The sequence below is a fragment of the Corallococcus sp. AB032C genome (assembly GCF_003668935.1).
Lineage (GTDB): Bacteria > Myxococcota > Myxococcia > Myxococcales > Myxococcaceae > Corallococcus > Corallococcus exiguus.
In genome coordinates, this window is sequence record NZ_RAWP01000024.1 from 57,672 (window position 1) to 102,579 (window position 44,908).

At 70.1% G+C, this 44,908-nt stretch carries 40 protein-coding genes (1 of these 40 running past the window's edge); 17 read left to right on the forward strand and 23 right to left on the reverse strand.

What is annotated here, in order from left to right; translation table 11 throughout:
- Positions 1–296, forward strand: the end of a protein-coding gene (locus D7X99_RS13430) for a peptide chain release factor 3 (RefSeq protein ID WP_121778146.1). The gene continues 1,333 nt to the left of window position 1, outside the view; 296 of the gene's 1,629 nt are visible here — the last part of the coding sequence; the start codon falls outside the window, past its left edge; it ends in the stop codon at positions 294–296.
- Positions 297–337: 41 nt separating this feature from the next.
- Here the strand turns inward: D7X99_RS13430 and D7X99_RS13435 are convergent, their stop codons facing one another.
- Positions 338–880 carry a hypothetical protein gene (locus D7X99_RS13435; protein WP_120596040.1) on the reverse strand — a complete coding sequence of 181 codons (543 nt, stop codon included), beginning with the start codon at positions 878–880 and terminating at the stop codon, positions 338–340.
- Positions 881–924: 44 nt separating this feature from the next.
- On the opposite strand from D7X99_RS13435, the gene D7X99_RS13440 reads away from it, so the two are divergent.
- Entirely contained in the window at positions 925–2,430 is a 1,506-nt protein-coding gene (locus D7X99_RS13440) for a carboxypeptidase M32 (protein ID WP_121778147.1), read from the forward strand.
- Between the two features lie 4 nt (positions 2,431–2,434).
- On the opposite strand, the gene D7X99_RS13445 is transcribed toward D7X99_RS13440, so the two are convergent.
- Both D7X99_RS13445 and D7X99_RS13450 read right to left on the reverse strand, forming a co-directional pair.
- Entirely contained in the window at positions 2,435–2,791 is a 357-nt protein-coding gene (locus D7X99_RS13445; RefSeq protein ID WP_121778148.1) for a hypothetical protein, read from the reverse strand.
- Between the two features lie 191 nt (positions 2,792–2,982).
- On the reverse strand, positions 2,983–4,152 hold the full coding sequence (locus tag D7X99_RS13450) for a ribonuclease D (RefSeq protein ID WP_121778149.1): 1,170 nt from the start codon (positions 4,150–4,152) through the stop codon (positions 2,983–2,985).
- 65 nt (positions 4,153–4,217) lie between these two features.
- On the opposite strand from D7X99_RS13450, the gene ttcA reads away from it, so the two are divergent.
- From ttcA to D7X99_RS13465, 3 genes are read left to right on the forward strand one after another with little or no spacing between them, the layout of a single operon-like run.
- A complete protein-coding gene (gene ttcA / locus D7X99_RS13455) occupies positions 4,218–5,075 on the forward strand; it encodes a tRNA 2-thiocytidine(32) synthetase TtcA (RefSeq protein ID WP_121778150.1) in 858 nt (285 codons plus the stop codon).
- Entirely contained in the window at positions 5,054–5,878 is an 825-nt protein-coding gene (locus tag D7X99_RS13460; RefSeq protein WP_121778151.1) for a tellurite resistance TerB family protein, read from the forward strand. Before ttcA ends, D7X99_RS13460 begins: the two co-directional genes overlap by 22 nt.
- Positions 5,879–5,890: 12 nt before the next feature.
- The gene (locus D7X99_RS13465) at positions 5,891–6,715 is read left to right on the forward strand and encodes a phosphate/phosphite/phosphonate ABC transporter substrate-binding protein (RefSeq protein WP_121778152.1); all 825 of its coding nucleotides are present in this window, start codon (positions 5,891–5,893) and stop codon (positions 6,713–6,715) included.
- A gap of 101 nt (positions 6,716–6,816) precedes the next feature.
- Here the strand turns inward: D7X99_RS13465 and D7X99_RS44460 are convergent, their stop codons facing one another.
- The 9 genes from D7X99_RS44460 to D7X99_RS13510 form a co-directional block, all read right to left on the reverse strand.
- The gene (locus tag D7X99_RS44460; protein ID WP_304997452.1) at positions 6,817–8,547 is read right to left on the reverse strand and encodes a serine/threonine protein kinase; all 1,731 of its coding nucleotides are present in this window, start codon (positions 8,545–8,547) and stop codon (positions 6,817–6,819) included.
- Between the two features lie 122 nt (positions 8,548–8,669).
- Positions 8,670–11,669, reverse strand: a complete 3,000-nt coding sequence (locus tag D7X99_RS13475) for a choice-of-anchor D domain-containing protein (protein ID WP_121778153.1) — start codon at positions 11,667–11,669, stop codon at positions 8,670–8,672.
- Positions 11,670–11,906: 237 nt separating this feature from the next.
- On the reverse strand, positions 11,907–12,806 hold the full coding sequence (locus tag D7X99_RS13480) for an alpha/beta fold hydrolase (RefSeq protein WP_121778154.1): 900 nt from the start codon (positions 12,804–12,806) through the stop codon (positions 11,907–11,909).
- A 54-nt stretch (positions 12,807–12,860) separates the two neighbouring features.
- Complete coding sequence (locus D7X99_RS13485; RefSeq protein WP_120579346.1) at positions 12,861–13,052, reverse strand: hypothetical protein; 192 nt, start codon at positions 13,050–13,052, stop codon at positions 12,861–12,863.
- A gap of 201 nt (positions 13,053–13,253) precedes the next feature.
- Complete coding sequence (locus tag D7X99_RS13490; RefSeq protein WP_121753144.1) at positions 13,254–15,173, reverse strand: AAA domain-containing protein; 1,920 nt, start codon at positions 15,171–15,173, stop codon at positions 13,254–13,256.
- A 60-nt stretch (positions 15,174–15,233) separates the two neighbouring features.
- The gene (locus tag D7X99_RS13495; protein ID WP_120579344.1) at positions 15,234–16,523 is read right to left on the reverse strand and encodes a chitosanase; all 1,290 of its coding nucleotides are present in this window, start codon (positions 16,521–16,523) and stop codon (positions 15,234–15,236) included.
- A gap of 96 nt (positions 16,524–16,619) precedes the next feature.
- Positions 16,620–17,492 carry a hypothetical protein gene (locus D7X99_RS13500; protein ID WP_121778155.1) on the reverse strand — a complete coding sequence of 291 codons (873 nt, stop codon included), beginning with the start codon at positions 17,490–17,492 and terminating at the stop codon, positions 16,620–16,622.
- Between the two features lie 7 nt (positions 17,493–17,499).
- Positions 17,500–18,042, reverse strand: coding sequence for a DUF350 domain-containing protein (locus tag D7X99_RS13505; protein ID WP_121778156.1), 543 nt, complete (start codon positions 18,040–18,042; stop codon positions 17,500–17,502).
- A 52-nt stretch (positions 18,043–18,094) separates the two neighbouring features.
- Positions 18,095–20,632: an HYR domain-containing protein gene (locus D7X99_RS13510; RefSeq protein ID WP_121778157.1), complete on the reverse strand. Its 2,538-nt coding sequence runs from the start codon at positions 20,630–20,632 to the stop codon at positions 18,095–18,097.
- Between the two features lie 378 nt (positions 20,633–21,010).
- Here D7X99_RS13510 and D7X99_RS13515 point away from each other — a divergent pair, with 378 nt between their 5' ends.
- Entirely contained in the window at positions 21,011–21,658 is a 648-nt protein-coding gene (locus tag D7X99_RS13515) for a hypothetical protein (protein ID WP_147476147.1), read from the forward strand.
- A gap of 112 nt (positions 21,659–21,770) precedes the next feature.
- Positions 21,771–22,256, forward strand: coding sequence for an SMI1/KNR4 family protein (locus tag D7X99_RS13520; protein ID WP_121778180.1), 486 nt, complete (start codon positions 21,771–21,773; stop codon positions 22,254–22,256).
- On the opposite strand, the gene D7X99_RS13525 is transcribed toward D7X99_RS13520, so the two are convergent.
- Entirely contained in the window at positions 22,257–23,594 is a 1,338-nt protein-coding gene (locus D7X99_RS13525; RefSeq protein WP_121778159.1) for a glycosyltransferase family 39 protein, read from the reverse strand.
- A 161-nt stretch (positions 23,595–23,755) separates the two neighbouring features.
- On the opposite strand from D7X99_RS13525, the gene D7X99_RS13530 reads away from it, so the two are divergent.
- Entirely contained in the window at positions 23,756–25,846 is a 2,091-nt protein-coding gene (locus tag D7X99_RS13530; protein WP_121778160.1) for a thioredoxin domain-containing protein, read from the forward strand.
- A gap of 23 nt (positions 25,847–25,869) precedes the next feature.
- Here the strand turns inward: D7X99_RS13530 and D7X99_RS13535 are convergent, their stop codons facing one another.
- Genes D7X99_RS13535 through D7X99_RS13545 form a run of 3 tightly spaced genes read right to left on the reverse strand, consistent with a single transcriptional unit; the run spans position 25,870 to position 28,909 of the window.
- Positions 25,870–27,399, reverse strand: coding sequence for a transglutaminase family protein (locus D7X99_RS13535; protein WP_233613355.1), 1,530 nt, complete (start codon positions 27,397–27,399; stop codon positions 25,870–25,872).
- Positions 27,400–27,441: 42 nt separating this feature from the next.
- Positions 27,442–27,870 (reverse strand): GNAT family N-acetyltransferase, encoded by a 429-nt coding sequence (locus tag D7X99_RS13540; RefSeq protein WP_233597048.1) that lies wholly within the window; start codon positions 27,868–27,870, stop codon positions 27,442–27,444.
- Complete coding sequence (locus D7X99_RS13545; RefSeq protein WP_120577251.1) at positions 27,809–28,909, reverse strand: ATP-grasp domain-containing protein; 1,101 nt, start codon at positions 28,907–28,909, stop codon at positions 27,809–27,811. The genes D7X99_RS13540 and D7X99_RS13545 overlap by 62 nt, the downstream gene beginning before the upstream one ends.
- A gap of 167 nt (positions 28,910–29,076) precedes the next feature.
- On the opposite strand from D7X99_RS13545, the gene D7X99_RS13550 reads away from it, so the two are divergent.
- Both D7X99_RS13550 and D7X99_RS13555 read left to right on the forward strand, forming a co-directional pair.
- Positions 29,077–30,375, forward strand: a complete 1,299-nt coding sequence (locus D7X99_RS13550) for an HD domain-containing protein (protein WP_121778162.1) — start codon at positions 29,077–29,079, stop codon at positions 30,373–30,375.
- 17 nt (positions 30,376–30,392) lie between these two features.
- Entirely contained in the window at positions 30,393–31,919 is a 1,527-nt protein-coding gene (locus tag D7X99_RS13555) for an MBL fold metallo-hydrolase (RefSeq protein ID WP_121778163.1), read from the forward strand.
- On the opposite strand, the gene D7X99_RS44465 is transcribed toward D7X99_RS13555, so the two are convergent.
- The 5 genes from D7X99_RS44465 to D7X99_RS13580 all read right to left on the reverse strand — a co-directional run bounded on the left by D7X99_RS44465 (position 31,920) and on the right by D7X99_RS13580 (position 36,256).
- A complete protein-coding gene (locus tag D7X99_RS44465; protein WP_304997454.1) occupies positions 31,920–32,666 on the reverse strand; it encodes a GlsB/YeaQ/YmgE family stress response membrane protein in 747 nt (248 codons plus the stop codon). It lies immediately after the preceding gene.
- 12 nt (positions 32,667–32,678) lie between these two features.
- Positions 32,679–34,559, reverse strand: coding sequence for an FTR1 family protein (locus D7X99_RS13565; RefSeq protein ID WP_120577255.1), 1,881 nt, complete (start codon positions 34,557–34,559; stop codon positions 32,679–32,681).
- A gap of 129 nt (positions 34,560–34,688) precedes the next feature.
- The gene (locus D7X99_RS13570) at positions 34,689–34,916 is read right to left on the reverse strand and encodes a hypothetical protein (RefSeq protein ID WP_120598373.1); all 228 of its coding nucleotides are present in this window, start codon (positions 34,914–34,916) and stop codon (positions 34,689–34,691) included.
- Between the two features lie 63 nt (positions 34,917–34,979).
- Positions 34,980–35,465, reverse strand: coding sequence for a dihydrofolate reductase (locus D7X99_RS13575; protein ID WP_121778165.1), 486 nt, complete (start codon positions 35,463–35,465; stop codon positions 34,980–34,982).
- The gene (locus D7X99_RS13580; protein WP_121778166.1) at positions 35,462–36,256 is read right to left on the reverse strand and encodes a thymidylate synthase; all 795 of its coding nucleotides are present in this window, start codon (positions 36,254–36,256) and stop codon (positions 35,462–35,464) included. The genes D7X99_RS13575 and D7X99_RS13580 overlap by 4 nt, the downstream gene beginning before the upstream one ends.
- A 103-nt stretch (positions 36,257–36,359) precedes the next feature.
- On the opposite strand from D7X99_RS13580, the gene D7X99_RS13585 reads away from it, so the two are divergent.
- From D7X99_RS13585 to D7X99_RS13600, 4 genes are read left to right on the forward strand one after another with little or no spacing between them, the layout of a single operon-like run.
- The gene (locus D7X99_RS13585; RefSeq protein ID WP_120577259.1) at positions 36,360–36,920 is read left to right on the forward strand and encodes a cob(I)yrinic acid a,c-diamide adenosyltransferase; all 561 of its coding nucleotides are present in this window, start codon (positions 36,360–36,362) and stop codon (positions 36,918–36,920) included.
- Positions 36,921–36,923: 3 nt separating this feature from the next.
- Entirely contained in the window at positions 36,924–37,949 is a 1,026-nt protein-coding gene (queG, locus tag D7X99_RS13590; protein WP_120577260.1) for a tRNA epoxyqueuosine(34) reductase QueG, read from the forward strand.
- A complete protein-coding gene (locus tag D7X99_RS13595) occupies positions 37,922–38,872 on the forward strand; it encodes a DMT family transporter (protein WP_121778167.1) in 951 nt (316 codons plus the stop codon). The genes queG and D7X99_RS13595 overlap by 28 nt, the downstream gene beginning before the upstream one ends.
- A gap of 12 nt (positions 38,873–38,884) precedes the next feature.
- Complete coding sequence (locus D7X99_RS13600) at positions 38,885–39,766, forward strand: ATP-grasp domain-containing protein (protein WP_233613359.1); 882 nt, start codon at positions 38,885–38,887, stop codon at positions 39,764–39,766.
- 70 nt (positions 39,767–39,836) lie between these two features.
- Here the strand turns inward: D7X99_RS13600 and D7X99_RS13605 are convergent, their stop codons facing one another.
- A complete protein-coding gene (locus D7X99_RS13605; RefSeq protein WP_121778168.1) occupies positions 39,837–40,646 on the reverse strand; it encodes a hypothetical protein in 810 nt (269 codons plus the stop codon).
- A gap of 94 nt (positions 40,647–40,740) precedes the next feature.
- Between D7X99_RS13605 and D7X99_RS13610 the strand changes: the two genes are divergently transcribed.
- On the forward strand, positions 40,741–41,631 hold the full coding sequence (locus D7X99_RS13610; RefSeq protein WP_121778169.1) for an MTAP family purine nucleoside phosphorylase: 891 nt from the start codon (positions 40,741–40,743) through the stop codon (positions 41,629–41,631).
- Between the two features lie 118 nt (positions 41,632–41,749).
- Positions 41,750–42,799, forward strand: a complete 1,050-nt coding sequence (locus D7X99_RS13615; protein WP_121778170.1) for a YihY/virulence factor BrkB family protein — start codon at positions 41,750–41,752, stop codon at positions 42,797–42,799.
- Positions 42,800–42,825: 26 nt separating this feature from the next.
- Here the strand turns inward: D7X99_RS13615 and D7X99_RS13620 are convergent, their stop codons facing one another.
- A complete protein-coding gene (locus D7X99_RS13620; protein ID WP_121778171.1) occupies positions 42,826–43,650 on the reverse strand; it encodes a M48 family metallopeptidase in 825 nt (274 codons plus the stop codon).
- 150 nt (positions 43,651–43,800) lie between these two features.
- Between D7X99_RS13620 and mutM the strand changes: the two genes are divergently transcribed.
- The gene (gene mutM, locus D7X99_RS13625) at positions 43,801–44,703 is read left to right on the forward strand and encodes a bifunctional DNA-formamidopyrimidine glycosylase/DNA-(apurinic or apyrimidinic site) lyase (RefSeq protein ID WP_121778172.1); all 903 of its coding nucleotides are present in this window, start codon (positions 43,801–43,803) and stop codon (positions 44,701–44,703) included.
- Positions 44,704–44,908: the final 205 nt, after the last annotated feature.

Sequence of the window (44,908 nt, forward strand, 5' to 3'; positions counted from 1 at the left end):
GCGCGCTCCAGTTCGAAGTGCTCCAGTACCGCCTGGAACATGAATACGGCGCGAAGATCGCCCTGGACCGGCTGCCCTTCAGCCACGCCCGGTGGGTGGTGGGCCAGAACTTCGAGCCGAAGTCGTTCGACTGGGAAGGCAACCGCCAGACGGTGCAGGACCGCGACGGGCTGCCCCTGGTGCTCTTCCGCGACGACTGGGCGCTCCAGCACGCCGAGGACAAGCACCCGGAGCTGAAGTTCGTCTCCGAGGCCCCGCTCCTGCGCCAGTCCGCGTCGTCCGCGACCGGCAGCTAGGAACGCAAAGGGCCGGGGGAAAAGCCCCGGCCCGGAAGCGGCTACTTGTGCGGCACCACGGTGCCGCCGCGGAAGGCGGAGTCGCGCAGCACCAGGCCCTCCTTGCAGAGGCGCGCGGCGCGGTTGCCCACGAAGAAGTCCTTCGGGTCACCCCGGCGGAAGGTCTTCTTCACGAACTCCTCCACCTCCAGGTAGAGGCGGCGGAACTTGTCCGGGGCCGCGTCGCGGCGGCCCGTCTGGGACGTCACCTCCAGCTCCACCCACATCTTCCCGCTGAGCAGCTCGCCCTCCTCGTTGCGGCGCGAGCGCTCGATGAAGATGACGGGCGAGCGCACCTCGTCGATGCGCCAGAAGCCCTTGTCCGGGCCGCGCTTCACCTTGTCCACCATGGCGGGGCCAATCTCGCTGGCCACCAGGTAGAGGTCCTCCTCCGGCAGGCGCGAGATGTTGTCCGGGTTGGCCCGGAAGGGCACCCAGTCCGGCGGCACGCGCCGGGGGTAGACCTCCAGGACGTGTCGCTCCAGGTGGCGGAAGAAGGCGACCTCGTCGTCGGGTGCCATGAAGAATTGGAGGATGTTGGCCATCGCGGGCGTCCTCATACCCTGGAAGCGCGCTAGAAACACAGGCCATGGACTCCTGGCTGCGCGCACGGATGCATGAGCTGAACGACCTGAACAGCGTCATCAACCTGGCTTCCTGGGACCGGGAAGTCTACCTGCCCTCCAAGGCGGCCTCCGCCCGCGCCCAGCAGCTGGCCACCGTCCAGGCCATCCACCACGAGCGGCTGGTGGATCCACGCCTGGGAGAGGCCCTGGCCCGCGCCGGGGAGGGGGGCCAGGACTTCGAGGCCCTCACGCCCGACGAGCGCGCCATGGTGCGCGTCCTCACCCGAGAGCGCGACCGGGCGGTGCGCCTGCCTGCCCGGCTGGTGACCGCGCTGGCGGAGGCGCAGGGCGAGGGACTCCAGGCCTGGCGCGAGGCGCGCACGACGAAGCGCTTCGAGCGTTTCCAGCCCGCGCTGGAGGCGCTGCTGGCCTTGCGCCGCGAGCAGGCGGACGCGCAGGGCCACGACGGCGAGCGCTACGACGCGCTGCTGGAAGGCTTCGAGCCTGGCATGCGCGTGAAGCGCCTGACGCCGGTGCTCACCGCGCTGCGTGAGGCGCTCATCCCCATGGTGGCCGCGCTCGGCGAGCAGAAGCGGGCCTTCCCCGCGTTCCTCTCCGGCCGCACCTACGACACCGGCCAGCAGTGGCAGTTCACGATGCGGCTGCTCAAGGCCGTGGGCTTCGACCTGGAGTCGGGCCGCCAGGACGTGAGCATCCACCCCTTCACCAACAGCGTGCACGCGCAGGACGTGCGCCTCACCACGCGCCTGGATCCGGTGTGGCCACCGGCCGCCCTCTTCGGCACGCTCCACGAGGCGGGCCACGGCCTGTACGAGCAGGGCTTCTCCCCGGAGCACCACCGCACGCCGCTGGCGTCCGTGCCGTCCATGGGCCTGCACGAGTCCCAGTCCCGCCTGTGGGAGAACCTGGTGGGCCGTGGCCGTTCCTTCTGGGTGAGCCACTTCCCCGCGCTGAAGGAGTCCTTCCCGGAGGCGCTGGCGGACGTGGACCTGGACGGCTTCCACGCGGGCATCAACCACGTGGTGCCGTCGCTCATCCGCGTGGAGGCGGACGAGGTGACGTACAACCTGCACATCGCCCTGCGCTACGAGCTGGAGCTGGCGATGCTGCGCGACGAGCTGCCCGTGTCGGAGCTGCCGTCCGCGTGGAACGAGCGCATGCGGCGCTACCTGGGGATTACTCCCCCGGACGACACGCAGGGCGTGCTCCAGGACATCCACTGGGCCTGGGGCGAGCTGGGCTACTTCCCCACGTACTCGCTGGGCAACCTGTACGCGGCCTCGCTGTATTCCGCCGCGAACCGGGCGCTGCCGTCGCTGGAGGCGGACCTCTCGCGGGGTGACACGTCGTCACTGCTGGGGTGGCTGCGCACGAACCTGCACTCGCACGGCTTCCGGCTGCCCGCGGAGGAGCAGGTGCGCTCCATCACCGGCGAGGGGCTCACGGACCGGGACTTCCTCCAGTACCTGCGCGCGAAGTACGGCGCGCTGTACGGCATCAAGCTCTAGCGCCTCAGGCCGCGAACACCAGCGGGCGGCACGCGCGCGCCAGGTGCAGCGCGTCCCTCGCGAGCGCGTGCGAGTCCGGGTCCTGCGCCTCCAGCCACGCGGCGCGGGCCACCTGGCTGCCCAACTCGAAGCACAGGCTGGCGGTGCGGCGCGACAGGCGGCTCTCCTTCTGGAGCGCGCGCACGTTGAGCTCGCACAGCTCCGCGCACTGGCGCAGCAGGCGCACCGCGTCGTCATCCGCCGCGACGCCCTGGGCCCTCAGGCGTGCCATGCCCGCCTCGCAGGCCGTCTGGCACTTCAGGCTCGCGGCGATGCACCGGGAGACCTCGATCCGCGCCCCGCCTGTCCTGGCTCCCAACATGACCACGCCCTCCCTGTGTGCGGCGTCAAAGGTACGCACGGACGTCGTTCTCGCAACCAGCACCGGAGCCGCAGATGAGGCCTGAACACCTGCGTTCCGGGGTCATGGACAGCGAGCCGGCAGGGGATGCAGAAGCGCCGCGCACGATTCAGCCGAAGCGTACAGCAGTTGCCTCTTCGTCGTGGCGAACGTCAGCTTCCCAGCACCGGGAAGGGCTTGAGCAACGCGATCAGCTTGTCGCCGTACAGCTTGATCCGTTTATCCCCGAGGTAAGGCAGCTGCGAGAGCTCCGCCACGTCCGCGGGAGGCTTCGACGCCAGCGCGTCCATGAGCGGATTGGTGAGCACCACGCTGGGCGTCACCTTGCGCGCCGTGGCCTGCTCGACGCGGAACGCCTTGAGCGCGTCCTCGCGCTTGCGCCGGTGGGGGTCGCGCGGACCCTTGGGCTCGCGGTCGAGGTCCAGTTCGCCCCGGGTGGCCTTCTGCTGGTTGTCGCGGATGAGGGCGAGGATGTCGTCGCCGTGCGCGCGCACCACCGCGCCCCGCACGCCGGCCGCGCGCGCCAGGTCCTTGTGCGTGTCCGGCTGTTTCAGGGCCAGGTCGGTGATGGCCATGTTGGACAGCATGCGGCCCATGGGCACGTTGTCCTTCTCCGCCCACTCCAGCCGCAGCTTGTGCAGCCCCTGCGCGATGGCGTGCGCGAGCGCGTACTGCGTCGTGCTGAGGCCGCTCTTGGAGAGCTTGGGCTTGTACTCGGCGCCCGTCTCAGGCCGGGCCTCGGCCTCCGCGCACATGCGCTCGCAGTCCAGCAGCACCTCCTCCAGGATGTCCGCCTCACGGCACGCGTCGCGCACCTGGCGGCCCAGCTCACAGAGGTAGCGCACGTCGTTGGCGATGTAGTCGCGCATGCCCTCGGGCAGGGGACGCAGGGAGAAGTCGGACTGCTGGTGCTCCTTCGGCAGCTCCACGCCCAGCCGTTCGCGCGCCAGGTCCGCCAGGCCCACCTTGGGCCACCCCAGGAGCGTCACCGCGCGGTGCGTGTCGAAGAGGCCGCGCACGCGCACGCCGGCTTCCGCCAGGAACTGCAGGTCGCCCTGGGCGGCGTGGAAGTACTTGGTACGCCCGGGGTCCTCCATCATGGGAGAGAGCAGGCGTGGATCCACGCCCGGCTGGAGCGTGTCGAAGAGGAAGATGTCCGTGTCGGTGCCCAGCTGGAGGAAGCACAGGCGGGCGCGGAAGGCGTGCATGGCGTCCGCCTCCAGGTCCACCGCTACTTCTGGCGCGGCCTCCAGCATGCGCGTGGCGGCTTCCTCGCCCGCGCGGTCCACTACATCCACGGCACCCTGAGGAAAGGTCGGCATCGCGGGGAGCAGGCTAGCGGACCGGCCCGCCCCTTTGACGTGTTTTTTCCCGAACCGCCGCTAGGATGGCCCCGCCGATGAACGACGCCCAACGTCTTGAAAAAAGCCTGCTTGGCCACATGGGCCGGGCCATCGCGGACTTCCGCCTCATCGAGGCCGGGGACCGCATCATGGTGGGCGTGTCGGGAGGCAAGGACTCCTACACGATGCTCCACCTGCTGCGCGAGCTGCAGCGGCGAGCCCCCGTGAAGTTCGATTTGCTGGCCGTGAACCTGGACCAGGGCCACCCGGGCTTCCCCGGGCACATCCTGGAGGGCTACTTCCAGCGGGAAGGCTACGCCTACAAGATGCTGAAGGAGGACACCTACAGCATCGTCCTGGAGAAGACCCCGCCCGGGAAGACGCAGTGCTCGGTGTGCTCACGCCTGCGCCGGGGCATCCTCTACAACGCCGCCGTGCACCTGGGCTGCAACAAGATTGCCCTGGGCCACCACCGCGACGACCTCATCCACACGATGCTCCTGAACATGTTCTTCGCCGGGAGCCTCAAGGCGATGCCGCCGCTGCTGAAGAGCGACGACGGCCGCAACGTGGTCATCCGGCCGCTGTGCTACGCGCCGGAGAAGGAGATCATCCAGTTCGCGGAAGCGAAGCAGTTCCCCATCATCCCCTGCGACCTGTGCGGGTCGCAGGAGAACCTGCAGCGCAAGCGGATGCAGAAGCTGGTGGAGGACCTGGGCAAGGAGATCCCCAACGTCCGCCAGAGCCTGCTCAACGCGATGTCGAACGTGCGGCCCACGCACCTCTTGGACAAGACGCTGAACCCGGACCCGCTGAACGCGACGGAAGACGGGCCCGCGGTCACCCCCCCCACCACCGACACTCAAGGGAGCGCCAGTCCATGGCTCGAGAGCAGGCAGTAAAGGCGCGCAAGGAGCGCAACGCGGCGCTGGTGGAGGCCATGTTGCTGGCCGCGATGGCGGACGGCAGCGTGTCCCAGCGTGAGATGCAGACGTTGCTGGCACGAGTGCTGGAGCGCCCGGAGTTCGAGGGCACGCAGTCGGGCGAGTTGAACCTGCTGGTGGAGACCAGCGCGGTGCGGCTGTCGGAGGCGCGCAACCTGGAGGATGTCCTCTCCTCGCTGCGCCGGCGGCTGCCGGACCACAAGAACCGGATGCTGGCCTTCGGCCTGGCGGCGGCGGTGGCGCTGGCGGATCAGCGGGCCACCCGCTCGGAGCTGGGGCTGCTCAAGACGTTCCAGGCGGCGCTGGGCATCTCCGAGGACGAGGTCGCCCAGATTATCGACGTCATCGAGCAGGGGGGCAGCCTGTCGGAGGCGCTGGGCGAGCCCCTGGAGCGGCTGTTCGCGGAGGTGATGGTCCTGGTGCTGGCGGCGGACGGTCAGCTGAAGGAGGCGGAGGCGCGCGCGATGGTGGAGAGCTTCGCGGCGGATCCGCTCTTCCAGAACGTGAGCCCGGAGCGGGCGCAGGGCTTCGTGAGCGAGTCCGTGGCGGCGCTGGCCACGGACGGGCTGCCGCAGCGACTTCATGTCCTGGCCCACGGGCTGGCCACGCACTCCCAGCGGGTGAAGGCCTACCAGCTGGCCACGAAGATCGCCCATGCGTCCGGGCGGACGAGTAACGCGGAGCAGCGCATCCTGGATCTGCTCCAGGCGACGTTCGGTCTGGCGGACGATGAAGTGGCGCGGTTGGACCAGCAGGGGTAAGCAGGGAATTGTATGACCCCGCAAGTTCCCTCCGGTTCGCGCCACTCCTTCCGCTTCGGCCTGCCGCCGTCCTTGGGCAGTGAGACGGCGCGCGAGCGTGCGGAACGGCTCGCGTCCTTCCTGCAGCGTGCGTTGGGCAAGCTGGTGGAGGTGAACGTCGCCACCAGCTACGAGACGCTGGCCAAGGACCTCCTGTCCGGGCGAGCGGACGCGGCCTGGGCGCCGCCCTTCGTGTGCGCGCGCATGGAGGCCATGGGCGTGCGGGTGCTGACGCGCGGGGTGCGCCGGGGCATGTCCAGCTACCGCTCCGCGCTGGTGGGGCGGGCGGGCTCCGGGCTGACGCTGGAGAAGCTGAAGGGCGCCACGGCGGCGTGGGTGGACCGCGATTCGGTGGCGGGCTACCTGCTGCCCAGCGCGTTCCTGAAGACGCAGGGGCTGGAGCCGTCGCGCGCGTTCGTGTCGCAGCAGTTCACGGGCTCGTACCAGGGCGCGCTGGAGGCGGTGCTGGAGGGCAGGGCGCAGGTGACGAGCGTCTTCTGTCCGCCGTCCTCCACGGGGCTCACGTTCACCACGGGCGTGGAGGACGTGCTGGGGCCGGGCATGGGCGCGAAGTTCGAGCTCCTGGCGTACACGGACGAGGCCCCCAACGACGGCGTGCCGGTGGCCATGGGGCTGCCCGCGCCGCTGGTGACGGCGCTGGAGACGGCGCTCCTGGGGTTGCAGTCCACGCCGGACGGGCAGGCGCTGCTGCGCGACATCTTCAACGCGGACCGCTTCGAAGTGGCGCCGCGCATGGGCTACCGCGCGCTGTACCGCGTGGCCCTGGCGAGCCTGTAGCCGAGCGCGGTTCCGGCGCCGCGAGACCCGCGTTGCTCGCGGGACCCGTGGGCTCGCTTCGAGCGGAGCCCGAGGCAACCGGTCGCAGTGCTCCTTGGCGCCTACTTGTCGGAGTCGGGCCCGTTGCCGCGTACGGGGCGGCGGGCGGAGGACACGGAGCCTTCGGTGCGGCCCGTCTTTGACGGCACCTTGGCTCCAACGGAGTCCTCCGACGCACGCACGGCCTTCGCGGCGGAGCGGCTCCCCGTTGAATCTCCGGAGGCCTTCACGGGCTTCGCCGTGGAACGGCTTCCCGTGGAGCCCTCGGGTGTACGCGTCGGCTTCGAGGTCTCCGCGCGCACGGCGCCGAACTGGGCGGTGGAGGACCGGCCGGTCTCCGCGCGCACGGCCTCGGGTTTCGCGGTGGAGGCGCGAGCCGAGCCCGTGTCTTCACCGCGCACGGCTTCATGCTTCGCGGTGGAGGCGCGAGCCGGACCCGCGTCCTCTCGCACGGCATCGAACTTCCCGGTGGAGGCGCGAGCCTCACCGCGCATGGCTTCGTGCTTCGCGGTGGGCCGGCGCGCGTCCTCGTCATGCAGGGGACGCGTGTCCGCGAGGCTCACGCCCGTGTTCTCCCGCGTCTTCACGGGCCGGGCTTCCGGGCGGCTCAGGCCGGAGTTCTCCTTCGTGCGCGAGGTCCGCTCCGCGGCGGGGCCCACGCCGGAGTCCTCCGGCGACGCGGCGGCCTTCGTCGACGACTGGCTCACCGACGGCTCCGGCGCGCGCGGCGGCGTCTTCGCCGGGGCCTGCGCCTTGCCCGCGGACGACGTCGTCCCGGAGGCCGGTGGCTTCGCGGGCGCGGCGCTGCCCGGCCGGGCCATCAGGCGCGGGTCGAAGTAGATCATCGTCGGCTCGGCCGCGAAGCGCTCCTCTTCCAGCTCGTCCGAGTACACGTCCCGCATGAACGCCGCCAGGTGCGCGCTGGTGCCGTGCAGCTTCTCCTGCTGGAGGAACTCCTCCAGCGCCAGCTGCAGCTCGCCCGCGGTGGAGAACCGGTCGTCGCGCTTGCGCGCCAGCGCCTTGAAGACGATGGGGTCCAACGACTTCGGAATCCCGGGCACGGCTTCCGACGGCGGGACGATCTTGTGCCCCACGACGGCCTTGAGCGTGGCCATCTCCGTCTCGCGCTTGAACAGGCGGCCGCCGGTCAGCAGCTCGTAGAACACCGTCCCCAGGCCGAACACGTCCGAGCGCGCATCCAGCGGCTCACCCCGCGCCTGCTCCGGGGACATGTACGCGTGCTTGCCCTTGATGGTGCCCACCACCGTCTGGGACAGCTTGCCCTGCGCCTTCGCCACGCCGAAGTCGATGAGCTTCACGCCGCCGTTGAAGCCCACCAGCACGTTCTGCGGCGACACGTCCCGGTGGATGAGCGACAGCTTCCGGCCGGACGGGCTGCGTGCGTTGTGCGCCGCGTCCAGGCCCGCCGCCGCCTCCGCGATGATCCTGCACCGCAGGCCCAGCGGAAACCCGCCCGGGTGCGCCGACGCGCGCGGCACCAGTGAGCCCAGCGGCTCGCCGTGCACGTACTCCATGGCGATGTAGTACTGCCCGTCCACGTCCCCCATCTCGTAGATCTGCGCGATGTTGGGGTGGTTGAGCAGCGCCGCGATGCGCGCCTCGTCCAGGAACATCTGGAGGAACTCGTCGTCCTCCGACAGGTGGGGCAACAGCCGCTTCACCACCAGCAGCTTCTGGAACCCGACCGGCCCCTTCTGCCGGGCCAGATAGACGGCCCCCATGCCGCCGGTGGCCAGCTTGCGCAGCAATTCATAGCGGCCGAACGTTTCCACTCCGGCCGTGACGATAGCCGCGTCAGCGCGGATCTCAAAAGCCCGGGCTTCCGCAAAAACGCGAACCGGGCCGGCCCCCCTCTGGGACCGGCCCGGCCGCGCTGCGTCACGAACCCGTCAACCTACGGCGTCGGAGCGCAGATGCTGCGGTAGCGGATCTCCACGGCCTGGCCCGGGGTGGGCACGGAGCCCGCCGCGAAGATGACCGCGTTGCGGCCCGCGTCGTAGGTCCACTGATCCGCACCCAGCGTGCGGCCGTTCACGCGCACGCTCATCTCCGCAGTGCCATCCGGCGTCGCGGTGAGGTGGAAGTCCGCCTGGGGCTCACCGGCCTGCTGGATGATGGGGTCCAGGAACCCACGGTAGTCGCCCTCGCAGATGGAGCCCACGGAGCCGCCCGTGCCCTGAGCCACCGCTGCGAAGCGGTCCGCGCTGGAGCCCGCGGTGGAGCAGGACGTCCCGTTGGGGACGAGCGCGTGCAGGTTGCTGCGCTGGGACATGCCCGTGCCCTTCAGCGTCTGGAGGAACTGGATGTAGCTGTCGGGCTCGAAGCCGGAGTGGTCGTCCTCGTCCGCCAGCACCACCACCGCCATGCGGGCGGCGGCGCGGGTGAAGCCCAGGTTGCCGTCGTTGGGCTGCGGGGTGCGGACGTCGTCGGCCTGCTCGGACAGCGGGGCGGACAGGCCCTGGCGCATCGTCTCCAGGCCCTGCACCAGGTTGTGGCACAGGCCCACTTCGATGTTGGACTGGATGGTGGCCGCCGCGTTGGCGCTGTTGCCGGACACCACGCGGGCGCGGCTGCCGTCCACCGGGAAGAGCCGGCCGGCCTCACCGCCGTTGGCGCCGCCGCCGCACAGCCCCTGGCGCTGCACCAGGCCCGTGCTGGTGACGCCCACGCGCACGTCCACGTTCAGCTCCTTGGCGCGCGCGAGCCACCCGGGGACCGCGTTGCGCAGGCGCTGCTGGTACGTCTCCATGGTGGTGGTGTTGGAGACCACGAAGAGCACGTCCAGCTGGCTGTCGGTGCCCTGCGTGAAGCGGTCCACCTGGATGCCCTCGTGGTTGGTCTCCGCCAGCATCGGGACGAGGAAGCGGTTCGCCTCCGTGTCCGTCTGGAAGTACAGCGGGCTGTAGTGCTGGCCCAGCACGTTGCGGGCGTAGTCCACCTCCATCTCGAAGCCCTCGCCGGGCTGGAGCGTGATGGGCGCCGTCACCGGCGTGAGCAGGGAGAACTGCTTGGACGTGCCGTTGCCGATGACGGCGTCCGACACGGTGAGCGGCTCGCTGCAGCGGTTGGACAGGAACGTCTTGCGCGGCTTCGCCGGGCAGTCGTAGCGGATGGGCCCGAAGTCCACGAAGGACGGCGTGGCCACCAGGCACGACGGGTTGGACACCGCGTGGATGGGCAGCGTCACCGTGGGGTGGGCCGGGTTGTTGACCGTGAGCATCAGCTCGCCGTTGAACTCGCCGCCCGTGGTGGGCGCGCGGAAGGCAATCATGGAGCTGAAGGCCGTGTCGTAGAGCACCACGCCGCCCGTGATGGGACCGCCCGGCATGGTGAACACGCCGCCGCCGTCATTGGACAGGTGCACGTTCTTGATGGCGCACTCGGCCCGGCCCGGGTTGCGGAAGTAGAAGCCCAGCACCGCGCCGCGGCCCGGCACCACGTTGGCGAACTCCAGCGACGGCTGCGGCAGCAGTTCGTACACGCAGGGGCCGGACGTGCGGGCGCGGCCCGTCAGCGTGATGGCGCGCTCCGGCGTGAACAGGTCGTTGGACTGCACGTAGAGCGTGGCGGTGAAGGTGCCCTCGTTCTTGGGCTCGAAGTAGACCTTCAGCTCCAGCGCGTCGTCGCCCGGGTCGATCTGCAGACCGTTGGACTCCAGCGCGGGCCAGGTGCCGGCCTTCCAGGGGTAGTTCTGCGTGCCGCGCGTGGGCGTGGCCACGTCGAACTGCACCGCGTCGCCATCCGCGCGCACGCCGGTGAAGGTGAGGGGGCCGTTGCTGCCCGCGTTGGTGATGCGGATGACCTGCTCCACCTTGCCGCCCACCGGAAGCTCGCCGAAGTCCAGCGCCACCGGGGCCACGGCCAGCGTGGGGCGGCCACCGCGCGCGTCCAGCATCACGCGCGACTCACGCGCCTTGTCGGACGCGTACGCCACGGTGAGGTTGCCCACGTTGGGGCCGGAGAAGCGCGCGGCGAACTCCATGCGCATCTCCACCACCTCGTTTGGCTGCACCGTGGCGCCCTCCGGCTTGGACAGCGGCGAGAAGGCCCGGTCGCTGGTGGCCAGCGCGGAGATGGTCACCGGGCGCCAGGTGATGTTGCGCGCGCGGGTGAAGGACTCGGTGCGCTCGTGCACCGGAATCTCGTCGAAGGGCACGGGCGCCGGGTCGAACACGAAGGCGCTCGCCACGGAGTTGCCCTTCAGGTCCACCACGGACGGGGTGCACGTCTCGCAGGACACGACCTCCAGCCGCGCGCCCATCTGCCCCAGCGACCGGGGCAGGTACTTCGTCTTCACCACCTGCGTGCTGTTGGGCGGCACGGTGATGGTGTCCGCGGTGAACGGATCCGCGCTCTCGCCCGCGACCTTCAGGGTCAGCGGCAGGTCCACCGGGTTGGTGACGGTGACCTCCAGCGTGCGGTCGCTGTCCACCTCCAGCGTCTCGTAGTCCAGCACCGGCGGGTTGACGCCGATGCGCGTGGGCGTGCCCAGGCCCATGACGGGCAACTGCTGCAGGGCGCCTACGTTGGCGTCCGTCGTCACGCGCAGCGTCTCCTCCACCGGCCCTTCTCCCAGCGGATGGAAGCGCACCTTGACGACGTGCGACTCGCCCGGCGGCACGCGGCCGCCGCCGTCCTTCAGCTCCACCTGGTAGGACGGGTTGTTGCCCAGCCCCAACGCCTCCAGCGCGGAGAAGGGCACGTAGCCGACGTTGCGGATGCGGACCTCTTTCTCACGCCACTCGCCCACCGGCACCTCGCCGAAGTCGAGCGCGTCCACGTCCAGCACCGCCGTGGCCTTCACCCCGCGCGTCTGGTCCTCCTCGTGACACGCCATCGTCCCCGCCACCAATGACGCCAGCAGGACGATCCGACCCCTCCACCCCATCACCATTGTCCGCTCCCCACCCTTCCCCACCACACGCACACGGATGCCCGGGACACGTGATCCAGCCCAGGCTCTCCCTAATCAAGACCCGTGCCGCGCGTGGAGGTTGCTCGGTAGTCCAGTAAAGTCATGGACTTGGCGGACACTTCAGCGGCCAAGTGAGCGCTGGAGGGAAGAGGGGTGCCCTGGAGGGTGAAAGGTTTTTCCCGAACTCTTGCCAAGGTGCACCCCCAACTTTTCAGGTCATGAACCCGACGCTTCCGGCGCCGGGGCGCCAGCGGTTCCGGCGACGAAGGCCGCGATCGCATCGGCCACGCCAGCGGGCTGCTCCAGGTGCACGTGGTGGCCGCCTTCGAAGAAGCGGGGCGGACCGGCCAGCGTGCGCAGGGCGGCCAGCCGTGCCTCCAGCAGCTCCGGGGCGGGGGACAGGCCCTCGGTGCCGCGCAACAGCTGCACGGGGCAGGTGACGGCGGCCTCCAGCGCCAGCCACTGGGCCTCGTCGTAGCCCTGGCCGAAGCGGCGGCGGTGGCGCGGGTCGAAGGTGAAGGCGAAGTCGCCCTCCGGCGTGCGCCGGGTGCCATGGCGGGCGAAGAGCAGCGCCGCGTCCGGGGAGAGGGTGGGGTTCGCCTGACGCAGGCGCTCCGCGGCGGCCTCCACGGTGGGGTAGCGCTTGCGGTTGGGCGGCCGGCGCGCGTCGTCCAGGAATCCTCGCAGCCGCTGCACGGCGCCCGTGGGCGGGCCACCGGAGGGCCCCAGGCTCTCGATGAGGGTCAGGCTCCTGACGCGCTCCGGGCGCGCGGCGGCGTACGCGAGCGCGACGATGCCGCCCAGCGAGTGTCCCACCAGGTGCACCGGCGGCAGGGCCAGCCCGTCCAGGGTGGCCTCGATGTCCAGCAGGTGGTCGCTGAAGTGGTACGCGGCGCCGGGGCCCGCGTGGCCGCTCTCGCCCATGCCGCGAAAGTCGAGCAGCACCGTGCGCCAGGCTTTGGGCAGGTGCTCGCAGAGCGGATCAAAGCTGTGGGAATGGTCCAGCCACCCGTGAAGCATCAGCACGGCGGGGGCGCCCTGGGGGCCACGCTGCCGCACATGCAGCGGCAGCCCTTCTGCGTCGACGGTGAGGGATTCGAATGCGGCGGCGGGCACGGGTGTCACCTCGTGCCTCCACGCCTTACTCCGTCCCCCCGGGTGCTGGCGACCCTACGCGACGGTGCTGGACGACGACGCCGCTGGGCGCGGCGGGCCGCCGGTGTCCGGCTTGCCGAGCACCATGGCCAGCTGCCGGGCCTGGCTCTCCGTGGCGCAGCGGTACTCCTGGGTCTTGCCGTTGGGCCGGTCGATCCGAATCACCCAGACGTCATTCTCCTTGGTCACCACAGGCGCTTGAGACATGCATTCCCTCCGTTTGGAGAAGAGAAAGCATCCTTCGTGCCGACCCCATGGATGGAGCCAAATGCCTGATTTCCGGCCGTCTCCCACGCCCGGAGGCCGAGCAGGTGACAAAATTCGTTCAGCGAGGCGACAAATTTCGGGCGCCCGGGTCGCACTCCTTGCGTAGTCCCCCAGGGCAGGCGTCAGTCATTGGGATGACAATCATGGGTCAGCGGGGTCCGGCCACTCCCACGCCGAGCGGTAGCCGCCGTCCGTCTGGGTGCCTTCGATGAAGCGCGCGTAGAAGGGGTGGCTGCTGAGGGTGGCGGAGTCGCCCACGACGAACAGGTGCCGGCGGGCGCGGGTGAGGGCCACGTTCATGCGGCGCAGGTCGTTGAGGAAGCCCAGCTGCCCCTCACTGTTGGAGCGGGTCATGCTCACCAGGATGGCGTCCTTCTCCCTCCCCTGGAACGCGTCCACGGTGTCCACCTCCACCTCCGGGTGCACGGCCTCCAATGCCTCGCGCAGGTGGCGGGCCTGGGCGCTGTACGGGGCGATGACGGCGACCTCGCGCGGAGCCAGGCCCAATGCCAGCAACTGGCGCACGCGGGCGATGACGTAGGTGGCCTCGCCCGGGTTGAGGAGGGAGTGCGTGGTGGGCTCCACCTCTTCGTCGAAGCCCTTGCCCGCGGTGTCCAGGTAGAGCACGGGCGGTGCGTCCACCTCCGCGCCTGCGTTGAGCACCCCGGACAGCGTGCGGTCCGCCACGGACGGGTGGGCGCGCAGCTCGCCGCCGTACATCTCCTGGGAGGGGAAGGCCATGATGGCGGCGTTCATCCGGTACTGCTCGCGCAGCATGCGCTTCACCTCGTCGCCGTGGTCCTTGAGCAGGCGCTCGAAGAGGCTCGTGCCCAGGCCCGCCTTGGAGGCCTCCTGTGACAGCACGGTGGGCGGCAGCTGCTGCGGGTCTCCGGCGAGCACCACCTTGGGCGCGCGCAGGAAGCCCAGCAGGGCCAGCGGCTCGGTGGCCTGGGTGGCTTCATCCAGGAGCGCGCGGTCGAACTCCTCGCCCGCGAGCACTCCGGAGCCCAGGCTCGCGAGCGTCACGCACACCACGTCCGCGCGAGCGAGCACGGCCCTCACGGCCTTCTTCTCCAGCTTGCGCGCCTCGTCCATCAGGTCCTTGGCTTCGGAGGTGGACGAGCGGGCGTTGGAGAAGCGCTCACGGCTGCGGCCCTGGTTGCGCTGGCGCCGCGCGTAGCCGAAGAGGTCGAAGGCTTCGTCGAACAGGTCGCGGCTGACGACGCGGTCCGGGTGCTCCTCCACCACGATGTCCAGCGTGTGCTCCTGCAAGCGGGCGGCGACGCGCGCGGGGTGGCCCACGCGGATGGCGCGCAGGCCCTGTTCCAGGCACAGCTCCAACAGGTGGTCCACCGCGGCGTTGCTGGCCGCCGTGCACAACAGCCGCTCGCCGCGCGCGACGGCCTGGGCCGCGACCTCCGCCAGCACGGTGGACTTGCCGGTGCCGGGCGGGCCGTGGATCAGGAAGAAGTCCTCCGCGGCGAGCGCGCGCTTCGCGGCGTCCTGCTGCTCCGGGTTGAGCGGGCGGGTGGGGGTGAAGTCCTTGGTGTTGTCGAAGCGCGGGGGCTCATTGCCCAGCAGCACCTCGCGCTTGTGGCGCTCCTGGCCCTTGTCCATCGCCTTCACGCGCTGGAGGCCCGCGCGCACGCGCTCGTAGGTGACGTCGTTGGGGACGACGTCCAGGCGCAGGAGTCCTTCGGACAGGTAGGCGGGCGGCTCGCGGTCGAAGGCCAGCTGGATGCGGGTGGAGGTGGCGCGCGACACGAGCGCCTTCGCCGGGTCCTTCACCTCCGCGCGGCGGGGCAGCACAGCCACCAGGTCGCCGTTGGACACGCGCGTGGGCAGCTTCCCCCGGTCCGCGCGGGCGAGCGTGAGGAGGATGCGGCCGCCCAGGCCCACCTCCTCCTCGACGGTCTCCAGGTCCAGCACGGACAGGCCCTGCTCTTCACGCTCGCGCAGGGTGAGCCCCTGCGCGAGCGAGGTCATGCGAGCCTTCTCGGCCTCGCGCTCCTGGGCGAGCAGCGAGCCGAGCTTGTCGAAGAACGAAACGTCACGGGCCATGCCCCGGTCATGCCATCCCGGGGCGCCCGCCGTCACGGCCCGTGTGCCGGACTGTCCAGCCTACTGGCAGGAGTACGTGTACGAGGACGGCGTGCTCCAGGTGCCATCCGGGTTGATGGCGCGCACGGTGTAGCCGCTCGCCGGGTAGGTGGTCCCCCAGCAGTCGCGGGCGCGCACGTCGTTGCGCAGGGCGGTGCCCAGGTCCCAGTTGCCCACGCGGCGCTGCTTCTCGTACGCGGCCACGCGGTCCACCGCCTCCACCCAGGTGGAGTCCGCCGCCAGCACGTCGCGGCGCTTCTCCAGGAACTTCTGGAGCCACGCCGTCTCCGTGATGCCGTTGTAGCCAATCACCGGCGCCACCTGGCCGCTGTTGCCCAGGGCCGTGTTGGCCTTGCGGATGAGGTCCTTCATGCCGTCGAAGCCGTGGTTGATGGATGCGTCGTAGAGCGCGGCCTTGGTGAGCGCCTGGGTGAGGCCCCACTTCGCGGCCTCGGTGAGGGTGGGCGTGTAATAGAGCGCGTCGCTCACCTGGTCCTGGCACTGCTTGAAGTCCGCCTGGGTGGCGGCGGTGTTGAAGCTGGCCGCCCAGTCGGAGGTCCAGTTGCCCACCGCGTCCAGTTCCGACGTGGACGCCTGGGATTGGCCGGTGGACAGGAAGCGGTTGTTGATGACGGTGAGCGCGTTCCAGTACTTCGCCAGACGGTTGCCATTGGCCTCCGTGCGCAGGGCCCGGTAGCACTGCACCACCTGGATGGCGTCACCCGTGCCGGTGCAGAAGCCCGCGCGCCCGTTGGTGTATCCGCGCCCGTCGTTGATGTTCTCCGAATAGGCGTAGTCCATCGTGGGCGTGTCGTTCTCCCAGATGCTCGTCAGCCCTTCGGCCACCTTCTTCTGGTTCGCGGTGAGGCCGGAACCGCCAGGGGACGTGCCGCCGCAGCTGTCGGACTGGACCTTCACGTTGGTCGCGGTGAAGGACGTGTTGGAGGTGGAGGAGTAGTTGAACGTGTAGGACGCGTTCACGGCCACCGTCAGCGACGACGTGCGCGTGAAGGTGCACGTGCGGCCCGACTGCGTGTGCGTCCAGCCGGGTTGATCATCGTCACACGTCACGCCCGTAGGCACGTCGAGCGCGATGACCGGGTTGGCGATGGCCACCGTCCCCGTGTTCTTGAAGACGAGCGTGCCCCAGTAGTCCGGCCCGTTGTACGTGTTCGTCGTCACCGAGTGCGTGCACGCGCCCAGCGCCTGCGCTGCCTCGGCCATCGCGGGAGACTCCGCGTCTGTCGCCGGGCCACAGCCGCTGGCCAGCGCCACCGTGAGGCCCATCATCCACGTCCGTGAAGCCGCCATGTGCCTGCCCCCGCTTGGGTATGGGGATGCCCGCGCTCGGCGAGCATCCCGGATAGAGCAGGAATAGCTGTTTTCGCTGTGATTCGCCAGGGGCGCTCAGCCCTGCACGTCCGGCAGCGGCAACACCCGCCACAGCTGCGGCTTGTCGTACTGCGGCGGAATCATCCCCAGCGGCCAGCCTTCGGCGGTGAGCTCCGCGTACTGGTACCCGCGCCCTCCGAAGGGGATGCGGGTGCCGGTGCCGGGCAGTCCCACGCCGATGGCCGCGTGCGCGAGCGCATCCGAATAGAGCATCACCGCGTCCACGCCCACCTGCCTGAGCAGCATCAGCGCCAGCACCGCCTTGGAATCGCAGTCGCCCCGGTCCTGCGCGGGCACCAGTCCCGGCGGGACGATGCCGAAGGGCTCGTCGCCGGGCAGCTCGTAGCGGATGCGGCGCACGAAGCCGAGGATGAGCTCGGTGGCCTGCGCCGCGTCCAGGTCACGCTCGCGGATGGAGGTGGCGAAGCGTTCGCCCAGCACGCGCACCGGCTCCGCGTTGCTGCGCATCAGCTCCGCGTAGATGCAGCGCATGTCCGTGCCGCAGCCCGGAGGCGCCACGTAGGTGAAGCGCTCCGGGCCCATGGCTCGGTAGCGCAGTCGCACGCTGTAGTCGCGGTGGGCCTGCGCCAGCCCGCGCTCCACCGTTTCGCCCAGTCCGTAGGCCAGCTGCTGGCGGGCGGGCTCCATGCCTTCCACGCGCCAGTCATAGGACTTCGCGCGCTCCAGCGGCGTGTCCTCCGGCACCAGCACGATGCCCAAATCCCGCATCGCCTCCTGCGGGTCCTCCGGGGAAACCTCCGCCCGCGGCTGGGGAGGATCCGGGAGCCGGCCCGCCTTCCGGGTCAGCACGAGCTCCCAGCTGGCGAAGGCCATGAGCGCGCCCATCAGCACCAGCGACAGCAGCGTCTTCCACGAGCGCACGGCCATGGCGGCTTCAGGCGGGCGCGCGCAGCACGCCAGTGGGCAACTGCGGGAAGGGGATGAGTCCGTTGAGCGCGGCCTGGAGGCCCGGCGCGGTGAGCAGCGCGATGACCAGCAGGAAGGCGCACAAGAGGAGCGCGGCGGCGATGTTGCCCCTGCGCACCTCCGCCAACTCCTCGATGCCCGGCGTCATCTTGTCGAACAGCCGCACGCCCAGGGCGAGCACCGCCACGCCCACCGCCAGCGACAGCGCGACGTGCACCAGCGCCAGGCCCATCAGCTGGAGCACCGAGACGGCGGACACGGGCGGGTTCTGCACCGCCAGGTCCACCGCGTCGCTGGTGGCCTTCAGTGCGTGTTGCACGAGCAGGCCCAGCGACACGAGGCTCGTCGCGTGCACCAGCCCGGCGGCGACGTTGCCCTGGCGCAGCTCCTCCACGGGGTGGCTGTCCAGGAGGAGGCTCAGGCCGCGCATGCTCAAGCCGATGCCGAGCGCGGCCACGAGTCCACCGAGGACGACCTTCACGAGTCCGACGACGAAGAGGATGAGGTCCATGGGGCGCCGGGGGACTGTAGCGGAAGTCCCCCTCGCCGCCACGGCTCATGGCTCACCCGCGCGGCTTGCCGTCCTTCAGACGGCGGCTGAGCGTCCAGGCGAGGGCGACGAGCGCGACCCAGCCCATCGCTGACTCCGGGCCGCTGCCCACCGAGCAGCCCAGTCCCTGCCGCATGCCGCTCGTCGGGTCGTACTCCACGGTCAGGTGGAAGTCGCAGAGCGACGCGTTGCCGGCCGCGTCGATGGCGGTGACCTGCACCGAGTGCAGGCCCGGCGCGAGCGGCGTGCCCACGACGGGGCTGTAGAGGAGCTCCGCTTCGGAGACGCTGTCGCTGGCGCTGGCGGCCGGGTACTCCGCGCGGGTGCCGGACATCACCGCGGTGGTGAGCGTCTGGTCCTCCGGGCAGGTGAGCACGGGCGGGCGTGAGTCGCGCACCCGGACCTGGATTTCGCACGTCGTGCTGTTGCCCGCGTCGTCCGTGCTGACGACGGCCACGCGGGTGAGGCCCAGCGGGAACAGGTCCCCGGACGCGTGCGTGCTGGTGACGGTGACCTGGCTGGAGATGCTGTCGCCAGGCGTGAGGTCCGGCCAGAACGCGTGCGCGCCCTCGGGCCCTTCCGCCTCCACGCGGACCTCGTTCACCTTACAGGCCCGGCCAGGCCCCTGGTTGTCACGGACGGTGACGGGGAAGGAGCAGGTGTTGACGTTGCCGGACGCATCCTTCGCCGTCACGGTCATCTGGGTGGTGCCCAGGGGCAGCACGCTGCCGTTCTGCGGGCTGTAGGTGGTGAGCACATCCCGGCTCGTCTCGTCCACGATGCCCAGGCTCGGATAGTAGAAGGTGACGCCCCGGACGGACTGCGCGCTCACGGTGAGCTCCGTCGGGCAGCCGTTGATCGCGGGCCCCGTCAGGTCCCGCGACGTCATCACCGTGGTGCAGTACGCGAAGCGGCCCTGATCATCCCCGGCCTGGTAGGTGATGGCCGTGGGCTGATGGAGCGGAAGCAGGTGCCCGTCCACGAAGGAGGAGCGGATCCACGCCCGGTCCGGCCCGGTCCGCAGCTCGGGCTTGGAGTCGAGAAGCACCGTGCCCTCCGGACGGTTGGAGGGAACGTCCTGGGCGGCCGGGCACACGAAGGTCGGTGCCGCGTCATCCCGCTCCATGCGCCACAGGGCGCGCGGCGTCCACGCGTCGCCGGCCGCCGTCAGGAGCGCGCCATGGAAGGACGCCAGCCCCGAGGCCAGCGTGAACGGGTTGCCCGAAGGCAGCCGCGTCAGCCGCGAAGTGCCCGCGACCGTCCCATCCGTGCGCCACAGCTCGCTCGTCCCCGTCTGGGTCTGCACGATGAAGGCGAGCCCTCCCTCGAACACGGTGAGGCCTCGCAGGGACTCGTGTCCGGAGCCGAAAGGGCGCGGGAGGGGCACGGTGCCCGCCTCCGTGCCGTCCGTCACCCACAGCGTGTCACCGGTGGCGGCGCCCCGCGACACCACGTAGACGCGGCCGCCCACCGGGACGAGCGCCACGTTCGAGGACCTCTCGAGCATCATCCGGGGCAGCGTCTTCACCGGCAGGGTGCCCGCCTCGGTGCCATCCGTGCGCCACAGTTCGACGCTGTCTGGGATGTGGCTCACGAGGAAGAGGAGCGTGTCGCCCAGCGCGGTGAGGTGGTGGATGTGGGGCTCCGCCGCGGTCGTGGGCTTGAAGCCCGCGACGAAGACGGTGCCCGCCTCCGTGCCGTCCGACTTCCACAGCGCGCGGCCGTGCGCGGTGTCCTCCGCGGTGAAGTAGAGCGTGCCGCCCACGGCGGTGAGGTCGCGCGGCAGGGAGTCGCCGACGCCAGCATGGATGTCGCGCACGAGCCGGGTGCCCGCCTCGGTGCCGTCCGTGCGCCACAGCTCGATGCCCTGCTCGTTCTCCGCGGCGAAGAAGACCGTGTCCTCCACGCGCGTTAAGCCGTCCACGTTCGCCGTGGCGAGGCCCGGGGAGATGTCCTTGAGGGGCACCGTGCCCGCCTCGGTGCCGTCCGACTTCCAGAGGTCGAACTCCGTCTCACCCATGGCCGCCGCGGTGAAGAGCACGGAGTCCCCGAACACGAAGACGGACGCCGGGTAGGCGACGCTGTCGAACCGGAAGGGGTTGAGCTCGCGCGTGATGCGGGTGCCCTCGCGCGTGCCGTCGCTCGTCCACAGCTCGCGTCCGGTCTCCGCCGACGTCGCGGTGAAGAACAAGCGGTGGGGCGTGGCGCGCAGCGAGCCCGGGTCGATGCGCGCGCCCGGAGGCAGCAGCTCCTCCTGCACGGAGCGGGTGCCCGTGGGCGTCCCATCGGTCACCCAGAGGTCTGGGATGACGGACCCGGGGCTTGCGCCGTTGGAGAGGGACAGGAAGTAGAGGCGCCCGTTCAGTTCGGCCGTGGCCTGGGTGCCGGGCCCGTTGGCGTCGGAGGTGAGCCGGGGCTCGGAGGCGAGGTCCACCACCCGGCGCACGCTGACCGGATCCAGTGGGACGGACTCGCTCTGCGCGAACGCCGGGGCCGCGCCCACCGCCACCGCCAACGCCGAAAGCCACGCACGACCGCTGACCATCCCCATGCCCGCCTCCACGCCCGCCTGCCCGCCAACTGTCCTGCTGGGAGCGCACCGTCATCACGCCCCCGCCGGGCTACAACCCGCGCCCGGTCCGACTGTCCGACAGGTTGCGCACCGCCGGCGTCACACCTGTTCCATGTGTTCACCATCTGCCGCCGCCCTCGGGAGCCCTCACCTCGACGGCCGGCTTCTGTCACACGCCCCCAGCTCCCGCGACAGTGCGGTTGACGCAGGGCGCCGGATGTCTTGCTGGGTGCTGGTGCGCTGTGATCCGGAGGGCGCACCGGCCATGTCGATGGGTGTCTTCACTTGGGGTGTGACTGAAGCAGGGCGGACATGGTCTGTTGCTCCTCTCTCGAACCCGTACGAGGAGTGATGTCCATGAAGCGCATCTTGTCATTGATGATCGCCACGCTGGCCCTTGCCTGCTCGGGCCCAGACATGCACGACGCAGGTGAGGAGGGGGGCGAATCCCTGGCCACCCAGGAGAACGCCGCGAGCTACTACGTCTGCGGTGCGCCGGTGTTCAGTTGCCCGTCTGGCTACACCATCCTCAATCAGTTCTGTTCGGCGCACTGCACGACGCTGGGCTATCCGTGTACGCCCTATGGCTACAACGAAACCCTCTGTTACAAGCCGGATCCCATCACCGGAACCATCAGCGCGACCCCCACGAATGTGCGCATCAACCTGGATGTGACGCAGACGGGGACGACGAACATCTGCTTCGACGTCAGCGGCATCTCCGAGGGAGAGGTCTGGGTGAGCGTGAACAACCAGACCGAGACGCTCTTCGCGCGCGGCGACAACTTCTGCCAGTCCGCGCCCTGGATCACCGCGGGCAACAGCTTCGCGTTCAAGCTCTACGCGGGCAGGGCGCACACCTCGCTGCTCGCCACCGCGACCGTAACGGGAGAGGGCTACCACGGAGGCACCAATCCGCCCCCGCAGTGTGGCCCCTGCCAGTCGGGCTACTCCTGCTTCTGCGGCGACCGCGTGTGCCGCCGCGAAGGCACGCTCTGTCCGTGAGGTGAGCCACGAAGCCGGGGGATGACACCGTCCCCCGGTTTCGTGCCGGAGCAGGCTCTCCATTGGGCGGGGTAGGGTGTGAACCACTCCTATGGAGAACAGGCACAAGGCGATGAACGAACTGCTTGAGGAGATATCGCGCCTCCACGTTCCCAATCCGCCTGCGACGCCGGAGCAACTGGATGCGTTCGAGCAGCGCGTGGGCTGGCGCCTGGACCCGGACCTGCGCGTTTTCTACCTGCATTGTGACGGGGCCCAGTTGTTCGCGCAGCGGGAGCCCACGTTCGGCTTCGTCGATCCCGCCTTCACGTTCCTGCCGCTGTCACGGATTGCCCTCGCGCGAGTGATTATGCGCGATGCGGATACGGATCAGGCTGGCCCGCCGTCCTGGTATGCCATCTGTGAGGTCCGGGACAGCAACTACATCCTTCTCGACGTCAGCCACCAGGAAGGGGGGCGCTACCCCATTCGCGATGGCTACAACGAAGCGTTCCCTGACCCCGAGTATTGCGCGCAGATCGCCAGCTCGTTTCAGGAGTTCCTCGCGGGGGCGCTGCGGTTCCAGGGGCGTTGGTTCTGGCTTCGGACCGAAGAATGACTATGGCTGCACGGCGGAGTTCAACGTCCGCATTCGCCACACCGTGAACGTGTGCAGCCGCCGTCCCCGGAAGACACCCGTGAGCTTCACCGGGCCCTCCACGGAGCCAAAGCGTTGCACCAGTTCCTCCGGCGGCGCCGCGCCGTTCTCCGAGCACCACAGCACGTCCTGCCCGGGCTTCAATTCCAGCTCAGGCCAGAGGTCATACTGGCTCTTGCGCCGTGACGGCCCCACCGTGTCCGTCTCCACGCCCGCCGTGTACGCGACCTGCGAAGCCAACTGGTACGTGGGCGCGTAGACCGCCGTGGGACCCGGCGCCATGCCCGGGAACAACTGCTCCGGCGCCCGCAACCGCTCCAACACACCCCAGCCGTGAGTCCTCGCCAGCACCACGTCGCGCTCGAACGTCAGCACCGGGAACAACAGGTGCGACGTCACCGCCAGCACCACGGCCATCCCGCTCCACGCAGCCGCCCGCTGCCACACCGGTCGCATCCCCGCGACGCCAATGCACGCGGCCACGTACGCCGCCGCAGGCCAATTGGCCTCGCCCCGTGTCTTCGCCGCCGCGTAGCCGAAGAACAGCAGCGGAATCACCGCCGCCATGCGCAGCAGGAACTGCTCCTTCGGTCCGCGCACCGCGTACACCAGCGCCAGCGGGAACAGCACCGGCCCGCCCATGGCGAACTGTCCCGCCACGTACTCGCCGAACGTCGCCCAGCCGCCGCTCCCGCCCAGACCGTGGTTCAACTGGAACTTGAACCCCACCCACTCATGGCTCGCGTTCCACAACACCACCGGCAGGAAGCACAGCAACCCAAGCCCCGCCGTCAGCCACGCTCCCGCCGGCAACCGCCGAGCCCGCAGCGCCGCGACCATGAACGTCAGCCCCAGCAGCACGGACGGATACTTCGACAGCAGCGCGAGCCCACACGACAGCCCCGCCAGCACCCACTTCTCGCGGTAGAGCGCCCACAGCCCCAGCGCCCAGAACAGCAGCATCGGCGAATCCGGCGTGGCCCAGACCCCGGAGAGGATGCCCACCGGCACCGCGCTCCACAGCGCCAGCGCGCGCCAGGCTGCGTCCCTGGACCGATACACGTCCAGCGCCAGCCCCCACACCGCCACGCCCGTGCCCAGCCCGCACAGGAGCGCCGTCCCCCGGATGCCCAGCGCGGCGATGAGCCACGCCACCATCGGCGGATGGTCGAAATATCCCCATGCGAGATGCCGGGCCCATTGCCAGTAATAGGTTTCGTCGAAGTAGACGTCCGTTCCCAGCGCCAGCGCGAGCCGCACCACGACGCCCATCCCCACCAGGGCGAGGCACGTCTTCATTCCCGGGCCGGGGCTGGAGTGGGCGGACGCACGCACGCCCCCGGACAAAGCGCACCGGAGGGCCGTTGGCCAGCGGGGAGTGAGACCATTTCAGCTTGCCCCCGCGAACCCAGGCTCACAATGTGAAGGGCCGCGAAGCCGCAGCACACCGGGAGTACCCCATGGCAGACCATCCCCCCTCCGCCCATACCAACCGTCTGGCCCAGGAGCCGTCGCCGTACCTGCGCCAGCACGCCACGAATCCCGTGGACTGGTACCCCTGGGGGGACGAAGCCCTGGCCCGCGCTCGCGCGGAGAACAAGCCCATCCTGCTCTCCGTGGGCTACTCCGCGTGCCACTGGTGCCACGTCATGGCCCACGAGTCCTTCGAGCACCCCGACATCGCGCGCCTGATGAACGAGGGCTTCATCAACATCAAGGTCGACCGCGAGGAGCGCCCCGACCTGGATCAAATCTACCAGGGCGTCGTGCAGCTCATGGGGCAGGGCGGTGGCTGGCCCCTCACCGTGTTCCTCACGCCGGACCTGCGCCCCTTCTACGGCGGCACCTACTTTCCGCCCTCGGACCGCTACGGCCGGCCCGGCTTCCCGCGCCTGCTCACCGCGCTGCGCGACGCGTGGGAGAACAAGGCGGACGAAATCGAGGAGCAGGCCCGGCGCTTCCAGGAGGGCCTGGGCGAACTGTCCACCCACGGACTGGATGCCGCTCCCGCGCACCTGTCCGCGGAGGACATCGTCGCCATGGGCCAGTCCATGGTGAAGCGCATGGATCCGGTGAACGGTGGCTTCGGCGGCGCCCCCAAGTTCCCCAACCCCATGAACGTGGCGCTGCTCCTGCGCGCATGGCGGCGCGGCGGCGGCGAGCCCCTCAAGGCCGCGGTGTTCCACACGCTGGAGCGCATGGCGCTGGGCGGCATCTACGACCAGCTGGGCGGCGGCTTCCACCGGTACTCCGTGGACGAGCGCTGGCTGGTGCCCCACTTCGAGAAGATGCTCTACGACAACGCCCAGCTCCTGCACCTGTACTCGGAAGCAGAGCAGGTGGAGTCACGACCGCTCTGGCGCAAGGTCGTGGAGGAGACCGTCGAATACGTCCGCCGCGAGATGACCGACCCGGACGGCGGCTTCTACGCCACGCAGGACGCGGACAGCGAAGGCGAAGAGGGGAAGTTCTTCGTCTGGCATCCCGAGGAGGTCCGCGCGGCCCTGTCCGTGGGCCAGCAGTCGGACACCGTGCTGCGCCACTTCGGCATCAAGCCCGGAGGCAACTTCGAGCACGGCGCCACGGTGCTGGAGGTCGTCGTCCCCGTGGAGCAGCTCGCGAAGGAGCAGGGCCGCCCCGTGGAGGCGGTGGAGAAGGAGCTGGCCGAAGCGCGCCGCGTCCTCTTCCTCCTGCGCGAGCAGCGCGTGAAGCCGGGCCGCGACGACAAGATATTGGCGGGCTGGAACGGGCTGATGATCCGCGGGCTCGCGCTGGCCTCGCGCGTGTTCGACCGTCCGGACTGGGCGAAGCTGGCGTCGGATGCGGCGGACTTCGTGCTCGCGAAGATGTGGGACGGCAAGCGGCTGCTGCGCTCGTACCAGCACGGCCAGGGCCGCATCGACGGCTTCCTGGAGGACTACGGCGACTTCGCCTCCGGGCTCACCGCGCTCTACCAGGCCACCTTCGACGCGAAGTACCTGGACGCGGCGGACGCGCTCGCGCACCGCGCGGTGGAGCTGTTCTGGGACGAGGAGAAGCAGGCGTACCTGTCCGCTCCCCGGGGACAGAAGGACCTGGTGGTGGCGGCCTACTCCCTCTTCGACAACGCCTTCCCGTCAGGCGCGTCCACGCTGACGGAGGCGCAGGTGACGCTCTCCGCGCTCACCGGTGACGTGTGCCACCTGGACCCGCCGGAGCACTACGTGGCCAAGCTGCATGATCAGCTGGTGCGCAACCCCATGGGCTACGGCCACCTGGGGCTCGCGGCGGACTCGCTGGTGGACGGCGCGTCGGGCGTCACCTTCGCGGGGACTCGCGAGGCCGTGGCCCCGCTGCTGGCCACCGCGAACCGCACCTACGCGCCGGTGTTCTCCTTCGGCTGGAACGACACGGGCTCCGCTCCGCCCGCGCGCCTCCAGGAGCTCTTCGAGGGACGCGACCCGGTGGAAGGGAAGGGCGCCGCGTACCTCTGCCGCGGCTTCGTCTGCGAGCGGCCCGTCACGGAAGCAGGCCTGCTCGCGGAGCGACTGGTGGCGGCCCCGGGCCACTGACGCGGCCCGGGACTCGCGCGTGACTACTTCACGTCCGTGACCTGGAGCGAACCGATGAGGGGCGTGATCTCCGCGTTCCCCTCGTAGCCCACGTAGAAGTGGGTGGCGTCCGCGACGGGCTGGTTGAAGGTCGGATCCAACTGGGTCCACTCGCCCACGAAGGCCTCCACCCACTCGTGCCAGTACAGCGCGGGCACGCCGTCGGAGTTCACCATGTAGATGACGCCGTCCACGCGGCGCGCGGGGATGCCGGACGCGCGCAGCATCGCCACCGTGAGCAGCGAGTGCTCCGTGCAGTCGCCCTTCTTCTGGCGCAGCACGTCCGTGGCCCGGTCCGCGCTGGCGCCGTAGTCCTTCTGCAGGTTGCTGTACACCCACGCGGACAACATCCGCGCCGCCGTGTACGCGTCCTTCTCCTCGCGGATGATGCTCTTGGCCTGCGCCTTGATGGCCGGCGCGTCCGCCTCCACCGCGAGCGTGGACTTGAGGTTCTCCCCCTTGTCGGGGTCCGCCACCGGCCGGGCCGCGCGCCCCTTGGGCGAAGGCGGCGCCGCCAGCAGCGTCACCTCCACGCGGCCGTCCGGCAGCCGCTGGTACTTCTGCCGGTACGTGTCCTGCTGGAACTTCTCCGGCAGGTTCTTCATCACCAGCTTCACCTGGCCGGGAATCTCGCGCGCCTTCGCGGGCAGCGGCTTGGGCAGCACCACGCGCGTGAGGCCGAACACCTCCACCAGGTCCATCCGCTTCGCGACGGACTCGGACTCGGCCCGCGCCTGCATCGTCTGGCCGAAGTCCACCCGCACCATCTTGCCGTCCGTCGTCAGGAAGGCCGCCACCGGCACCTTCTCCTTGTCCGACAGCGTGCTCACCCGCGACAGCTTCACCTTCACGCCGCCCAACATCTGCTCCTCGGGCGCCTCCACCGTGGTGACGGTGCGGTAGCCCTCCAGGTCCGTGCCGTCCAGCGCCACGCCCTCCACCTTCTGGCCGCGCAGCAGTGCCACGCGAGCCTGGTCCGCGTCCTCCACCGTCTCCTTGGGCAGCGGCATGGGCTTGAGCACTTCATCCGGCTGGCCCGGGCGCTTGCGCACCACGCGCAGGGAATCACCCGTCACCGTGCCCACCAGCTCGTTGTCCCCGCCGTCGCCCTTCTGCGTGACGGTGAAGGACAGGAGCTTGCCGCCCGGCTTCGCTTCGTAGACGCGGACCTCGCGGTGAACGCGCTCCGACACACGCGTGCCCACCTGCGCCTTGAAGATGAGCTCGTTGATGCTCTGCGCCTTGTTGCCCGGCAGCACCGTCAGGTCGGTGAAGAACCAACCCACCTTCTTGTCCATCAGGTACAGGCCGAAGTACTCGCCGCCCTTGGGGCGCGGGGCCTTCAGCGCGTCGGAGAGCTCCTGGGCCTGCGGGGCCTGGGACGTCTTCGCCTGCGCCTTGGCCGCCGCGGCCTTCACCTGGTTCTTCAGTGCGGGGGCCTGGGCCCAGGCCGCGGAGGGCGCCCCCGTCAGCAGGGCGAGCAGGCTCAACAATCCCAGACGGGTGCGTCGCATCGGTCGGTTCATGGAAGGCATCTGCTCGCTCCTGATGGGGGACTACAGGCGCTTGGTCAGGATGATGAGGTCGTCACCCTGCTTGTAGAAGTCGCGCAGGCGCGCCTCTTCGCCGTACTTCATGGACGCGTAGAAGCCGCGCGTGGGGCCGTAGGCCTCCGTGGCGCTCGTCTCCACGCGGATGAGCCGCGCCTTGCGGCGGCGCAGGTCGCCCTCCATGGAGGACACCAGCTGCGCGCCAATGCCCTGGCCGCGAACTTCCGGCGCGGAGGCAATCCAATACAGGTCGAACGCGTGCTCCGTCATCGGCGTGGGGCCGTAGCAGCAGTAGCCCACCAGCCCGCCGCCGTCCTGCCCGCGGTCCGCCACGAGGATGGAGTAGTCCCGGTTGCCCGCGGTGAGCGCGGTGTCAACCAGCTCGATGGCGCAGTCCTGCTCCTCCTGCGAGAAGGTTTCGATTCGCCGGATCAACGCGGCGAGCGGTTCCCGGTCCTTTCTTTCGAGTGTGCGGATTTCCATGGGCTCTTTCGAGAGCGACCTCCACGAGTCGCGAGGCCAGGGTCGCGTAGTCCATGCCGGCGGCCTGCGCCGCCTTCGCGTACCCCGCGCCCGGGTGAAGGTCGCAGTTGGGGTTGATGTCGATGACGTACGGCACACCCTCGGGCGACACCCGAAGGTCCACGCGTCCATAGTCCTGGCAATCCAGCGCTGCAAATGCTTCCAGCGCTGTCTGGATGCAACGCGCTTCCTGCACTGCGTCGAGCCGGCAGGGCCCCGTGGGCGAGTCCCGGTACTCCGGTGACTCCGCCTCCCACTTGGCCCGGTACGACACGATGTTCGGCCGGTCGTCGAACGCGCGACCGAAGTGGATCTCCGTGAGCGGCAGCGCCTGACGCGGGCTGTTGCCGAGCAGGGGCACGTAGATCTCCCGCCCCTGGATGAACTGCTCCACCAGCGCGGGCTGGTGGAAGGTGCGCAGCACGGACTCGCACGCCCGCACGAGCGCCGAGCGCTCCGTCACCACGGAGTCGAAGTCCATGCCCACGCTGGCGTCCTCGCGCGCGGGCTTCACGATGAGGGGCCACGGCAGGTCCACCGCCAATGCGTCCTCGCGCTTGCGCACCACGAAGGAGGCGGGGGTGGAGACGCCGTGGGCGCGCAGGATGTCCTTGGCCTTGGGCTTGTGCAGCGCCAGCCCCAGCGACAGGGCGGACGAGCCGGTGTACGGCAGGCCCAGCGCGTCCAGCAGGCAGGGGACGGCCATCTCTCCGCGGCTGTCCGCGGCCAGCGACTCGCAGAGGTTCACCACGAGGTCGGGCTGGAGGAAGCGCAGGGCCTCCACGAAGTCCAGCTTGTCTCCTTCGATGGCGAGCGGCTCGGCGACCACGCCGTCCCGGCTGAGCGCGTGGGCCAGGCTCTCGGCCACCCGGACCACGTCCTCGCGGGCTTCGCGCCCGGGGTCGTCCTCGAGGAGGTCGTGGTCACGATTGTGCAGCAGGATGATGTGCATTCGGAGTGCCCCGAGGGTTAGCACGTCCCCACGGACCTTCCCAGCCTGTGGCGTGGTGGCCGGTCGGTCCCTCACAGGGCTACCGCCTGCCAGGGTATGCGCTACGGTGGGTGGACCCGTCGGAGCGGAAACCGGCCACCCCGGCTTCAGGTCCCGACAAGGACGACATGCGGATTCGCGACCCCATCCACGGCGTCATCCCGGTGAGCGACCCGGAGAAGGCCGTCATCGACAGTCGCTTCTACCAACGTCTTCGCTACGTCCGGCAGCTGGGCTTCGGGGACATGGCCTTCCCTGGCGCCACCCACACCCGCCATGCCCACTGCCTGGGCGCCATGTTCGTCGCCTCGCGCGTCTTCAACGCCGTGGCCAGCCGCTCCGACCTGCCGGACGATGTGCGTGAACATTTCTGCACCGCCGTGCGTCTGGCGGTCCTCTGCCACGACCTGGGGCACATGCCCCTGTCGCACGCGTCCGAGCGCATCGCGCCCCGGCGGTCCCTGCTGCGGCTGCCTGGCTGGCTGGACTCCGTGGCGGAAGGGGAGCAGGCGACCCACGAGGACTACACGGCGAAGCTGCTCCTGGACAGCTCGCTGACGGAGATCATCCAGAAGGAGTTCGGCTCGCGCGGCATCACCCCCATGGCGGCGGTGGCGCTGATTACCGGTGCGAAGCCTCCCAAGGATCCAGGCTTCACGTACAAGGGCGTGGACTGGACGCCGCTCCTGCGCGCCATCGTCTCCGGCGAACTGGACGCGGACCGGATGGACTACCTGCTGCGCGACTCGTTCTACACGGGCGTGAACTACGGCCGGTATGACATGGATTGGATCGTCTCCAACCTGAACCCGGCGGTGAAGGACGGCAAGGCGGTGCTGGCCCTGTCGCGCGCGGCGGCGTTCGCGTTCGAGGACTTCCTGCTCAGCCGCTACCACATGTTCGTGTCGGTGTACCTGCACCACACGTCGGTGAACTTCGACCACATGCTGCGCCGGTACTACGAGGAGACGCCCGGCGAGTTCGAGATTCCCCACGACCCGGAGGCCTTCCTCCTCTGCGACGACGCGGCGCTCTGGTACACGCTGCGCCGTTCGAAGAACCGGTGGGCGGAGCGCATCAGCCGCCGCCAGGGCTTCAAGCTGCTGGCGCAGTTCACGGAGCGCGACACCGGCTACGACCTGGAGGTTCTCAACAGCGCGCTCACCAGCGGCGGCTTCGAGCACTACACCGTGCTGTCCAAGGGAGCGCTCAGCAAGTACGTGGGGTCCTCCGGGGCCGGCGGCAACCCGGGGTTGTTCATCCTGGACGTGTCCACGGGGCGGCTGACGGAGGTGGCGCGCTACACGCCGCTCTACCAGCGCTACAGTGGCGCGGTGCGACTGACGCGGCTCTACGTCCGGCCGGACCAGGCGGAGCGGGCGCGCGAGATGATGGGCCGGCTGCTCGGCCAGACGACGCAATCCTGAAGGACGACGGTGCAACCATGAGCGAGCCCCTTCCTGGCATGGGCCTCTTCGCGCCCCACACTCCCGTGGAGCCCCGGCCCTCCTCGGTGGTCATCCTCTACCGGCGCATGCACGCCAGCGTGGAGGTGTTCTGGGTGAAGCGCGAGCGCGCGCTCACCTTCGCGGGCGGTTTCTATGCCTTCCCCGGCGGCAAGCTGGACAAGGACGACCACGACGTCCCCGTGCAGGGTGCCCAGGGAGAAGAGGCCGCGCTGCGCTCCGCGGCGGCGCGCGAGCTGTTCGAGGAAGCGGGCGTGCTGGTGGCGGAAGGCGCGCGGGAGCTGTCTCCGGAGGCGCTGGAGGAGGGGCGCGCGGGGCTGCTCGCGGGCACGGTGAAGTGGAGCGAGTGGCTGACGCGTCACGCGCTGTCCCTGCGCGCGGAGGACCTCAAGCCCGCGGGGCGCTGGGTGACGCCGCCGGCCATCCCGGTGCGCTTCGACACGCGCTTCTACCTGGTGGAGCTGCCGGAGGGCGCGGCGGCGAGCATCATCCCGGGCGAGCTGACGGAGGGCGCGTGGATCCGCCCGGAGGACGCGCTGTCTCGCTGGAGCGACGGCTCGGCGCTGCTGCATCCGCCCGCGCAGCACGCGTTGCAGGTGCTGTCCGAGTTCACGGACGAAGCGGACGCGCGCGCGAAGCTGAGCACGCCGCCGTACTGCCCGGGCTACGTGGCCCAGCGCATCGAGTTCCAGCGCGGCGTGCGCGTGGTGGCGCTGGAGACGCCTACGCTGCCTCCGGCGACGCACACCAACGCGTACGTGCTGGGCACGGGCGACCTGCTCATCGTGGACCCGGGTTCGTCGGACGTGAAGCAGTACGCGAAGCTGCTGTCGCTGGTGGCGGGCCTGAAGGCGGAGGGCGCTCGTCCAGTGGCGGTGGTGCTCACCCACCACCACGGCGACCACGTGGGCGGGGCGCTCGCGGTGAAGGAGCGGCTGGGCATTCCGCTCTGGTGCCATGCGCGCACGGCGGACCGGTTGGACTTCCCGGTGGAGCGGCTGCTCGAAGACGGCGAGGTGCTGAACCTGGACGGGCCGATGGTGCAGCGCTGGCACGTGCTGCACACGCCGGGACACGCGCGCGGTCACCTGTGCCTGGTGGACTCGCGCAGCAAGGCGGCCATCGTGGGGGACATGGTGGCGAGCGTGGGCTCCATCGTCATCGACCCGCCGGAAGGCAACATGGTGGAGTACCTCACGCAGCTGAAGCGGCTGCGCGACTGGCCCGTCACCACGCTGTACCCCGCGCACGGGTCACCGGTGCCGGATGGCCCGGGCAAGCTGAACGAGTACCTGCGTCACCGCGCCCAGCGCGAGGCCCTCATCCTGGAGGCCGTGCCCGCGACGGGCGCGACGCTCGCGGAGGTGGTGGCCACGGCCTACGCGGACACGCCGCCCCTCTTGCATCCGGTGGCGGAGCGCAGCGCCCTGGCCTCGCTGGAGAAGTTGGTGGCGGAGGGCCGCGTGCGCGAAGAGTCCTTCACCTGGTTCCGCGTCGGGGCTTAGCTAGAAGCTGCCCATCAGGCCCAGGTGCGGGCCCTTGCTGCTGTAGGTGGCCACGGGCATCAGGCGCACGGTCGGAGCGGGGGCCGCCTGCATCGCGGCCTCCTGGCGCAGGGCGTTGGCGTTGGACAGTTCGAAGCCCGCGCTCGCGCCCACCACCGGCAGAATGAAGAGGGCGGCGTTGAGGGCTGGCGGCGCCTCCGTGCCTCCGCTGTTCACCAGCGTGAGCGCCAGGAACGTCGCGCCCCAGCCCACCATGCTCCCGGCCACCGTCGCGCCCACGCGGCCGCGCCCGCCCATGAAGCGGCCGCCCGCGTACGTGCCCACCGGGATGCCGATGATGCCTCCCGCCGCGGCGCCCGCGACGGCCATCACCAGGCACTCGTCACAGCCCACCGTGGCGGACCCCAGCAGGTACCCCACCGAGCCCAGCACCGTCGCGCCCACGACGCCACCCGCCGTGCCGCTCAGCACCTCCACCGCCACGCGCGGCACCGGGTCCTTCGCGGCGGGCGGCGCGGACTTCACGGAAGGCAGCGCCTGGGAGGGAACGGAGGTGCGCGTCGGGATCTCGTCACCCTGGGTGACGTCCGGCGGCGGAGGCACGTCCTCGTCCGGCGCGCCCACCAGCGGTGGGGGCGTGAGGCTCCCGGCGGGAGCCCGTGCGGGCTCGGCCGGGGTCTCCTGGGCGGAGGCCAGGCCCGACACGAGCAGCAGGGCGAGAAGTGTGGACAGACGTGTGCGCTTCACCAGGACTTGAGGCTACCGCAAGGGCTGCGTCGGCGTCGCGCTGTCACCGGAAGTGGGCGTCTCCTCGCGAGGGCGGCGGCGCAGGGCCCGGTAGACGAGCGGCGCCACGGCCAGCAGCGCCTGCGGCACCAGCGACAGCGCATCCGGATACAGGCCCAGCATGTCCACGTAGATGAAGCGCACCGGCACCAGCGGCAGCGCGCCCACCTCCTGCAACGAGTGGATGCCCTTGCCCAGCAGCATCACCGCCGTCACCACCATCACCACCGTGGAGAGGTTGAAGAGCGTCTTCATGGGCAGCCGGTAGCCCATGCGGTTGATGAAGAGCACCAGCACCGCCAGGGCCACGATGCCGCCCACCACGCCCCAGACCACGCCCGCCGCGGAGTCCACCGCCAGGCCCTGGAGGAAGATGGCCGTCTCGAAGCTCTCACGCAGCACGGACGTGAACGCGATGACGAACAGGCCCACCGTGCTGCCCCGGCCCAGCGCGCCCTGCATCTTCTGGCGCAGCTCACCCATGAAGTGGCTCACGTTGGCGCGCGCGTTGAGCCACAGCGCCGCGTACAGCAGCATGCCCACCGCCACCAGCGCGGTAATTCCCTCCAGCCACTCGCGCTGCGCGCCCGCCAGCAGCTTGCGGCCCACGATGTACGCGAGGGCACCCGCGATGAGCGCGGACACCCAGCCCGCGTGCACCACTCGCACCTGGTCCATGGCCTTCATCTTCTTCAGCGCCGCCAGCAGCGCCGTGACGATGATGGTCGCCTCGAAACCTTCACGCAGCAGGATGAGCAGCGTGAGCCACGCCACGGACAGCAAGTCCGTGGTGCTCCCGGTCGTCTTTCGCGCCTGGTCCAACAGCGACAGCAGCTCGCGCCCCTCGTCCTGCAGGTGCGGGCTCTTGCGCTCCGCGGCGAGCCGCGCCTGCATGAAGGCCTCTTCCAGCTTCTGGGTGAGCTCCGGATCTCGCCCGCGCAGCTTGGGCTCCACCGGCTCCAGGCCGTTGAGGTACGCGTCCAGGAGCGCGTTCTTCGCGCCCACGTAGTCGCCCTCCGCGCCCATGCGCATCGCGTGGCCCACCGCCGCGCGCGCGTTGAGGAGCACCTTCTCCTCGTCCGCGTCCGGCATGTTCTGGCGCAGGCACGCCACCTTGTCCGCGCCGAACGTCTTCGCCAGCTCCGCGTCCGTGGACGTGGCCAGCCGCTCCAGCGACACGTTGGGCGGCTCGCCCTGGCACGGCGGCTGGCGCAGGGTGAAGACGAAGAAGGCCAGCGACCAGCGGTCGTCCTCGGTGAGCGTGGGGAAGGCCGGCATCGCCGTGCCGGGCACGCCGAAGCTGGTGGTGTTGAAGGCCTTGTAAGGCGTGAGCCCGTCCTCCATCAGCTCCGGGTCGTGGAAGTTCGCCGGCCGAGGCTCCATGTTGGCCGCGATGGCCACGTCCGCCTTGCCCTCCACTCCGTGGCACGCCGTGCAGTTGGCCTGGAAGAGCTTCTTGCCGTGCTCCAGGTCCGGCGCCACGCGAGGGCTGCGCGCCAGGCCACCCGCCAGCACCAGGCTCTCCACCAGCTCACCGCAGTCGCGGCTCACGCCCTCCGGGTCCTTCGCTTCATTGACGCGCGCCTGGATGGCCTCCACGCGGGGCACGAACGTGGCCGCCGCCGGGCCCAGGTCCTTCGCCGCCGACAGTGCCTCCGCCGCGAAGCTCTTCTGCTCCGTCAGCTCGAACTCCGACTGCGACGACACCGCCGCCGGATAGTCCGCCTGAAGGTACTGGAGGATGCCCACCAGCCGGTGCCAGGTGCGCCCCTCGTCGGTAGCCGGAGCTTCAGCCCGGGCAGAAGAGGACAGCGCGAGCAGCAGGCACAACGTGAGGGAGGCGGCGTGTTTCACGGCCGTCTTCTACCAACCACGTCACGGGCGTTCAATTCTGCGAATCAAAATCAAATTATGAGACCCCCCTCAGGAACCGAGGGGGGCACACGGGTCAACACCCGGGGTGTTCCCGGGGACGACTCAGCGCTAATTGAGCTCGCAGTACTGCGGGTAGGTCCGGCACGGATAGCAGGGGCCGCCCGGGCCGTAGTAGCAGACCTCTCCGACGGCACAGACGCCGTTATCCGGGCAGATCCGCAGCTCCTGCTCCTGTGCGCCCAACTCCGCGGCCGTGCCTTCGTCGATGGGCCCGCCACAGGCCGCCAGGCCCAGCACCGCGAACAGCCCCAGTCCACGAATCAGGTGACGACGCATGCACGCTCCTTCGGTGAGAGGAACCCGCACGGTAAGTCAGCCAGCAAACGCCAGGAATAAGGGCTAGCCCTGACGCTCGTAGGTGAAGAAACCGAAGGGCAAGTCGCCTTCCGAGTGCCGTTCCTCCTCCACCAACCTCCATCCGGTCAGGTCCACCGATGGGAAGAAGGCGTCGCCTGGGAAGTCCCGCTCGATGCGGGTGAGGTAGAGCCGCTGCCACAGCGCTTGCGTCTGCGCGTAGAGGTCCGCGCCGCCCGCGATGAAGACCTCGCTGTCTCCGGCTTGTCGCAGGGCGTCGTCCACGGTGTGGGCCACGTGGACGCCTAGTGGGGCGGCCCAGTCGCGCTGGCGGGTGAGCACCACGGTGGTGCGGCCGGGCAGCGGCCTCCCGATGGAGTCGTACGTCTTGCGACCCATGACCAGGGTGTGGCCCATGGTCAGACGTTTGAAGCGCGCCAGGTCCAGCGGCAGGCGCCAGGGCAGGGTGTTGCCCTGACCGATGACGCGGTTCGCTGCCATGGCGACGATGGCGGAGATGCGCGGGCTCATACGGCGACGGGCGCCTTGATGGCGGGGTGCGGGTCGTAGCCTTCCAGCGTGAAGTCCTCGTAGCGGAAGGCGAACAGGTCCTTCACGTCCGGGTTCAGGTGCATGCGCGGCAGCGGGCGCGGTTCGCGCTTCAGCTGCTCCTGCGCCTGCTCCACGTGGTTCAGGTACAGGTGCGCGTCACCGAGGGTGTGGATGAACTCGTGCGCGGTGAGGCCCGTGGCCTGCGCCACCATCATCGTGAGCAGCGAGTACGACGCGATGTTGAAGGGCAGCCCCAGGAAGATGTCCGCGCTGCGCTGGTAGAGCTGGCAGGAGAGCTTCCCGTCGGCCACGTAGAACTGGAACATCACGTGGCAGGGCGGCAGCTTCATGGAGGGCACGTCCGCCACGTTCCACGCGCTCACCAGGTGCCTGCGCGAGTCCGGGTTCTTCTTCAGCCCGTCCACCAGCTGCCGCATCTGATCCACGTGGCCGCCGTCCGGCGTGTTCCAGGAACGCCACTGGTGGCCGTACACGGGGCCCAGGCTGCCGTCGGCGTTGGCCCACTCGTCCCAGATGGTGACCCCCACCTCCTGGAGCGAGCGCACGTTCGAGTCGCCCCGGAGCATCCACAGGAGCTCATGGATGATGGACTTCAGGTGGAGCTTCTTCGTCGTCACCAGGGGGAAACCCTGGGTGAGGTCGAAGCGGAGCTGGTGGCCGAAGAGGCTCAGCGTCCCCGTGCCGGTCCGGTCGCCCTTCTTCGTCCCGTGCTTCAGGACCTGCTCCATCAGACTCAGGTAAGGCTGCATGGGCCCCTTTTTCCCTAGGTGGGGTCAGGCAGGCGAGCAAAATATCGGCCGCTGTCCACCCGCGCACGGCGTCACCGTGTCGCATCGTTAAACAAGGGCTGCCATGAAGATTTACACGAAGACCGGCGACGCCGGAGAGACAGGCCTCTTCGGCGGCGGCCGTGTGGCGAAGGACGACGCGCTGGTGGACGCCTACGGCGAGGTGGACGAGCTCAACGCCACGCTGGGCCTTGCTCGCACGTTCCCGCTGCCGGCGGACCTGGAGCACTTCCTCCAGCGCATCCAGGACCAGCTCTTCACGGTGGGTGCGGTGCTGGCCACGCCGCCGCACACCAAGGCGGCGGCCCACATCCCGGAGCTGCGCCCGGAGTGGGTGGAGGAGATGGAGCGCCACATCGACCGCTACGAGGAGGAGCTGCCGAAGATGACGCACTTCATCCTCCCGGGAGGCTCGTCCGCGGCCGCGGCGCTGCACCTGTCCCGCACGGTGTGCCGCCGCGCCGAGCGCCGGGTGGTGACGCTGCTTCGCGAGGACAAGGCCCCGCCCGCCGTGGCCATGTACCTGAACCGCCTGTCGGACCTGCTCTTCGTGGTGGCCCGGCTGGTGAACTTCCGCGCCGGGCTGCCGGACGTGAAGTGGATCCCCGAGAAGCCGACGAAGTAAGCCGTGTACGCGACACAACTGCCCACTGCCCGGCTCCGGCAGCTCGCCCAGGACGTGGGCTTCGACCTCATCGGCTTCGCGCGCGCGGAGCCCATTCCGCCGTCGTCGCTGATGTCGTGGCTGGAGGCCGGCTACGACGCGGACATGGACTGGATGGGGTCGCGCGCGGAGGAGCGGCTCGACGTGTCGGTGCTCCTTCCGGGCGCGCGCACGGTGCTGTCCTTCGCGAACAACTACTGGCGGGATGATGAGCCCTCGCAGGGCTCGCCCATCGCGCGCTATGCGAGGGGCCGCGACTACCACTCCACGCTGCGCGACCGGATGAAGGCGTTCCGGAAGACCATCAACGCCTGGTACCCGGGGCTGGGCACCTACGGCGGCGTGGACAGCGGGCCGATGATGGAGAAGGTCTGGGCCGCTCGCGGCGGCCTGGGCTACGTGGGCAAGAACGGCTGCCTCATCACGGAGTCGCACGGCTCGTGGGTGCTGCTGGCCACGCTCATCCTGGACGCGGAGGTGGACGCGTACCCGGATGGACCGGTGGCGGACCGTTGCGGCTCCTGCCGACGGTGTCTCATGGCGTGTCCCACGGGCGCGCTGGTGGGCAACCGGCAGGTGGATGCGCGCGCGTGCCTGTCGTACCAGACCATCGAGAACCGCGACCGCGACGTGCCGGAGGCGTTCCGGCTCAAGTTCGACAACCTCATCTTCGGCTGCGACATCTGCCAGCAGGTGTGCCCGCTGAACCGCAAGCCAGTGTTCGCGGAAGACGAGCGCTTCGTGCCCCGCGCGGTGGCGTCGCTGGGCACGCTGGAGCTGGCGGCGCTGACACCCGAGCAATACAAGGAACTCATTCCAGGCACGGCGCTGGCGCGCGCGCGGTACGACGGTTTGAGGCGCAACGCTGTGTATGCACTCGGTGTCGCACGGCAGGTGCACGCCCGGCCGCTGCTCGAAAAACTCAGCGGCGACGACAGCGAGCTGGTACGCAGCGCCGCACGATGGGCGCTTCTGCAACTGGAGCCGTGACGCCGTCCTCCGCGACGCCGCCGCTCGGGCGGGTGTACGCGGCGCTGACGGTGCAGGTGCTGATCAGCGCGGGCACGTACCTGGCCGCCAAGCGGGCGATGACGGAGCTGTCGCCGTTCACGGTGGTGCTGTGGCGATTCCTCGTCTGCGGCGTCGCGTTCGTGACGCTGCTCGCGGTGACGCCGGGGCCCAAGCTGCCGCCGCGCCATGCGTGGCCGCGCATCGTGCTGCTGGGGTTGATGGGCGGGCCGGTGAACCAGACGCTGTTCTTCTCCGGCCTGTCGCGCTCCACGGCGGCGCACGCGGCGCTGTTCTACGCGCTCACGCCGCTGGGCGTGTACGTGGCCAGCCTGGTGCTGGGCCGGGAGCGCGCGTCCACGCGGACGACGGCGGGCATCCTCACGGCGTTGGTGGGCGTGGTGGTGCTGCTGCTGGGCCGGGGACTCGCAAGCGCGAGGGGCACGCTGGTGGGAGACCTGCTCATCCTCGCGGCGGTGGTGGCGTGGGTGGTCTACACGACGGAGGGAAAGCCCCTGGCCACGGAGCATGGGCCGCTGCGCGCGACGGCCTGGACGATGACGGTCGCCACGGTGTTGCAGCTGCCGCTCGCCCCGTTCGTGCTGGAACCCGAGGCGCTGTGGGCCTCCAGCGCCTCGGCGAAGGCCTCCATCGTCTACGTGGGGCTGATGACGTCGGTGGTGGCGTACCTGCTCTGGTCCTACGCGCTGTCGAAGGTGCCCGCGTCGCGCGTGGCCATCTTCTCCAACCTGCAGCCAGCGGTGACAGCGCTCGTCGCGTGGCTCTTCCTGGACGAAGCGCTGCACTGGGAGCTGGCGCTGGGTGGCGCGCTGGTGCTCGTGGGCGTGCGGCTGACGCAGAGCGCGCCGGTGAAGACCGCGCCGGTGGTGGTGCGCGCGAGCTGAAGGCGTTGACCCGTGAAGGGTGGCGGACGCACGCTGCCGTCCATGCTGCGTCCCGGAGAGGACTTGCTGAAGGTCGAGGACCGACTGTGGCTGCTCACCGCGGCGACGGGGAAGGGCGTCTATGACTTCGCCTTCGACCGGTTCTTCGCGTGCCGTCGGCCGTACGAGCTGCCGGACGAGCCCATCGAAGTCGTTGCTCGCGCGGGCGCGTGGCCCGACTACGCGGAGCGCTACCGCGAGCTGGAGGCGCAGGGCGTGCGGCTGGTGCATTCACCAGCGCAGCACCTGCTCGCGACGGAGCTGCCGCACTGGTATCCGCTGCTGGAGGACCTGACGCCCCGGAGCCTCTGGTTCGACACGCCTCCGGATGCGCGCACGGTGGAGGAGCAGCTGGGCTGGCCGGTGTTCCTCAAGGGCGCGCGGCAGACGAGCCGCCATCGCAGGTCCCTCTCCATCATCGAGAGTCCGGAGGCCTTCCGTCAGGCGATGGAGGACTACGCGCAGGACGACATCCTGCACTGGCAACAGGTGGTGTGCCGCGAGCTGCGGCCCCTGCGGCGCGTGGACGACACGCAGGGCGCGGACGCGCTGCCTCGCTCGTTCGAGTTCCGCACCTTCTGGTGGCGGCAGCAACTGGTGGGCTTCGGGCCCTACTGGTGGCAGGGGACGCCGTACGCGCTGACGCCCGGAGAAGAGCGGGACGCGCTGACGCTCGCGGGCGAAGCGGCGCGCCGGGTCGCGCTCCCGTTCCTCGTCGTCGACGTGGCCCAGGAGGTGTCCGGCCGGTGGATCGTCATCGAGTGCAATGACGGCCAGGAGAGCGGCTACGTGGGCGTGTCACCCTTCGCGCTCTGGCAGCGCGTCCTGGACCTGGAGCGCGAGCGCGCGGGCTGAAGCATGAAGCCCCCCGAAGGCAGGATGCCTCGCGGAGGGCCTCTGGCTGCGTGCGGTGCGGGAGACGGCGTCAGTCGCCGTTGGGGTCCCACTCGGAGATGTCCTTCCGGGCGGGCTCCGCCGGAACGGTGGGACGCGGCGGCGCGATGCGGGGCGGCGGCTCCTTCTTCGCCACCGGCGGAGGCGGAGGAGCGGGCGCGTCGTCGTCCGAGCGGCTCGGCTGCACGGGCTCGGCCACCACCGGCTTCGGCTCGGGCTTGCGCGGGGGCGGATCCGCGCGGGGCGGCGGCTCCGCGAAGGCATCGATGTCCGGGGCCTCCGAGCGACGGGGCTCCGGGTCGGGCGCCACGGCCGGAGAGGGCGGGGGTGGCGTGCGCTCCGGCTCGCGGGCCCTCGCCGGAACGGCCGCCTGCTGACGCCCGTTGTTCTTCGCGGGCTTCTCGTCCGACGCGCGGTAGCCCGTGCGCTCCGGGGGCGGCTCCGGCGGATCATCGTAGGAGTCGCGCACCGGCCTCGCGCGCGGCTGCTTGTTCTCTTCGTCGCCGAACGGGTCCTCCTCGCGGCGGCGGTCCTTCTCCTCGATTTCGCGCAGCTTGGCCGCTTCCGTCTTGCTCGTCCGGCGCTCGGGCGCGGCCTCCGGTGCGTCCGGCGCCCGGTTGTTCACCGCGTTGAACTGGCGGGTGCACTGGTTGCGCGTCGTCAGGCAGCCGTCGAAACAGCGCGTCAGCTTCTTGATGGCGGCGCCGTTGCCGCCGTACTCGATGGTGCAGTCCTCCTTGCACGTGGTGGCGTCCTCCTCGCAGCCGGGCGGGACGGGACCGGCCAGGGCAGGGGTTCCAAACAGGAAGCTGAGGACGACGAGGCGCGGAAGAAGACGCATGGCAAATGTGAAAGCTACCAGTCTTCCGAGCTTCCTGGGCGAGCCCCCCGCGATATCGTCAGGCCACGCCCGGCGACCGGGCGAGAGGAGACGCATGGCGGCGGTCAAGGTGGGCATCATCGGGGGCCAGGCCCTCTACCTGGCCCTGGGACTCCAGGGGCGCGGCGAACACCTCTCCGTGGAGACGCCCTTCGGGCCCCACAGCGCCCCACTCATCGCCACGGAATTGGACGGCGTCCCCATCGTCTTCGTCTTCCGCCACGGCCAGGGCCACGTCCACAACGCCACCCGCGCCCCCTACCGCGCCAACCTCTTCGCCCTGAAGACGCTCGGGGTCACCCATGTGGTCGCCACCGGCACCGTGGGCAGCCTGCGTGACGCCATCCATCCGCTGCACCTGGCCCTGCCGGATCAGGTCATCGACCGGACCTACCGCCGCCCCTGCACCTTCTACGACGACGTCGCCGTGCACGTGGAGCTGGCCCAGCCCTTCTGCGCCACCCTGCGCCAGACGCTCATCGACGCGGCCCCCAAGAGCGACACCGAGGTGCACCCCTCCGCCACCTACGTCTGCATCGAGGGCCCCTCCTTGAGCACCCAGGCAGAGAGCCAGCTGTACCGCGCCTGGGGCGCGGACCTGGTGGGTCTCACCGCCATGCCGGAGGCGCGGCTCGCCCGCGAGGCGGAGCTGCACTACGCCCTCATCGCGCTGCCCACCGACCACGACTCCTGGCGCTCGCAGCCCGTGGGTCAGGAGCCCGAAGCGCTCCTGCCGCAGTTCACCCAGCGGCTGGACGCAGTCACCGCCCACGGCGCCGCGCTCCTGCGCCGCGCGCTGCCCCGCATCGCGAGCACGCCCACCACCTGCCGCTGCGCCAGCGCGCTCGCACTGGCCATCTTCACCGACCGCACCCGCATCCCCGCGGACGTGAAGAGCCGCCTGCGCCCGCTGCTGGGCCGCTACCTGCCCTCCGGGCTCGTCTAGCGTTCAACACCCGGCACGTCGCCAGCGCCTCTGGCCGCGAGCGCTCGGCCGCCTGCCTGCTGCCGAATGCCCGGACCGACCCCACATTGGCTCCCCACAGACCCGGAGGGGGAGCCACATGGGGCTGCCACGGCTCAAGTACCTGACGTGGAGGGAGTTCGCGCGTCGGTTCTGGAAGGAAGTTGAAGAGGACACCGTCACCGACGTGGCGGCGCAGCTGTCCTACTACTTCATCTTCTCCCTGTTCCCCTTCCTGTTCTTCCTGGTCACGCTGGTGGCGTACCTGCCGTTCGCGCCCGGCGCCGTGGACGCGATGATGGAGCGCATCCGCCCGCTGGTGCCCGGCGACGCGCTGGGTGTGGTGAGCCAGCACCTGACCTCCATCGTCGGAGAGACGCGTCCCAAGCTGCTCACCGTGGGTCTCGTGGTGGCGCTGTGGACGGCGTCGCGCGGCGTGGATGCCCTGCGCAAGGCGCTCAACATGGCCTACGACGTGTCGGAGTCCCGGCCCTATTGGAAGACGCAGGGCCTGGCGCTGATGGTGACGCTGATGGGCGGCCTGCTGATTCCCCTGTCCTTCGCCATCCTGCTCCTGGGAGGGCGCGTGGGGGCGTGGGCGGCGGACAAGCTGGCGCTCATCGACGAGTTCCACCTCGTCTGGTCCTGGCTGCGCTGGCCCTTCACCGCGGCGCTGGTGATGCTGATGCTGTCGCTCTGCTACTACCTGCTGCCGGACGTGAAGCAGCGCTTCAAGTACATCACCCCGGGCTCCGTGCTTGGCACGCTGGCGTGGCTGGGCAGCACCTGGGGCTTCACCCAGTACGTGGAGCACTTCGGCAAGTACGACGTCACCTACGGCTCCATCGGTGGCGTGGTGGTGCTGCTCCTGTGGCTCTACATCTCCGGGCTCATCTTCATCCTCGGAGGGGAGCTCAACGCCATCCTCGAACACGCCTCCGCGCAGGGGAAGGCCAAGGGTGCGAGGGACTTCGGCCAGCCCGCGCCCCTGGAGCCGCCCCTCAAGACGCCCGGTGCGGCCAAGAGCGCCGCCAGCGCCCGGAAGACGCGGCTCGCGCTGTTCAAGCGCAAGCGCCGCGTGGCGGAGGGCAAGGACCCGGAGCCCCCGGGGCTCGAGCAGGACGGGAGTGACAACCCGTCCGTGCACTGAGAGCGCCGGGGACCGGAAAGGGGCGGCTACTGCTTGGGCAGCTTGGCCTGGATGGCCGTCAGCCCGCCCGCGGTGTTGCGGTCGCCCTTGAGCCCCTGCTGCGCGATGAGCTTCCGCAGGTGCGCGATGCGGTCCTCGTTGGTGGGGTGCGTGGACAGCCACTTGAGCACGCCCGGCGTGGAGCCCTGCTCCTTCTGCAGCTTCTGGAAGAAGGTGATGAGTCCGTTCGGGTCGAAGCCCGCGGCGGAGGCGTACTTCGCGCCGTACTCGTCCGCTTCCGTCTCCTCGCTGCGGCCGTGCGCCAGCTGCAGCCCGCCGCCCGCCAGCTGCGCGGCGATCTGCGCGGCGGTGCCCGGGTTCTGGCCCAGCGCCACCTGGGTGATGGCCTGCAGACCGTACGCGTTCACCATGGCGCGCGCGGAGTGCCGGCCCACCACGTGGCCCGCCTCGTGCGCCATCACGCCCGCCAGCTCCGCCTCCGTGTCCGCCGCGAGCAGCAGGCCCGTGTACACGTAGAGGAAGCCACCCGGCGTGGCGAAGGCGTTGACCGTCTTCGGGTCATTGATGACGTTGACCTTCCACTTCACCCCGGAGCGATCCTTGTTGGCCTGCGCGAGGATGGGCGCGGAGATGCCCCGGACGTACGCCAGCACCTCCGGGTCCTCCACGTATTTGACGTTCTCCTTCGTCTCCAGCTCCTTCTTCACCTGGAGGCCGAGCTCGTTCTCCTGCTCGTCGGAGATGAGGACACTGGCAATCGCCTTCTCCGCGCCCACGCGCTGCTTGACGCAGCCCGTGGAGAGGCCCGAGGCCAGGGTGAGGGTCAGGAGTGCGGTGACCATCCGTTGCATGGGTGAGTCGTCCCTTCTTTGCTCAGTGGGTGGAAGCTTTCGCGGCCCGTCGTAGCCGCGCCCAAGCATTCCGGGCAAGCACCTTCCCGGAGCGCCATCCACCGGGGGACATGCACCGGAGACAGTCCGGTGGTATGCCCCGGCGCCTGGATGCCTGAACTACCGGAAGTGGAGATCGCCCGGCGCAACCTGGAGCGCTGGTTCAAGGGCCACCGCATCGTGCGCGCGGAAGCGGACCCCACCCGCGTCTTCCGGGGGGCGGAGCTGCCCCACTTCACCCGGCTCACTGGCCGTGTGACGGCCCTCGAGCGCAAGGGGAAGTACCTGCTGCTCACCCTGGAGGGCGGCCACGGCCTGATGGCCCACCTGGGCATGACAGGCAAGTTCGTTCGCCGCAAGGAAGGCGAGCCCGTCCCCCACAGCCGCGCCCGCTTCCACCTGGATGACGGCCACGTGGTCCACTTCAGTGATCCACGCCTCTTCGGCCGCATGGAGCCCGTGCCCGCGAAGGAATTGTGGGAGCTGCCCTCGGTGAAGGCCCTGGGGATAGACCCCCTGACCGAAGGGCTCACCGGCCCCCAGCTCCAGGAGGCGGTGGGGGACTCCAAGCAGGACTTGAAGGTGGCGCTGATGGACCAGGGCCGCGTGGCGGGCCTGGGCAACATCCACGCCGCGGAGGCGCTCTTCCGCGCGGGGCTGCACCCGGCGCGCAAGCCCGGCACCCTTACGCCCGACGACTGGAAGCACCTGGCCAGGGCCATCCACGCCGCGTTCGACTTCGCCTTCAAGGAGCAGGAGGGCGAGGAGATCACCTATTTAGAGGAGGCGGGCTCCGTGAACCGCTTCCGCGTCTACGGACGGGCGAACGGGCCGTGCTCGAAGTGCGGAACGACGGTGGAGTCCTTCACCCAGGGTGGGCGCACCACGCATTTCTGTCCGAAATGTCAGCCGCTCTCCATGGTTGCTGTCCGCGCGTCCCGGAAGGGGACGGCGGCGGGGAAGGGGCCGGCTTCCGCCGTCATCGGCCCGAAACCCCGATCCCGTAGACGTTGACACCCCAGGGGGGCATGGCTTGAATCGCCCGCCCTTTACACCCGGCCGCGTCATGTCGCGGCCCCGGAGACCGTTGACCATGCCTCACGTCCTGCTGGCGGCGCTGCTCGTCGCCTCGTCCACGGCCACCGCGCAGACGCCGGTGCCCGATGGTGGCGCGCCCGCGGCACCCCAGGAGTCGGCCCCCGCCGCGACTCCCGCGGCC

Bases quoted from the DNA above. Each gene is read 5' to 3' on its own strand.
- D7X99_RS13465 (WP_121778152.1), top strand. From the start codon at position 5,891: ATGACCCCGCAAGTTCCCTCCGGTTCGCGCCACTCCTTCCGCTTCGGC.
- D7X99_RS13520 (WP_121778180.1), top strand. From the start codon at position 21,771: ATGAACGAACTGCTTGAGGAGATATCGCGCCTCCACGTTCCCAATCCG.
- D7X99_RS13505 (WP_121778156.1), bottom strand. From the start codon at position 18,042: ATGGACCTCATCCTCTTCGTCGTCGGACTCGTGAAGGTCGTCCTCGGT.
- D7X99_RS13610 (WP_121778169.1), top strand. From the start codon at position 40,741: ATGGCGGCGGTCAAGGTGGGCATCATCGGGGGCCAGGCCCTCTACCTG.
- D7X99_RS13500 (WP_121778155.1), bottom strand. From the start codon at position 17,492: ATGGCCGTGCGCTCGTGGAAGACGCTGCTGTCGCTGGTGCTGATGGGC.
- D7X99_RS13435 (WP_120596040.1), bottom strand. From the start codon at position 880: ATGGCCAACATCCTCCAATTCTTCATGGCACCCGACGACGAGGTCGCC.
- D7X99_RS13485 (WP_120579346.1), bottom strand. From the start codon at position 13,052: ATGTCTCAAGCGCCTGTGGTGACCAAGGAGAATGACGTCTGGGTGATT.
- D7X99_RS13570 (WP_120598373.1), bottom strand. From the start codon at position 34,916: ATGCGTCGTCACCTGATTCGTGGACTGGGGCTGTTCGCGGTGCTGGGC.
- D7X99_RS13475 (WP_121778153.1), bottom strand. From the start codon at position 11,669: ATGGTGATGGGGTGGAGGGGTCGGATCGTCCTGCTGGCGTCATTGGTG.
- D7X99_RS13555 (WP_121778163.1), top strand. From the start codon at position 30,393: ATGAGCGAGCCCCTTCCTGGCATGGGCCTCTTCGCGCCCCACACTCCC.
- D7X99_RS13585 (WP_120577259.1), top strand. From the start codon at position 36,360: ATGAAGATTTACACGAAGACCGGCGACGCCGGAGAGACAGGCCTCTTC.
- mutM (WP_121778172.1), top strand. From the start codon at position 43,801: ATGCCTGAACTACCGGAAGTGGAGATCGCCCGGCGCAACCTGGAGCGC.
- D7X99_RS13495 (WP_120579344.1), bottom strand. From the start codon at position 16,523: ATGGCGGCTTCACGGACGTGGATGATGGGCCTCACGGTGGCGCTGGCC.
- D7X99_RS13460 (WP_121778151.1), top strand. From the start codon at position 5,054: ATGGCTCGAGAGCAGGCAGTAAAGGCGCGCAAGGAGCGCAACGCGGCG.
- D7X99_RS13575 (WP_121778165.1), bottom strand. From the start codon at position 35,465: ATGAGCCCGCGCATCTCCGCCATCGTCGCCATGGCAGCGAACCGCGTC.
- ttcA (WP_121778150.1), top strand. From the start codon at position 4,218: ATGGCCCCGCCGATGAACGACGCCCAACGTCTTGAAAAAAGCCTGCTT.
- D7X99_RS13530 (WP_121778160.1), top strand. From the start codon at position 23,756: ATGGCAGACCATCCCCCCTCCGCCCATACCAACCGTCTGGCCCAGGAG.
- D7X99_RS13445 (WP_121778148.1), bottom strand. From the start codon at position 2,791: ATGTTGGGAGCCAGGACAGGCGGGGCGCGGATCGAGGTCTCCCGGTGC.
- D7X99_RS13535 (WP_233613355.1), bottom strand. From the start codon at position 27,399: ATGCGACGCACCCGTCTGGGATTGTTGAGCCTGCTCGCCCTGCTGACG.
- D7X99_RS13605 (WP_121778168.1), bottom strand. From the start codon at position 40,646: ATGCGTCTTCTTCCGCGCCTCGTCGTCCTCAGCTTCCTGTTTGGAACC.
- D7X99_RS13440 (WP_121778147.1), top strand. From the start codon at position 925: ATGGACTCCTGGCTGCGCGCACGGATGCATGAGCTGAACGACCTGAAC.
- D7X99_RS13450 (WP_121778149.1), bottom strand. From the start codon at position 4,152: ATGCCGACCTTTCCTCAGGGTGCCGTGGATGTAGTGGACCGCGCGGGC.
- D7X99_RS13490 (WP_121753144.1), bottom strand. From the start codon at position 15,173: ATGGCCCGTGACGTTTCGTTCTTCGACAAGCTCGGCTCGCTGCTCGCC.
- D7X99_RS13550 (WP_121778162.1), top strand. From the start codon at position 29,077: ATGCGGATTCGCGACCCCATCCACGGCGTCATCCCGGTGAGCGACCCG.
- D7X99_RS13525 (WP_121778159.1), bottom strand. From the start codon at position 23,594: ATGAAGACGTGCCTCGCCCTGGTGGGGATGGGCGTCGTGGTGCGGCTC.
- D7X99_RS13595 (WP_121778167.1), top strand. From the start codon at position 37,922: ATGGGCGCTTCTGCAACTGGAGCCGTGACGCCGTCCTCCGCGACGCCG.
- D7X99_RS13615 (WP_121778170.1), top strand. From the start codon at position 41,750: ATGGGGCTGCCACGGCTCAAGTACCTGACGTGGAGGGAGTTCGCGCGT.
- D7X99_RS13545 (WP_120577251.1), bottom strand. From the start codon at position 28,909: ATGCACATCATCCTGCTGCACAATCGTGACCACGACCTCCTCGAGGAC.
- D7X99_RS13580 (WP_121778166.1), bottom strand. From the start codon at position 36,256: ATGCAGCCTTACCTGAGTCTGATGGAGCAGGTCCTGAAGCACGGGACG.
- D7X99_RS13515 (WP_147476147.1), top strand. From the start codon at position 21,011: ATGAAGCGCATCTTGTCATTGATGATCGCCACGCTGGCCCTTGCCTGC.
- D7X99_RS13510 (WP_121778157.1), bottom strand. From the start codon at position 20,632: ATGGGGATGGTCAGCGGTCGTGCGTGGCTTTCGGCGTTGGCGGTGGCG.
- D7X99_RS13620 (WP_121778171.1), bottom strand. From the start codon at position 43,650: ATGCAACGGATGGTCACCGCACTCCTGACCCTCACCCTGGCCTCGGGC.